The organism is Desulfovibrio sp. GTC20076, assembly GCF_055385905.1.
This window is the reverse complement of record NZ_AP039366.1, coordinates 3112443-3170113: the sequence shown is the minus strand read 5'-3', so window position 1 is coordinate 3170113 and position 57671 is coordinate 3112443. Positions and strand designations below refer to the sequence as shown.

Annotated in this window: 52 protein-coding genes and 1 pseudogene (2 of these 53 cut by a window edge); 17 read left to right on the top strand and 36 right to left on the bottom strand. The window is 59.4% G+C overall.

The features are described from left to right. The 6 genes and pseudogenes from ldhH to ACZ495_RS13795 all read right to left on the bottom strand — a co-directional run. Positions 1-498 carry the start of an L-lactate dehydrogenase (quinone) large subunit LdhH gene (gene ldhH, locus ACZ495_RS13820; RefSeq protein ID WP_072311058.1) on the bottom strand. The gene continues 1653 nt to the left of window position 1, outside the view, so only the first 498 of its 2151 coding nucleotides appear in the window; it begins with the start codon at positions 496-498; its stop codon lies beyond the left edge, outside the window. Between the two features lie 3 nt (positions 499-501). After that, on the bottom strand, positions 502-1134 hold the full coding sequence (locus ACZ495_RS13815) for a LutC/YkgG family protein (protein ID WP_012625612.1): 633 nt from the start codon (positions 1132-1134) through the stop codon (positions 502-504). Positions 1135-1215: 81 nt separating this feature from the next. After that, entirely contained in the window at positions 1216-2511 is a 1296-nt protein-coding gene (locus ACZ495_RS13810; protein WP_012625613.1) for a (Fe-S)-binding protein, read from the bottom strand. A gap of 9 nt (positions 2512-2520) precedes the next feature. Beyond that, a complete protein-coding gene (locus tag ACZ495_RS13805) occupies positions 2521-3906 on the bottom strand; it encodes an FAD-binding oxidoreductase (RefSeq protein ID WP_012625614.1) in 1386 nt (461 codons plus the stop codon). A 745-nt stretch (positions 3907-4651) separates the two neighbouring features. Then, the gene (locus tag ACZ495_RS13800; protein WP_371261782.1) at positions 4652-4984 is read right to left on the bottom strand and encodes a hypothetical protein; all 333 of its coding nucleotides are present in this window, start codon (positions 4982-4984) and stop codon (positions 4652-4654) included. A 24-nt stretch (positions 4985-5008) separates the two neighbouring features. Further along, a pseudogene (locus ACZ495_RS13795) lies at positions 5009-5146 on the bottom strand (helix-turn-helix domain-containing protein); the annotation flags it as partial. A 304-nt stretch (positions 5147-5450) separates the two neighbouring features. Here ACZ495_RS13795 and ACZ495_RS13790 point away from each other — a divergent pair. Both ACZ495_RS13790 and ACZ495_RS13785 read left to right on the top strand, forming a co-directional pair. Next, positions 5451-10460, top strand: coding sequence for an autotransporter domain-containing protein (locus tag ACZ495_RS13790; protein WP_464262426.1), 5010 nt, complete (start codon positions 5451-5453; stop codon positions 10458-10460). 293 nt (positions 10461-10753) lie between these two features. Then, positions 10754-11338 (top strand): OmpH family outer membrane protein, encoded by a 585-nt coding sequence (locus ACZ495_RS13785; RefSeq protein ID WP_464262425.1) that lies wholly within the window; start codon positions 10754-10756, stop codon positions 11336-11338. A 348-nt stretch (positions 11339-11686) separates the two neighbouring features. On the opposite strand, the gene fliW is transcribed toward ACZ495_RS13785, so the two are convergent. From fliW to ACZ495_RS13730, 11 genes are all read right to left on the bottom strand, one after another. Then, entirely contained in the window at positions 11687-12187 is a 501-nt protein-coding gene (gene fliW, locus ACZ495_RS13780) for a flagellar assembly protein FliW (protein WP_012625618.1), read from the bottom strand. Continuing rightward, entirely contained in the window at positions 12166-12402 is a 237-nt protein-coding gene (gene csrA, locus ACZ495_RS13775; RefSeq protein WP_012625619.1) for a carbon storage regulator CsrA, read from the bottom strand. The genes fliW and csrA overlap by 22 nt, the downstream gene beginning before the upstream one ends. A 12-nt stretch (positions 12403-12414) precedes the next feature. After that, entirely contained in the window at positions 12415-13953 is a 1539-nt protein-coding gene (locus ACZ495_RS13770; protein ID WP_012625620.1) for a flagellin N-terminal helical domain-containing protein, read from the bottom strand. A gap of 167 nt (positions 13954-14120) precedes the next feature. Continuing rightward, positions 14121-16268, bottom strand: coding sequence for a flagellar hook-associated protein FlgK (flgK, locus tag ACZ495_RS13765; protein WP_012625621.1), 2148 nt, complete (start codon positions 16266-16268; stop codon positions 14121-14123). Between the two features lie 3 nt (positions 16269-16271). Beyond that, complete coding sequence (locus ACZ495_RS13760) at positions 16272-16739, bottom strand: flagellar protein FlgN (protein ID WP_407843991.1); 468 nt, start codon at positions 16737-16739, stop codon at positions 16272-16274. A gap of 239 nt (positions 16740-16978) precedes the next feature. After that, positions 16979-18652: a rod-binding protein gene (locus ACZ495_RS13755; RefSeq protein ID WP_464262424.1), complete on the bottom strand. Its 1674-nt coding sequence runs from the start codon at positions 18650-18652 to the stop codon at positions 16979-16981. Beyond that, entirely contained in the window at positions 18653-19765 is a 1113-nt protein-coding gene (locus ACZ495_RS13750) for a flagellar basal body P-ring protein FlgI (protein ID WP_012625624.1), read from the bottom strand. A gap of 552 nt (positions 19766-20317) precedes the next feature. Further along, positions 20318-20641: a flagellar biosynthesis anti-sigma factor FlgM gene (flgM, locus tag ACZ495_RS13745; RefSeq protein WP_296984415.1), complete on the bottom strand. Its 324-nt coding sequence runs from the start codon at positions 20639-20641 to the stop codon at positions 20318-20320. A gap of 43 nt (positions 20642-20684) precedes the next feature. Continuing rightward, positions 20685-21134, bottom strand: a complete 450-nt coding sequence (locus ACZ495_RS13740; RefSeq protein WP_012625626.1) for a DVU0524 family FlgM-associated protein — start codon at positions 21132-21134, stop codon at positions 20685-20687. 430 nt (positions 21135-21564) lie between these two features. Then, on the bottom strand, positions 21565-22944 hold the full coding sequence (locus ACZ495_RS13735) for an MFS transporter (RefSeq protein ID WP_296984418.1): 1380 nt from the start codon (positions 22942-22944) through the stop codon (positions 21565-21567). A 126-nt stretch (positions 22945-23070) separates the two neighbouring features. Continuing rightward, a complete protein-coding gene (locus ACZ495_RS13730) occupies positions 23071-23970 on the bottom strand; it encodes a methylenetetrahydrofolate reductase (RefSeq protein WP_012625628.1) in 900 nt (299 codons plus the stop codon). A gap of 315 nt (positions 23971-24285) precedes the next feature. On the opposite strand from ACZ495_RS13730, the gene ACZ495_RS13725 reads away from it, so the two are divergent. The 4 genes from ACZ495_RS13725 to ACZ495_RS13710 all read left to right on the top strand — a co-directional run bounded on the left by ACZ495_RS13725 (position 24286) and on the right by ACZ495_RS13710 (position 27872). Beyond that, on the top strand, positions 24286-25575 hold the full coding sequence (locus ACZ495_RS13725; RefSeq protein ID WP_464262423.1) for a phosphodiester glycosidase family protein: 1290 nt from the start codon (positions 24286-24288) through the stop codon (positions 25573-25575). 402 nt (positions 25576-25977) lie between these two features. Further along, positions 25978-26358 (top strand): desulfoferrodoxin, encoded by a 381-nt coding sequence (locus tag ACZ495_RS13720; protein WP_012625630.1) that lies wholly within the window; start codon positions 25978-25980, stop codon positions 26356-26358. Positions 26359-26426: 68 nt separating this feature from the next. Continuing rightward, positions 26427-26564 (top strand): rubredoxin, encoded by a 138-nt coding sequence (locus tag ACZ495_RS13715; RefSeq protein WP_012625631.1) that lies wholly within the window; start codon positions 26427-26429, stop codon positions 26562-26564. A 99-nt stretch (positions 26565-26663) separates the two neighbouring features. Beyond that, the gene (locus ACZ495_RS13710; RefSeq protein WP_012625632.1) at positions 26664-27872 is read left to right on the top strand and encodes an FprA family A-type flavoprotein; all 1209 of its coding nucleotides are present in this window, start codon (positions 26664-26666) and stop codon (positions 27870-27872) included. A gap of 228 nt (positions 27873-28100) precedes the next feature. Here the strand turns inward: ACZ495_RS13710 and ACZ495_RS13705 are convergent, their stop codons facing one another. From ACZ495_RS13705 to ACZ495_RS13650, 12 genes are all read right to left on the bottom strand, one after another. After that, positions 28101-28487 (bottom strand): cytochrome c3 family protein, encoded by a 387-nt coding sequence (locus ACZ495_RS13705; protein ID WP_012625633.1) that lies wholly within the window; start codon positions 28485-28487, stop codon positions 28101-28103. 111 nt (positions 28488-28598) lie between these two features. Beyond that, the gene (gene cobJ / locus ACZ495_RS13700; protein ID WP_012625634.1) at positions 28599-29360 is read right to left on the bottom strand and encodes a precorrin-3B C(17)-methyltransferase; all 762 of its coding nucleotides are present in this window, start codon (positions 29358-29360) and stop codon (positions 28599-28601) included. Next, entirely contained in the window at positions 29357-30631 is a 1275-nt protein-coding gene (locus ACZ495_RS13695) for a cobalt-precorrin 5A hydrolase (protein ID WP_464262422.1), read from the bottom strand. Before ACZ495_RS13695 ends, cobJ begins: the two co-directional genes overlap by 4 nt. Before the next feature lie 266 nt (positions 30632-30897). After that, positions 30898-32169, bottom strand: coding sequence for a glutamate-1-semialdehyde 2,1-aminomutase (hemL, locus tag ACZ495_RS13690; protein ID WP_012625637.1), 1272 nt, complete (start codon positions 32167-32169; stop codon positions 30898-30900). 139 nt (positions 32170-32308) lie between these two features. Beyond that, positions 32309-32788 carry a siroheme decarboxylase subunit beta gene (gene ahbB / locus ACZ495_RS13685; RefSeq protein WP_012625638.1) on the bottom strand — a complete coding sequence of 160 codons (480 nt, stop codon included), beginning with the start codon at positions 32786-32788 and terminating at the stop codon, positions 32309-32311. Between the two features lie 129 nt (positions 32789-32917). After that, positions 32918-33472: a hypothetical protein gene (locus ACZ495_RS13680; protein WP_012625639.1), complete on the bottom strand. Its 555-nt coding sequence runs from the start codon at positions 33470-33472 to the stop codon at positions 32918-32920. 779 nt (positions 33473-34251) lie between these two features. Further along, complete coding sequence (locus ACZ495_RS13675) at positions 34252-34518, bottom strand: RNA recognition motif domain-containing protein (RefSeq protein ID WP_012625640.1); 267 nt, start codon at positions 34516-34518, stop codon at positions 34252-34254. Between the two features lie 1059 nt (positions 34519-35577). Beyond that, the gene (gene dnaB / locus ACZ495_RS13670) at positions 35578-37104 is read right to left on the bottom strand and encodes a replicative DNA helicase (RefSeq protein ID WP_012625641.1); all 1527 of its coding nucleotides are present in this window, start codon (positions 37102-37104) and stop codon (positions 35578-35580) included. An 8-nt stretch (positions 37105-37112) separates the two neighbouring features. Continuing rightward, entirely contained in the window at positions 37113-37619 is a 507-nt protein-coding gene (gene rplI, locus ACZ495_RS13665) for a 50S ribosomal protein L9 (protein WP_012625642.1), read from the bottom strand. A 10-nt stretch (positions 37620-37629) separates the two neighbouring features. Next, the gene (rpsR, locus tag ACZ495_RS13660) at positions 37630-37893 is read right to left on the bottom strand and encodes a 30S ribosomal protein S18 (protein ID WP_012625643.1); all 264 of its coding nucleotides are present in this window, start codon (positions 37891-37893) and stop codon (positions 37630-37632) included. A gap of 1 nt (position 37894) precedes the next feature. Beyond that, positions 37895-38203: a 30S ribosomal protein S6 gene (gene rpsF, locus ACZ495_RS13655; RefSeq protein ID WP_012625644.1), complete on the bottom strand. Its 309-nt coding sequence runs from the start codon at positions 38201-38203 to the stop codon at positions 37895-37897. Positions 38204-38375: 172 nt separating this feature from the next. Next, the gene (locus ACZ495_RS13650) at positions 38376-39275 is read right to left on the bottom strand and encodes a hypothetical protein (protein ID WP_012625645.1); all 900 of its coding nucleotides are present in this window, start codon (positions 39273-39275) and stop codon (positions 38376-38378) included. Positions 39276-39481: 206 nt separating this feature from the next. On the opposite strand from ACZ495_RS13650, the gene tgt reads away from it, so the two are divergent. Next, on the top strand, positions 39482-40621 hold the full coding sequence (tgt, locus tag ACZ495_RS13645) for a tRNA guanosine(34) transglycosylase Tgt (RefSeq protein ID WP_072311121.1): 1140 nt from the start codon (positions 39482-39484) through the stop codon (positions 40619-40621). Positions 40622-41067: 446 nt separating this feature from the next. Then, positions 41068-42726, top strand: coding sequence for a gamma-glutamyltransferase (gene ggt, locus ACZ495_RS13640; protein ID WP_464262421.1), 1659 nt, complete (start codon positions 41068-41070; stop codon positions 42724-42726). A 204-nt stretch (positions 42727-42930) separates the two neighbouring features. On the opposite strand, the gene ACZ495_RS13635 is transcribed toward ggt, so the two are convergent. From ACZ495_RS13635 to ACZ495_RS13615, 5 genes are all read right to left on the bottom strand, one after another. Then, positions 42931-43212 carry a hypothetical protein gene (locus tag ACZ495_RS13635; RefSeq protein WP_012625648.1) on the bottom strand — a complete coding sequence of 94 codons (282 nt, stop codon included), beginning with the start codon at positions 43210-43212 and terminating at the stop codon, positions 42931-42933. Positions 43213-43261: 49 nt separating this feature from the next. Then, positions 43262-43492, bottom strand: coding sequence for a hypothetical protein (locus ACZ495_RS13630; RefSeq protein ID WP_012625649.1), 231 nt, complete (start codon positions 43490-43492; stop codon positions 43262-43264). Positions 43493-43642: 150 nt separating this feature from the next. Further along, positions 43643-45175, bottom strand: a complete 1533-nt coding sequence (locus ACZ495_RS13625; protein WP_394027124.1) for a fused MFS/spermidine synthase — start codon at positions 45173-45175, stop codon at positions 43643-43645. 133 nt (positions 45176-45308) lie between these two features. Continuing rightward, on the bottom strand, positions 45309-45764 hold the full coding sequence (locus tag ACZ495_RS13620) for a nucleoside deaminase (RefSeq protein WP_394027123.1): 456 nt from the start codon (positions 45762-45764) through the stop codon (positions 45309-45311). Between the two features lie 140 nt (positions 45765-45904). Then, positions 45905-46573, bottom strand: coding sequence for an LOG family protein (locus tag ACZ495_RS13615; RefSeq protein ID WP_012625652.1), 669 nt, complete (start codon positions 46571-46573; stop codon positions 45905-45907). A gap of 432 nt (positions 46574-47005) precedes the next feature. Between ACZ495_RS13615 and ACZ495_RS13610 the strand changes: the two genes are divergently transcribed. The 4 genes from ACZ495_RS13610 to miaA are packed head-to-tail and all read left to right on the top strand — an operon-like array spanning position 47006 to position 50703. After that, positions 47006-48616 carry an MBL fold metallo-hydrolase RNA specificity domain-containing protein gene (locus ACZ495_RS13610; protein ID WP_296984455.1) on the top strand — a complete coding sequence of 537 codons (1611 nt, stop codon included), beginning with the start codon at positions 47006-47008 and terminating at the stop codon, positions 48614-48616. Positions 48617-48631: 15 nt separating this feature from the next. After that, positions 48632-49183, top strand: coding sequence for a 16S rRNA (guanine(966)-N(2))-methyltransferase RsmD (gene rsmD, locus ACZ495_RS13605; RefSeq protein WP_072311070.1), 552 nt, complete (start codon positions 48632-48634; stop codon positions 49181-49183). Then, positions 49180-49719 (top strand): pantetheine-phosphate adenylyltransferase, encoded by a 540-nt coding sequence (gene coaD, locus ACZ495_RS13600; RefSeq protein WP_012625655.1) that lies wholly within the window; start codon positions 49180-49182, stop codon positions 49717-49719. Before rsmD ends, coaD begins: the two co-directional genes overlap by 4 nt. 12 nt (positions 49720-49731) lie before the next feature. Then, positions 49732-50703, top strand: coding sequence for a tRNA (adenosine(37)-N6)-dimethylallyltransferase MiaA (miaA, locus tag ACZ495_RS13595; protein WP_464262420.1), 972 nt, complete (start codon positions 49732-49734; stop codon positions 50701-50703). Positions 50704-50939: 236 nt separating this feature from the next. Here the strand turns inward: miaA and ACZ495_RS13590 are convergent, their stop codons facing one another. Continuing rightward, positions 50940-51722 carry a carbonic anhydrase gene (locus ACZ495_RS13590; RefSeq protein WP_232088804.1) on the bottom strand — a complete coding sequence of 261 codons (783 nt, stop codon included), beginning with the start codon at positions 51720-51722 and terminating at the stop codon, positions 50940-50942. Positions 51723-52127: 405 nt separating this feature from the next. On the opposite strand from ACZ495_RS13590, the gene ACZ495_RS13585 reads away from it, so the two are divergent. The 5 genes from ACZ495_RS13585 to ACZ495_RS13565 all read left to right on the top strand — a co-directional run bounded on the left by ACZ495_RS13585 (position 52128) and on the right by ACZ495_RS13565 (position 56936). Next, on the top strand, positions 52128-53108 hold the full coding sequence (locus tag ACZ495_RS13585) for a nine-heme cytochrome c (protein ID WP_012625658.1): 981 nt from the start codon (positions 52128-52130) through the stop codon (positions 53106-53108). A 13-nt stretch (positions 53109-53121) separates the two neighbouring features. After that, positions 53122-54225, top strand: a complete 1104-nt coding sequence (locus ACZ495_RS13580; protein WP_012625659.1) for a 4Fe-4S dicluster domain-containing protein — start codon at positions 53122-53124, stop codon at positions 54223-54225. After that, positions 54226-55440, top strand: a complete 1215-nt coding sequence (gene hmcC / locus ACZ495_RS13575; RefSeq protein WP_012625660.1) for a sulfate respiration complex protein HmcC — start codon at positions 54226-54228, stop codon at positions 55438-55440. Between the two features lie 22 nt (positions 55441-55462). After that, a complete protein-coding gene (locus ACZ495_RS13570) occupies positions 55463-55615 on the top strand; it encodes a hypothetical protein (protein ID WP_012625661.1) in 153 nt (50 codons plus the stop codon). A 550-nt stretch (positions 55616-56165) separates the two neighbouring features. Continuing rightward, a complete protein-coding gene (locus ACZ495_RS13565; protein WP_012625662.1) occupies positions 56166-56936 on the top strand; it encodes a methyltransferase domain-containing protein in 771 nt (256 codons plus the stop codon). A 475-nt stretch (positions 56937-57411) separates the two neighbouring features. Here the strand turns inward: ACZ495_RS13565 and dpaL are convergent, their stop codons facing one another. Continuing rightward, positions 57412-57671, bottom strand: partial view of a diaminopropionate ammonia-lyase gene (dpaL, locus tag ACZ495_RS13560; protein ID WP_072311073.1) — the 3' end only. 973 nt of this gene lie beyond the right edge of the window; 260 of the gene's 1233 nt are visible here — the last part of the coding sequence; its start codon lies beyond the right edge, outside the window — the gene reads right to left on this strand; it ends in the stop codon at positions 57412-57414.

Below are 57671 nucleotides of genomic sequence, written 5' to 3'. Positions count from 1 at the left end.
GGCCACCTGATAGCGTGAAAGATGGATGGCGGGCATGACCATGTGGGAAGGGCCTTCGTGCCGCAACTGGATGATCCATTCGCCAAGGTCGGTTTCATCCACAATGAGGCCCTGGGCCTCAAGGGCAGGATTAAGCTCGATTTCTTCAGCCGTCATCGACTTGGACTTCACTACGCGCTTGACGTTGTTTTCCCTGGCAATGCGCGAAATGATCTCGTTGGCTTCGGCAGCCGTAGCGGCGCGGTGCACATGCACACCACGCTTTTCAGCTTCGGCCTTGAACTGGGTGTACAGTTCTTCCATATGCTGACAGGCGTAGTCCTTGGCATCGGCCACCTGGGCAATGAGGGCGCGTTCGTCCACTTCTTTGAACACGGCTTCGCGGTTGGCGCGATAGGCCACGGCAAAGGTGTCGAGGGTGCGACGCAAAAATTCGTCGTTCAGGGCTTCGTCCAGTTCCTTGTGGTAACCGGAGCTGCTTTTAAGGGCGTCATGCATGGGTTAGTCCTCCAGAAGAATGATGTGGAGTTCCAGCGGGCCATGTACGCCCACGGCAGCCACACGTTCGATATCAGCCGTGCGGCTGGGACCCGTCACCAGAGTGGTGTAGGTGGCCGGGGCCGAGTTCATGCGCTCACGCAAAAACTGGGCAATGGACGGCAGATCGGGATAAATGTCGGACTTGCGCAAAAGAATCATGGACACTTCAGAAATCATGCCCGCCAGGCGCACGTCTTCCTTGTCGGTATCCAGCATGCAGGTGGCGCTGGCCGCCACACCGACAATACCTGTGGAAAGCCCCACATCGATACCGGCAAGATAGTTGCGCAGCCCTTCGCGAATGCAGAGAAAACCCTTTTCGTCGCAGGCGGCGGCCAGGGTGGCGAAGTCCGCATCGTTGAGTTCAGGGGCTGCGATAACACGCTGCACCCGGGTAGGCACGTTGTTGGGGCTCAAGGGGCCTTGCGCGGTGCCAGGCTCATCAGCCAGAATTTCAGCAGGAGCCTTGCTGGCGCACACGTCCACAACATATTGCAGGGCCGCGGCCATGGTGGGCACTTCCTGCACCACTGCGCTGACCGCCGCGGCCTTGGCGGCGAAGGCTTCGACCAGTTCCTGGTTCACAGGGGGCATAGGATTCTCCTTTCGGTCATCATGATTACGCGGCCATGCCGCGCCGCTCCGGCGGGAAATTTCCCGCCGGAGCGGCCGTTCTTATTTCAGGCTTTCAGCGTATATTTCAACGGTATGTTTGACGCGCACACGGTCCTTGTTGTGCGAGAGCACGTCTTCAAGCTGCATCATGCAGGCAGGGCAGCCTGCGGCAACAATCTCGGCCCCGGAGGACACCACATTGTCGCGCTTGCGCTGGCCGATCTTGCGCGAATAGTCATAGTGGAAGAGGTTGAACGAGCCGCCGCAGCCGCAGCAACGGTCAGCTTCGGCCATTTCCACCACCTTGTAGGCGGGGTTGGCCGCCATGACAGCACGGGGCTGGCCCACAACACCCAGCGATTTTTTGAGATGGCAGGAGTCGTGATAGGTCACGGTCGTGGCGTTGCCCGCCGGAGCTTCGGCAGGTTGCACCTTGAGCACATCCACAAGAAAGGCGTTGATGTCCATAGCCTTGGCAGCAAGCTGCTCGGCCTTGCGCAGTTCCGCGGCGCCAAGGCGCCCGGCGTAGCGGGGCCACAGTTCCTTGACAGTAGAAGTACAGGAACCGCAGGGGCTGAGAATGTAGTCAAAATCCGCACCGTCGAGGGCGCGCAGGTTGACCTTCATCTGTTTGACCATGCCCTCGGCATCGCCGGAGGACAGGGCAGGAATGCCGCAGCAGGTCAGGCCCTTGGGCATAAAGACCGCCACGTTGTGATGGCGCAGCACCTTGAGGCAGGCTTCAGCCATATCAGTATACATCTTGTCGCCCATGCAGCCCGGATAAAAGGCCACCTTGATGCCGCCGGCCGGGCGGCGTTCGTCAAGCGCGCCGTAGCGAGCGTGCAGGGGCTTTTTGGCCAGGGGGCGCATATGGCGGTCGCCCAGCATGAAGTTCAGCATGGGCGCGCACACCGTACCCTGAGCCGAACCCGTGCTGCGGAAGATCAGCCCCTGAACAGGAGCACCCATGCGCATGGCGAGGTTAAACACGCCGGGCTGCGGCAGCACTGCGCGGAAGATCATTTTTTTGACCGGATGCAGACCCAGATAGGCGTTGACGATTTCCCGCGCTTCCATAAACACGTCCATAATCTGGACGCCGGGCGGGCAGGACGCCTGGCAGGAGCCGCACAGAAGGCAGCGGCCCAGCTTGTCGGCCACGGCTTCGGGGTCCTGGATCATTTCATGGGCCAGATTGTCGATAAGCGCCAGCTTGCCGCGCGCCACGTCGGCCTCCATACCGGAAGCGCCGAACATGGGGCACACGGCCTGGCACATGCCGCATTTCATGCAGGCCGTGACTTTGTCGTCCAGCGCCATAAGGCGCTGGGCCAGTTCGTGCAGATTACTCATGTAAGGCTCCTAGATTCCCACCAGCTTGGTGGCGTTGAACAGGCCCTTGGGGTCAAGGGCGCGACGCAGCCGCTGAGAGAACAGAATGGTGCCGCGCGAGGTTTCTTTTTCCATCCACTTGGCCTTGGCCGTGCCGATGCCGTGCTCACCCGAAAGCGTGCCGTGCAGCTTGAGGGCCACATCGAACATTTCGTCAATGGCCTCTTCCACTCGGTGGAACTCGTCCTTGTCGCGCTTGTCGCACAGGAAGGTGGGGTGCAGGTTGCCGTCGCCGGCATGGCCGAACGTGCCCACTTCAACCTTGTACTTGGCGGCGATTTCGTTAACGGCCTTCATCATGGCAGGAATCTGCGAACGCGGCACGGTGGCGTCTTCAAGCACGGTAGTGGGACGGCAGCGGGCCAGCACGGGCAGAGCCATGCGGCGGGCTTCCCACAGTTTGAATTTTTCGTCGGCGTCCTTGGGCACATGCACGGCGGTGGCGCGGTTGGCCTTGAGCACACGCTCCACAGCTTCGGCGTCGTCCGCGACCTGGGCGGGGTGGCCGTCCACCTCGATGAGCAGGATGGCTCCGGCTTCGCGCGGCAGACCGGCCTTGGTGAAGTCGTCCACGCGCACAATGGTATTGTTGTCAAGGAACTCAAGCGTACAGGGCACAACGTGGGCGGCAATAATGCCAGCCACGGCTTCGGCGGCGTCCTGCACATTTTCAAACACGGCCATCAGGGCCTTGGAGGCCTTCGGCGGGGGCACAAGCTTGAGAATGGCCTGGGAAATAATGCCCAGCGTACCTTCAGACTGCACCATCATGCCGGCCAGGTTGTAGCCCGTAACGCACTTGACCGTGCGCGAACCGGACTTGACCATCTCGCCGGTGGCGTCAAAAAATTCGATGCCCATGAGATAGTCTTTGGTGACGCCGTACTTGAGGCCGCGCAGGCCGCCGGCGTTTTCAGCAATATTGCCGCCAATGGTCGATACGGCCTGAGAACCCGGGTCCGGGGGATAGAACAGATTTTTCTTGGCCACTTCGGCGGCGAACTGGGCAGTGATCACGCCCGGCTCCACCACGGCATAAAGGTCGTCGGAGTTGATCTCAAGAATGCGGTTGAGTCCGGTGGTCAGAATAACCACAGAGTCGGAATTGTCGGGGATGGTGCCGCCGGAGAGGTTGGTTCCCGCGCCGCGTACAGTCATGGGCAGACCGTTGTCATACAGCTTTTTGACACATGCTCCCAGCTGCTCGGCAGTGGTCGGACGCAGCACAAGCGCAGGCACCACGGGGGTCAGCACTGCCGAGTCATACGAATAGCTCTGCCGGTCAGCTTCGGAGCTGAACACGTTTTCCTTGCCGATGAGATCTTCAAAATCCCTGATCAACGCCTGGCTTGCCATGTGGCCTCCTTAGAACATCTGTAATGGTGGAGGGCGCAGCCCGCGCGCCCCACGCGCCAGCCCGGACATGCCGGGCACATGTGCGGCCGGTTGACCGGCCGGTCAGCTTTTCTACAAGAATAAAGTCATATATCTGCGTTTGCCAGCCTTGCATAGGGGATAAGCCCAAAAACTTTGGTATCACTATCAGACATCAACTGTATTCTCCCCGGTCTCGCGAAAACAAGTTCGTGAAAAATCAGCAACAACCGGAAATAAAAATATTTTTGCAAGATAATTTTACTGGGCAGAAAAAAGAACGGAAAAAATTTCACCGAATTTCACGGAATGACAACCGGCAGCCGTGGCGCTTCCGGCAGTACAGACGTGCAGTCCCGCCGGCAGGGATCGGGCATGGCGACACAACAGCAAATTCAGATCCACATCTCCGGCACAGGCGGATAGTTGCACCAGTACAGCAGTTGTCAGGCGCGCCGTCCTTAACGGTAAAACACATGGTCTGCGGCGCAGGCGTATGCGGCTGCCAGAGCACAAACGCATCGTATTGTGTACCCGCCACAAAAACAGAGATACCGTCATTTTTGAATGCACATTTTAAGATCGCCTTACTCCAGATAGATAAGACCGGAAGGGGTCGCGTCAATGCGGCCGCCAGACCCAGAAGGGCCGAAAAAACGCGGCCAGGCGCGAAACAATGCAACCTGACCGCGTGCAACTGTACTACAGGCTCTCCATCCGGAGTGGCTCAACCCCTGGCCTTCATACGAGCCAGACGGGCGTTAAGAAGACTGTTTTCTTTCCAAAGGCGCCGGTTTTCTTCACTCAGCTCCCTGCGTTCGTCTTCCAGGCGCTCAAGCCGCTCCTCAAGTCTGCGGCAACGCGCGCATTCCTGCTGGATCATTTTTCCGTCCGGAACGAACGCAATTCCGTTCTGTGGCATGGATGAAGGTGCAACAACCCCCATCATACCCGGCAGGGTCAACGTACCGCCTGCCAGTAGCTTTCCCGGCCCGACAGGCCCTTCTTCATCCGATGCAGCCGGGGCGCCTGTACCGAGTAGAAGCCATTCAACAGACACACCGGTTTCCTGGCATATTTTCAGAATAATATCACTGTTTGGCAGATTTTCATCACGCTCATATCCACCGAGTGATCCCTTGCTGACGCCGATTTTTGCTGCAAAAACTTCCTGCGACAATGCTCCTCGCACGAAACGGATGCGAGATCCAAGCGTTTTCATAAGTAATACTATCCCAATGCCCAATCAACTCCGCACCGTCCTGTAAGATCAAAATATTGCTCACAATCTGAACAGATAGATGAAATTTTAATTCATAATCAATATTCAGGTTGAAATGGCTGAGATTTTGATCTAATAATGCAGTTGGGCGGTTAAGGTTCACGTTTTAGCAGACCAACCATATCCGCCTAATCCGGGGAAAGCAATATTTTCAGCGGCACCATTCACGGATTGCTTTCCCCGCTCCATGCAGAGGACAGGCCACTTTTACGGCCCTGATGGTGACTTTTTAAGGAGGAAGCTCATGATTTTGTCCAAAAACGCGATTGGTAACCTGATTAACAGGTATAAGGCGGTATTGGGGAAATGCCGCCAGATCAACACCTTCGGCTCGCTGGCACTGGCAGCGGCCCTGACCCTGGGCAGCACCGGGCTGGCTATGGCGGCAGACTGGGATGGAGGCAACCTGACCGTAGGCTCCGGCGGGGACCAGACAAGCCTTGCAGTGAATTCTGACGCGGTAGCACTTACAGGAACCCTGACCATCACTGACGGCGGCACGGTCACCGTGAACATCCCCGGGAGCATTTCGGCCGGAGATGGCGCTACCCCTTCCAACGGCAAACTGCTGGTAACGGGCGGCACTTTGAACGTCAACGGCTATTCGGATTCCCGCGACCTGCAGATCACGGGCGGAACCGTCAACATCAACGGCACAAACGGTAACGGCTGGCGCGAAAACGGCCTTGGCGGCTATGCTGAAACGACCGATGAAAACGATGCCGCCATTTCTACCGGCCTGCCCACCCTTGTTTCCGGCCCCAATACGGTGGTCAACATCACCTCGGCCAATCTTTTTGGAGGCGCGGCAGCTGACTTTGCGACAGCTCAACTGAAAATTGCCGACGGCGCGACCGTCAACCTTATGGGCCTGTCCCCGGACGAAAACCATACAAAAGATTTTGATGATGCAGGAATGCTTTTTACCGGCAAGGGTGCGGCCTCTCTTGACAAAGACAGCGCCAACCTGCTGATCACCGGCGACAGCACCAGAATCAACGTTGCTCAGGGCAATCACGGTGTATTCAATGCCGGCGTTACCCACATCACAGACGGCGCAACCGTTGATGTGCAAGGCGGTCTTCTGCTGACAGGCTTTCTTAACACGCCCCCATCTGAACCGGGCAAAACTGTCACCGGCGCCATGCCTGGCGCTCTGGATGGATACACTAGGGTTGCTGATGGCGGCAGCGTTATGGTCGGCGACAAGGGGCATCTTTTCCTGAACAAGGGCATGACCCTGGATGTGGCTGCCGATGGCGTGCTGGACAACGGCGGCAAGGTCAACCTTTATGCTGACTCTACACTTGCCTACAGCGCTGGCGGCGACCACAAGCTGACGGGCATTGTAGCCAACGCAGGCACGCTTTCGGTGACTGACGCCCATCTTGACCTGACCGGAGCCGAGCTTGAAAAATTCAGCGGCACTGCCGGAGCCATCGCTGTCGAGCGTGTTCAGGATGCTACTAGCAACCAGATGGCCCGTGCGGACATGACTGACGCCCAGCTTGCCGGCTGGCTTGAAAAAGACGGGTCCGTAACCGTCCAAGGTACCGCTGCGCGGCACGCCCGCCTGCATCTGGGCGAAAATGCCACTGTGGATGCCGCAAGCATTACCGGCGGCTCCGCGGCCGTAACCGGCAAGGTCACTCTTTTGGGCGAAGGCAGCATTCAGGCGCAAAACATAAAGCTGACCGGCGATGCACTCGCCATTGACAGCACCGGGTCCCAGGGCAACCGCATCAAGGCCAACAGCCTTGCCCTTACGCCGGATACTCCGGATGCGGACTTTACGCTTGCGTCCGGCGAGCTTTTTCTCAAGGGCGAGGCAGGCTCCGCGCTCGGCTTCGCGGGCAGCGAAGGCAAGGGCCTGCAAATAGCCGACAAGGGCATACTGAAGCTTGGCGAGGATGCAAATCCCGGCGGCGACATCAATGCCAACGTTACGAGCGAGGGCGTAGTTGACGTTGCCCAGGGCAAGTGGACGCTGGCCGCAGGCAAGACGCTGGATATCCAGGATGGCAGCCTCACCGTTGGCGGCGGACACGATGGGCGCTCTGCCGAACTGAACATCCAGGGCGACCTGAAGAGCAGCGCAGAGGGTGATGTCGGCCACGACAACGGCGTCAACGTCATGAATAACGGCGTATTGTCAGGCGATGCCGAAAAATTTGTCACATACACAGACGACGTTGCTGCCATCGCAGCGGGCCTCGAAAAAATACATGTGGCCAATGGCGGTACGCTGCGGCTTGACGGGCTGGAAAGCGTCAATACCCAGCAGATGCAGAGCACAAAAACCGGCCTGCTGACTGCGGGCAGCAGCGGCCTTATCAGCTATGGCGCCGCCGCCATAGAAATATCAGACGCCGACAAGGGAACCAGCGACGGTAGCATCACAGGTGCCGCGGCAGAAGCCACCAGCGCAGTGCTGGCCGGTATAAATGCGGAATATGCCAGCACAGGCGACGCCATCACCGTGGGCGGCGGCTTCGGCGTTGATGCTCTTGTCGTTACGGGCAACACCGGCGATGTCGCTGCCGCCATCAACGGCAACCTTACCCTGCTTGGCAATGGCGGCCAGTTGATCATCGCTGAAGGCGATGCGGCCACCAATGTCAGCATCGCTGCCGGAAAAAACCTCAACCTTGGCTCCACGGGCGCGCCATCCAACGGCGGCACACTTAACGGCAACGTGGAGCTGGCCGGAGCTGGCTCTGCCCTTAATGTCGCTGCCGCAGACTATACTGTGGGCGACATCACTGCTGGCGCTGCCGATACCGGCAATGTGAACGTCAGTGCTGGCGGGGGCCTTACTGCCGGGGCTATCGGCACTGCCACCGAGGCGGTCAGCAGCGTTAGCGCCGACAAGGGCGCTCTTGCGGCAACGTCCATTGATGCGGGAACCGTAACCGCGGATAACGGCGGCACGATATTGTCCACGGGCAACATCACTGCCGGCGGCGTGAACGTGAATAACGGCAGCACTGTCGCTTCTGCTAAGACCCTTAATACCAGCACGGTACTTGTTACCGATGGCAGCATCGAGGCCAAGACGCTTACGGCCTCCGCAGATGTGACGGTTGCCAACGGCAAACTGCTTGCCACCGGCACCGTTACTGACGCCAGTACGGTGGCAGGCAACCTTACCCTGACCGACAGCGAAGCCGCTCTCGGCGACATGGCTGTAACCGGCACTGCCGCCATTACCGGCAGCAACATTGTGGCCCAGAGCCTTGCAGTGGATGGCGCAGTCAACGTCACCGGCGGCAGCCTTGTGGCTGAAAGCCTTGCTGTGGCCGATGACGCCGCCTTCATTGACGGCGCGCAGGTCAAGGCCGACAAGCTGACCGGAGCATCGGGCAAAACCATTGCTGTCGGCGACGCCGATGATACAAAGGGCGGCACGACCCTCACCGTGGGCAGCCTGAATCTGGCCGGCGGCAATCTCTATGTGGACCCTGCCTGGGGCCTGGCCTCAAGCAACGTGGCTGTAGGCGGCTTTACGGGCGCAACAGCCGCTGATGTCGAAATCAACGGCAACGTGGGCGTGGGCATGAACTCTATGGCTGCCATCGGCACCACCAACATGGGCTGGCTTGCCGGACAGGTACAGGAGGCCACCAACGGCGCGGGCCTGACAGAAAACGGCGTGGACTCCGCCCTGGGCATCTACAGTGCCCAGGTGCTTGACGGCGCTCACGGCATTATTGTGGACGGCACAAAAACAACCGCGGACTTTACCGCCACCCCGCCGGCCGCCAATCATCTTGATTTCTCCGGCAAGTCCCTTCTGGTGGTTACCGCTGCCGCTGCCGTCACCCCTGACGGAGCCATCAGCAGCAACACCGCAGGCGGCACAGCCAATATCGGCGATGGCGCAAAACTGCGTATTACTGATGCCAAAGTGGGTCAGGACTATACTGTGCTCGGCACCAATATAGACACAATCACCCTTGGCACTGACGGAACAGGCTGGACAGGTTCCAACTTCATCACTGACTCGCGCATGATCAACGGTTCGTTTGATGCCGCCACCGGCGTGCTGAGCACGGGGCTCAATTCTGCCGCCAACGTTTACCCCAAGCTTGACGGCGACCTTGTAAAGGTACTGGACAATGCCTACACCGCCGACCATGTCGGTCCCGCACATGTGGACTCCGACGTGAAGGGCGTGCGCTTCCTGTCCCGTGCCACCAGCGACAACTTCATCGGCAATGATGCCAATCTGGCCGCCAAAACCATTGAAAGCGCCGCCCGCATAGCCGTAGCCGGGGCAGTACCGCAAATGACAATGGCCGCCAACAATGCGGCGGGCGCTGCCATTACCCAGCGCACCAGCATTGCCCAGCCTGACGGCAACGGCATGCAGTCCGTTTCGCTCAACAAGGCGGAAGGCGCGGCCAAAAACGGCATGGCCCTGTGGATCATGCCCCTGTACCAGAGCCAGAATGCCTGGAATATGGAAGCCGGAGACAGCTACGACCTCAAGTGGCACGGTGGTCTTGGCGGTGTGGCCCTTGGCAGCGACTATACCTTTGATAACGCCCTGCGCGCGGGCATAGCCTTCAATATCGGCGGGGGTTACGCCGAAGGCGAAGGCGACCTGGCAAAAACCACCAACAGCTTCAGCTTCTGGGGCCTTGGCGCGTACGCCGGATGGGCGAAGGAAAACGTCGGCCTCACTGCCGACGTCAACTACACCAGCACCTATAACAAGGTGAAGCAGGAACTGCCCGGAGCCATGCAGATGCGCGACCTCAAGAGCGACATCACGGCATACGCCCTGAGCACCGGCCTGCGTGCCGAATACAAGCTCAATACCCAGTATGTGGACATCATCCCCCACCTGGGCGTGCGCTACATGTACGTGAGCACCGACTCCTACGACGTGAAGAGCAACGGCACCGTCATGCGCGGAGATGAAATGAACCAGAATATCTGGACATTCCCCATCGGCGTGACCTTCAGCAAGCAGGTTGAAACCGGCAACGGCTGGTACGTGAAGCCCAACCTTGACCTCGGCATCATTCCCGCCACCGGCGATATTGAAGCCAGGAGCAAGATCCGCTTTACCGGAACCGGCACCAAGGCCGAGCTGGACACCCATACAATGGATTACATGAGCTATACAGGCGGCCTTGGTCTTGACTTCGGCAATGACAACCTGAGCCTTGGCGTGAACTACAACATACAGGCCTCTGAGCACAGCACCTCGCACGGCGTGTTCGGCACTGTCCGTTACGAGTTCTAGGGACACGCTGATTTATTCCGTTTGGCGGCGTTGCTTTACTTTTTTGAAACAGCCAAGGACGGAAGAGTCCACTCCTGCTTCAAAAAAGATCGCGCCTTGCCAAACGAAACAACTGCGCGTTTCCAGGAGGCCCTTTAACCAGTAACGCAAATCAGACCATAAACATCCGATGCGGGGCGGCTTACGCCGCCCCGCTACATTTGCAATCACCACAAGCGCCCATACGGCTTGTGCGGCCGTCCACGCCCTGCCCTTCCTTGGGCGCGGACGGCTTTTCTTGCCAAGGTACTTTTATGACAAAGCAAATACGTTTTGCAGCCCTGGGGCTGCTCTGCATCCTCCTCACAGGATGCCTTAACTTCAGTGATCCGCCCAAGGTCGGGATAGTGGATGTGGACCGCGTATTGCGCGAATCCCGCGCGGCCCATGCCGCCACCAGACATCTTGAGGCCGTCCGCCAGCGCCTGGATGCAGGCTGGAGCGAACTGCAAAAAACTTACGCCGCCGCATCGCCGAAAGAGCGTGAACAGGCGCTGGTTCAGGGTCTGCGCGCCCTGCGCCGCCAGATGGCGCTGGAAGAAGCAGCGGCCAGACAGGTCGTTGTCAACCACATGCTGGCAGAAACGGCCCGCTGGCGCGAAAGCTACAAGGCACAGATGGTGCTGGCCCGCAACGGCCTGCTGGACGCTGCACCCGGCATGGATATTACCGGAACCATCATGGAGGGCATGAATCTGCATGAGCCAGCATTTGCAGCGCTGCCCACGGTGCACATCGAAGGCGGCGACAGTGCCACAGGAAAAAAGCCGGCCGCCCCTGCTCCGTCCGGCAAACAGCGCCCACCCGCGGAAGCCACGCCAGGCTCCAAGAAAAAATAATTGCGATATAGATCCGTTGATGTTTGAAATATTCTGACTGTCTTTTTTGAAACGCCTGCCCGACGGGCGGCAGAGGGAGGCTGTCAAGGGCTGCACGGCTTGTGCGGCGGGAGCTTCCTCGCTTCGCCCGGCGGTCTCCCTGCACACTGCGATAGCAGCCAGCCGCAGCGCTGCCCTGCCTGGCTGCTACCGCGGCTGGAGGTCATCAGTGCACGCGCAATACGCTGACTGAAACGCGCCGGCCCAACAAAACAAGAAGTCAAAAAGCGCGGCCCCTTTTTCAGCAACTGAAAAAGGGGCCGCGCAAAAGCCGATGCAGGCTCTCGCCGTTCAGGCACAAAAAAGTTGCTATTCCGCGGGAGCGGCTTCGCTTTTTTCTGCCTGCCCGCTCTCGCCAACGGGTTTCAGGCTGTGCATGTATATCTGCTGCGGGCCGTCAGAGCATTGGGGAACCTGAAGGCCAACGCGCTCGCGCGAATTGATGACAATCGGCCCGGCCAGATTGAGCGCTGCTTCGCCGGGCTGCCCGGCGGGAATGGTGACCGTTACCAGAACCGCGGCTTCGTCCAGGTCGGAGATGCGCAGAAGCTGCTTTTCGGCTTCGCCCATGGCAGGCGCATACGCACTTTTTTCCATAAAACTGTACGGATCAGCCACCAGCAGCCCCACCACGGGATTGCTCATGCTTTGCAGGATAAGCAGGGGAGCTTCGGGCCGTATCTGCAGCAGAATGAAATCCCGTTCATTTTCAAAACCGGCCAGCCCGCGCGGAAAGTGTACAACCTTGTCGGCATCGACACTCCGGCGGCCAAGGCGGGTATCGATTTCTATTTCTTTGTTTCGTGCCATAATTCAGCAGCCACCATAAGGTCGTTGTTACTGGTTTCAAGGGCGCGGCGGTTTTCCTCCACAACCCGTTTATACACTTCCTCGCGGTAAACGGTTGTGTCGCCCGGCACTTCAAGGCCAAGCTTGACCTGTTTGCCCTGCATACCCAGAACGGTTATGCGTATGTTTTCGCCGAGATACAGGCTTTCACCCGGGCGGCGCGTCAGTATAAGCATAGATGCTACCTGTTATATGTACTTGGCAAGACTCATCTGCATGATCATAGAAGAAGACTGAAGCACCGTCTGGTACGTCAACTGCTGCCGCGTAAGCTTTGCCAGCAGCTCTGTCAGGTCGATGTCCTCGGTATAGCTCAATCGTTCTTCCTGGTCCAGCTTTTGAAAGCTGAGCACGTCCTGAGCCATGCTGACGCGGTTTTCCAGCCCGCCGATGCGGGCTTCGTACGCAAGGATGTGGGCATGCGCCTGCTCTATGGCGGCCAGGCTTTTCTGGCAGCCTTCCTGATTATTGTTTTCACAGTAGGCAATGAATTCGCCCACCACGTCAAAAAGGTTCTGGCCGCCCTCAAGCGACGGCTGCCCCTGATAGTACCCCCCGAAAATATCCTTGCCCACGTTGTTCACAGAGATGTAGGTTCCCTGCATTATTTCCAGGTTCAGGTTGGCGCGCGAGGGATGGATGAGCACCTGCGTGCCTGCGTCAATGACGCTTGTGGGCGGATTAGTGGCTGTGGCGTCCATATCCATGTAGCCGCCCGGCACCGGCAGGCGCACAGTGCCGCCCCCCGTGGTCTGGCCCGAAGCCGTGACCCAGGTGCCGCCGTTATCCAGGCTGTAAGAATAGTTGAACGCCGTGCCGGTGGAGTTCAGGTCCACGGTATTGTCCATACGCACCAGCACGTTATTGCCGAAGGCTCCGTTGGCCGACGTTTTCAGCCCGGCGGGACCGCCCATGACGGTCATTTCCGGCGGCGGATCGTTGTCATCCCCTTGGTAGACGGCCGTAGGCCGTATATAGACGAGCGTACCGTTTTTGGCCCCGGGGCCGAGGCTTGTATCCGCCGCGCTGACGGCCATATCCTGATCCATAGTGATGGTCACGCCATCGGCCACCAGGGTGCGGCTGCCGGCGGGTACGGTACTTGTGGTCCAGGTGTCGCCGCCGTCCTTGGACCAGCGGTAGGTCAGCGTGTCCGTTCCCAGGGTGCCGTCATCCGTGAACTGGATCATCATGGAGGTATTGCTTGCTCCATCAATGGAATAATGCCCCTGGCTGATCTCGTTGTTCCACGTGTCATCCCAACAGGTCAGGGCCAGGCTCTGCTCATAGGCGTTCAGGTCATACCGCTGCCCGGCAAAGATGCTCTTGCCGTTGAACTGCGTATTGGACAGGTTGAGAATCTGGCCGAAAATTTCACGCGCTTCCTGGGCAATGAGCTTGCGCTGATCAGCCGTGGTGCCGGTGGCAGCCTGTTCCATGCGGCTCTTGAGGCTGATGATGGCATTGCTCAACTGGGTTCCCAGTACGTTATCCGTCAGTTCAAGCCAGCCCTTGGCCGTATCGCAATTGGACTGATACTGCTTGGTGGCGCTGATATCATCCCTGGTCATGAGCACACGGTACATGCCCGCAGGGTCATCGGACGGGCGGTTGATCTTTTTTTGCGTCGAGCCTTGTTCGTTACTTTCCATATATGCAGAAAGGCTCTTCTGCATCTGCCCCACCATGGTATTGTACATGGAGCTTTGTGTTACACGAATGGACATGGCAACTCCTTGAGCATATTCTCGCCGGAAAAACACGTGTCCGATTATTTAAAGCGCCCCTGTACAGCCACGGACAGGCCTGACGGCATTGCGCCTGGGAATGGTTACGCTTGAAGCTATCGTTTAACGGCCGCCCACATGCGCACGACTGAGGGTTCCGCAGATCCCTACTGCTTGAGACCCAGCAGGGTCTGCAGCATCTGGTCAGCGGTGGTGATAAGCTTGGCCGCCGCCGTATAGGAATGCTGAAATTTTATGAGGTTGGACATTTCCTCATCCAGGTTCACCCCTGTCACCGAGGTCACGCGGTCTTCAAGGTCGGTGGCAAGGGCCTTGTGGTATTCGGCATTGGTTTTGGCAAGCCTTTTGTCAGCGCCCACGGTGGTCACCAGAGTCGCGTAGTATTCGCCGATGCTCTGGTTGCTCACGGTCTTCCAGGTGGTGGAAACCGTCACTTTTTTGCTGGCAAGCTCACCTATGGCCGTGGCTGTGACGTTATCGCCCTTGTTGGCCTGGTTCTGCCCGTTCACGGCCCCGGCGGCGATCAGGTTGACATTGCTGTGCAGCTGGCTGCTCACCGCCATGTTGGTGGCGCTGTCGCCCGTAAAAAACGTATTGATGCCAAGCGCAGCCATAAGCCCCGTGCTGTCCACCCCCATAGCAAAGCTGACGTTGCAGGCCGGGTTGGCCTCTATGAGCAGCTTGCCATCCTGAATGGTCGCCTTGAGCATGTTGAGTCCGGGCGCGCTGGCATCGGGAAAGCTGCTGTTGATGACGTTGCACACGTCCTGCAGGGTGTGATGGGCCGGATCGAAATTCACGGTTCCGGGAGGCGTGATGGAACTGAAGTCCAACGTATTGCTTCCGGTATCAGTGTTGCGGAACTCCCCGGTAGTCTTGTCGTAAAAAAAGATGTTTACGTTGCCGCTTTGCAGCCTGTCCGCATAGGGCATGATGGCCTGGGGCGAACCAAGGGGCTGCTGCGTGCTCTGCACCTTTTGCGAACCCTGGGCATAGTTCAGCATTTCCGTGCCGGTCCCCTGGCTGTGCAGGCGGTTGACCTCCCAGATAAGGGACGAGGCCACGGCATTAAGCTCATCAAGGTAACGGCCGCAGTTGTCATCACGCACGGTAAAGTACGAAGTCAGCTTGCCGCCGGTAACGCGGTTCTTGTTTTCCGAACCGTCAAAAAATGTCTGGGGCGTGACATTCTGCGGCCCGCGCGTCGGCTCTATCCAGTACAGGCCACTCATGGGCACGATGTCGAACTGGTCGCCCACGGTAAAATTGTCTGTGGCGGTGAAGGAAATCTTGAGATTCTTTACCTGTACGGGATCCACCTTGCCGTCACCATCAGTATCGGTGATCTCAAAGCGCATTTCCTTGCCGTTTTCATCACGCAGCCAGGTTTTGCCGCCGTCGAGCGACACACGAAAGCTGGGCGGCGGCACATCACCCGCCTTGCCGCCGGTGACGATATCCACAGTATATTCGTGGTTATCCGTACCTTGAAACTCGATGGAGCCTTTATAGGCCGATCCGACGCTCAGATGACTTTCTGAGCGCGGTCCCATCACCTCAAGCACATTGACGTTCTGCCCCTGCACCAGCGGCTGCCCGGTGGTGAGCTGCACGGTGAAGTTGCCCTTGCCGTTGTCGATGGTCTCCACATCCACAAGGCTCGCCAGTTCGCGCACCATCTGGTCGCGCTGGTCAAGCAGCGCGTTGGGATTGCTCACGCCGTCAACAGTATTGGTGGTGATCTGCCTGTTAAGGTCGGCAATGCCCCGGGACAGGGCATTGATGCGGTCCACAGACTGCTTGATGGATACATCCATCTCGTTCTGTATGGCCTTGAGCCCGGCGGCAGTGCTGCTGAACATGTCGCTCAGGTTGTCGGCCTGAGAAAGCAGGCTTTCGCGGTAGGCGTTATCGTCCGGCAACTGGGTGAGATCTTGCCACCCCTTGAAAAATTTATCCAACGACGAGCTTATGCCCGCCCGGTTGGATTCGTTGAACAGGTTTTCCACTGAAGAGAGGATCATGTCCTGCTCTTTCCAGCGGGAAGAATTGGTGGACTGCCGCACGTAGGAGCGCTCAAGAAAGGCGTCAAAAAAGCGCATGATCTGCTGGGCATTGACGCCAAGACTTTCGCCGCCCGGCTTGGCGGTGATGGTTCCGGCGTCACGCTGGTCCACATACCGGCGGGAATAGCCCTCGGTATCGGCATTGGCAATATTGCTGCCGGTAACCGATATCCACGCCTGTGAGGCCCCAAGAGCCGTCTTGCCGATATTGAGCAGACCGTTAAGCATGACCTAGAGCCTCCCTGAGATAAGCGCCGCCTCGGGATGATGCTGCACACGCATGCCGCCGCGGCGGCCGTAGGTTTCCGCCTTGGGGGGCATGGCCTGACTTGTGAGCGCCTGGAGCGTGCGGCTGCTCTGATCAAGCAGCGCCAGTGAAAGCTGGCTGTTACGCGTGGCCTGGCGCGCCACGCCCTGTTCGGCCTTGTCTATGGCGCGCAGAAGCTCCAGCAGCGCACCGCCCTCTTCTGCAGACAACGAACCGGCGTATTCCGCCACGCGCACTCCTGCCAGCGTCGTGATGACCGTGGCTTTTTCCGCCGCAAGCTGGCGTATAAGCTCCTGAATGGAAAACTCCAGCGCCACCACCGCATCAGTGTTGCGGTCGAGCAGTGCGGTATATTCCTCTTCCATAAGCGCGCACAGCAGGGACAGGGCCTTGCTCTGACGTATCAGGGATGTGTGGATTATCGTATACATGGTCAACCTCACTGGGCGGCCGGACTTCGACGCTGCGGGCAGAATCTGCCGCCTCGTCAAGGATCAAGCAATTTCCGTGCCTCGCCGACTGCCGGTCTGAACCGCTGTGAAAGGCAGAGCGGTTGTGGCGGCGCGGAGCTACAATACAGGGCTGCCCGCCGCAGAATCTGCCGCATGGCCTGCCGTATTCGCGGCTGCCACGCCACAGGCTACGGCCAGGGGCGTGGGCACAGCAGGCATCAGCGCCGTAAATCCGTAGCCGTCAGCGGCGGGATGCCGTAACTCTCCATTCCCTGTCGGGCCTGCTGCGCGGAAGGGGCAGAGACCGCCATGCCCGGTTGTGCCGCAAGCGCCTGGCCTGTCATGGCGCCTGCCTGACCACCCGCCGACGCACCTGTCGCGCCCACGGGCGCGCCTTGCCCCTGTGCAGCCGGAGCAGGAACCGTCAACGGCTGCTGCGCGGCCTGCTGTAAGCCCGGCTGTGAAGCCTGTTGCGCATGATAGGCGGCCAGCCCGGCTCCCGCCCGGCTGTTGGGGCCAACGGCATCCGCGCTGAGACTGCGCAGAATGGCGCTGCCGGATGTCTTACGCTTGCTGGGCGGAACGTTGGTGGTATAGCGCACCTTTTGTATGTGCGGCTCCGCCTGCGCGGCGGCTTCCTGCGCTTCATGGCTGGAATCGTGCACGGAAACGCCGGGAACCGACGGTCCGGGCGTCACTATACCGCCTGCCGGGGCAGCCTGGGGAGGCCGAGGAACAGGAGAGCCGGTTTGTGGAATGGTCTGCGGCATGGGCTGCCCGACGGCATGGCCGGAAATTTGCCCTGGCGTCTGGCCTGCGGCATGGGCTGCGGTATTACCTGGCTGGGCATACATGGCCGCCTGCATGGCTGCGGGCGCCCCCATGTTCTGTGCCATAAGCATCTGCATATCTCCGGCGGCCGCCTGCTGCGCTGTCATGGCTTGCCCGGCCTGCGTGGTTTGCCCGGTGAGCGGCGGAATGCCTCCCATATGTCCGGCAGGCCCGCCGGAAGGAACAGCGTGGGGCACCTGCTGCGGCTGCGCAAGATGTGTACGGGGCAGCACCCCGCGCGAACCAAGCTTGCTGCCCGCCTCAAAGCGGGCGGCGCGGGCCAGATGCAGGCCTGTATTCATATTGGGCGGTGTGTGCTGCGTTTTGTCCTGCGCGGCATCCTGCCGGGCGCGCAGGGCGGCAAGCACCTGCTCCACCTCGGGCGGACCTGCCGCCTGGGCAGCCTGCGAAGCGGGCAAACCGGCAGCTCCGGCGCTTTCGGCCGAAGCCGTGCCACCGGGTAATACCTGGATATGTCCGGACTCGCCCACGTCCTGTACAGGAGCTATTCCGTCATATACTGAAGGAATGGGCGCGCCGCCACGCATGGCGCTGTGCCCCGCTCCGCCGCCGGACGCTGACCTGCCGCCCGGGGCATCTGCCCCGGCGCTTTCGTCATTGCTTCCCGCGGGCAGTATGGATGCTGCCTGGGGCGTAAAGCCCGAGGGTGCGCCGCCCACAGAAGACGCCGTGCTGCGGCTGGCCGAAACAAGATTGCGAGAAAGCTGGGCGTACATCATGTCCGCAAGGCCGATGCCGCCCGCAGCCGTCATGGATTTTGCCAGCTCCTGATCATACATGCTCTGCCAGAACTGCTCTTCGCGACCTTGCAGCATATTGGTCTTGGGCAGGGTATTGCGCATCTCCTGCCACATTTTCTGGATAAAGATGGACTCAAAGCCCTCGCAGGCCTCGCGCAGTTTTTTTTCTTTTTCCGCTTCCGTCATTTTTTTGCCGTTGAGATTGCCAATGCCCGCCAGGCGGGACTGGAACTCACGGCGCGATACTTCCGCCGCTCCGGCTTCATGCGGCACAAGGCCGGTGGTCAGGGGAGAGGTCATTTATATCACCTCCAGTTCCGCCAGCAGCGCACCGGAAACCTGCATGGTGCGCAGAATGGATATGAGGTCGCGCGGGGTGGCCCCGATGGAGTTGAGACCGTCCACCAGTTCCTGCAGGGTGGCCCCTTCGATGATGACAAGATGGCGGTTTTCTTCGCGCACATTGGTTTCCGTGGTGGGCGTCACCACGGTCTGCCCCTGCGAGAAGGGACCAGGCTGCGATACCTGCTCGCCCTCCTGCACGGTGATCTGCAAATTACCGTGCGCCACGGCGGTGCGGGTAATGCGCACATCACGCCCAAGCACCACAGTGCCGGTTTTTTCGTCCACTACCACCTTGGCCGCGGTGTCGGGGCTTACGTCCAGATTTTCGATGGAGGCCATGAGAGGCACCATGTTGTTGCGGTACTGCGCCGGGATGTCCATAGTGATGGACATGTCGTCTATGGCGCGGGCAAAGGGACCGCCCATGGCGCCGTTGACGCGCTCGGCGATCTGCTGGGCCGTGCTGAAGTCGGCCGTGCGCAGATGCAGGGTGAGTTTGTCCTGCTGGTTGAACTCAAACGGAATGCCCCGCTCCACAATGCCCCCGCCGGGAATAATGCCCACGGTGGAAATGTTCTTGCTGACGCTGGCCGCCCTGCCCTGACTGGAAAACCCGCCCACGGTCAGCGACCCCTGGGCGAGGGTGTATATCTTGCCGTCCACGCCCTTGAGGGCCGTTTGCAGCAGCACGCCGCCCAAAAGCGATGTGGCGTCGCCCACAGAAGACACGGTGACGTCAAGGCGCGTACCCGGCTTGGCGGATACAGGCATGCGGGCCGTCACCATCACAGAGGCCACGTTTTTGGTCTTGAGCGCCGAAGAATCCACGCCGATACCCATGCGGTCCATCATGTTTTTCATGGAACTCAGGGTAAAAACAGCATCCTTCTTGTCTCCCGTGCCTGCCAGCCCCACCACAAGGCCGTAACCGATAAGCTGGTTGTCACGCACACCAGAAAAAGAGGCTATATCCTTGATACGCACGGCCTGCGCGGGCAAGACCATGCTCAGCAGCAGGGCCGCCGTAAATATCCATAAAACGGGATGGCGCAAAATCGTCAATTTCATGGCGCTGTCTCCTTGCCGGAATACCGGCACAGCCGTCATTGCAGAAAGCGTGCCGAAAATGACAAACGGGGCGCCGTGAGGAGTTGGGAAAAGACAGGGCAAAAGAAAGTGCGACATCCCGCCCAAAGCACGTATGATAATGTGGAAAAGGCCGCCCCTGACGGGGCGGCCCTCATATATTCCGGGCAGAAAGCCCGTTGGCGTAACGCATCTTCAGAAAAGTCAAGCCAGGCGGTATTGGCCCAGGCTTGCCCTTGCAGCCGCACAGCCTGTAAAAATCCCGGCACGGCGTCAGTCTGGCCGGATGAGCTGCAAGGCTTGGCGCCATCACCTGTAACGCTTCTGAAAGCCGGAGCGGGGCAAGAAATGCTGCAACCGTCAGGGCAATCCTGAAACAGCATTGCCCTGAAACAGGACAGCTTTGAAATATTCATATTTCAGAGCTGTCGTTCTGCCGGAAATACAGTTTTCGGCAAAACTCACATCATGTTACGGCGCGTTGCACTCTCATGCGGTGTTGGTGCAGCCAATTTTTTCAAAGGTAAATTTGCGCTAAATGCGGAACAGTCCCGGTTCCTCACGAACAAGGCTGGACGCAATAAGGCGGCTGTCGGGTTTGTAGGTTCCGTTGGCGACCTGGATGCGCAGGGTTTCAACCTTTTCGGCGCGCACATCCGGGGCACTCTGGGCCGCGCGGCGGGCTTCGGTCATGAGCAGGGCATCCTGCGAAACACTGACCGTATCTCCCTGCCCGGCTTCTTCGCCGGCGGTTCCGGCGCGCTGCCGTGCGCGCGCATCGCTTCTGGCCGCGGCGTTCTTTTCCAGACCGGTCGCATAAGGATCAAAAAAACTGTTCGGCGTATTCTTTATTTCCATACACTTTACTCCACTGGCGGCACATTCGGGCCGCCTCGTGCAATCAGCCGCGCTGATCCGGTTCGCGTGGCGGCTCTTCAAGCATGCTCTTGTCTACCTGCTCACGAATGATGCGCCACAAGGCATGCCGGGTGTTGCGCTGCACGTCTTCTGACAGGGGCTCCATACCATCCGGCCCCTCGCCCACAATGTGCAGCCTCTGACCGGGCGGATAGGTAAAAAACACCTCTTGCCCCACTTCCTTGCCCAGTTCCTTACGGATATTTTCTACCACGGGGTTGTCGCTGCCGGTGAATATAAGTGTTTCGTACAGTTCGCGGGCGACTTTTTCCACACAGGCCCGCCTGTGGGCGGCGGGGTCCGGGTCATGCGGGTCTTCACCCAGCACAAGGCGCCTGCGCACACGAAAACGCGCAAGACGCCGGGCAGCCAGCAATTGCTGCTCGTACCCCTGAAGCATCATGCGCAGTTTTGCAGAGTTGGCGTCGGGCATGCACGTATCCGTCCTTGCTGTCTGTTCGGACGGGCCTGAAAAAACTTTAGACTTTTCTGCCCCGAACATTTCGGGCATTTTTCCCGGTTACGGCGACAAAACAGGGGCAATGGCACATGCAGGCGGCCGCCGTGGAAACCCCAGTGCCCCCGGCTGTCCCCGGGCTTTACAGAAAAGACCACCGCCCTGCGGCTGCGCTGCCCGGCTCACAATACCCATCGAAAAATTATGGATGCAAAATGCTCGACTCTCAGAGCATGCAGCGCCTGAAGTGGCTGCCTGACGGCGAATCATCGCTGCTGTCTCCGTCCGCAACGTCCTTTTTCCGTGACGGCCGAGGCAAGTTCGCCTTGCAGGCATTTCGCGGTGCGAATTTTTTACAACTCCACGCAGGCGTTTCAATTTTTCAAGACTGAACCGCCCGAGCGCGTCAATTGCGGTTGCGGGCCAGCACACAGCCCACAGCCAGCAGGTTGAGCACACCAAAAACAATCAGGTCCAGATGCATGCTCTTCATGAAGGCGTCCACCGTGTCCGGTCCCGCAGGCCTGTCGCCGAGAAAAAATCCGAGCGTCAGGGTAATGACCGCCATATTCACAAGCTGCCCGGCCGTGCGCACCGCGCCGGTAAGGCCCGAGGCCTGTCCCACGTGTTCCGGCCCGGCGCTCTCCAGAATGATGGTGGTATTGGGCAGGGCAAAAAGGCTTATGCCCACGCCAAGCAACCCCTGGGCCGTCAGCAGTACGCCGATGGGCGAGTCCACCTCAAGAAAGGCCGAAACCAGCAACCCCAGGCCGCACAGCCCCACCCCCACGGCGCTCACATGGCCGGGATTGAACCTGAGGCACAGGCGGGCGGCCACGGGCGTAGTCAGCGCCTGCACCACAGACTGAAGGGCAAGAAACATTCCGGCCTGCTGCACCGTCATGCCCAGGCCAAATTGCAGATAGAGGCTGAAGAAAAAAAGTATGCCGAAAAATGAGCTGTAGTTGATGAAGGCCGCCAGTGATGAAAGGGCAAAAACCCTGTTGCGGGCCAGCATACGGACATCAAGGATGGGAAACTCGCTGCGCAGCTCCTTGATGCAGAAAATGACCATAAGCACCACAAAAGCGCCCAGCAGACAGCCCGCCATGACAGGATATGCCGCCAGTTCCGACGAGCCGAAGGTAAGTGCCGTCATGGCCAGCCCGTAGATAAAACAGCCCGTCCAGTCAAAGGGCCGTCCCTTGGCGGTACGCCAGTCCAGTTTGACGAAATATTTCATGAGCAGCAGAACGCCCACAGAGGTCAGGGCGTTGCCCCAGAAAAGCCAGCGCCAGCCAAGCCAGCCTGCCACAAAACCAGCTACGGGCGGGCCGCAGGCGATACCCGCGTACACGGCTGCACCGCTGTAGCCAAGGTAGATGGGGCGCTTTTCTGCCGGCGCGGCCGAGGCCAGCAGCGCCAGCCCGCAGGCGTTGAACATGGCCCCGCCCATCCCCTGCACAAGGCGCAGGCCCAGAAAGAACTCCACTGAAGTGACAAAGCCCAGTAACGCCCCGCTAATCCCGAAAATAACCGTACCCAGAATAAAAATGCGCCGGTAGCCCCAGATATCGCCAAGGCTGCCGCTGGCAAGCTGAAAAACCGCCAGCCCCATGGCGTAAAAAGCGCCCATAAGCCCCAGTTCTCGCACACTGGCATTGAGGCTTTCGCCAATGGGCGGCAAAACAGCGTTCACGCCCGCCATCATGAAAGGCATGCAGAACAGGGAGGTACAAACCGCAATCAGCAGCCAGCCATGGCCTTTTTCGATGGATGAAGACATAGCGGCACACTAGCGCCGGGTACGGGCAAGGTCAATACGGCCGGGGCATCTGGGCCGAAGCACGCAGGGCTGCCCTCCCGGCAAGAAGCACGCGGGGCCGACCTTACCCACGCGGGCGCGAGCGCATCAGGCCGCAGGCAGATTCACATCAGGCCCAAGCAGGCCGGATTCCTGCGCGAGGCGCAAACACATGTCGGCCTTGTTCAGGGTGTACAGGTGGACCCCTGGGGCACCGTTATCCAGCAAAAAGCGTATCTGGCGCACGGCAAATTCCAGCCCCACCTCGCGCACGGCCTCTACCCCGCCCTTTTCATCAGCCTTTTCAAGATCAAGGTAGAGCTTGCCGGGAATATTGGCCCCGCACAACGCAAGCACCCGCCGTAGCGAGGCAAAGCTCTGTATGGGCAGAATGCCCGGAATAACAGGCGTGTGGATGCCCTGACCGCGCAGATGCTCCAGCAGGTCGGCATATTCGCGGGCATCGAAAAAAAGCTGGGTCACGGCAAAATCAGCGCCGCTGCGCATTTTATCGGCGGTATGGCGACGGTCCTGCGAAATGGAAGTAGACTCGGGATGCGGCGCGGGATAAGCCGCCACGCCAATGCCCATATAGGGCTGCTGCCGACGGGCAAACGTCACCAGATCAGATGCGTGCCGGAAGCGGCCGCTGTTCCAGTCCCACTCTTCTCCGGCGGGCGGGTCACCACGAAGAGCCAGCACGTTGTCCACACCAGCGGCCCTCAGTTCGGAAAGATAGGTCGAGATGCTCTCGGGGTCGGCCCCCACACAGGTCAGGTGGGCCATAGTGTTCAGACCGCGCCGCGCAAGCTCGGCCGTCACGGCCAGTGTGTTGCGCTGCTTGCCGCCTCCCGCGCCGTAAGTTACGGAAGCAAACAGGGGAGCCAGGGGGCGCAGCTGCTCAACAGTTTCAAAAAAGGCGGGCAGATTGGCCTCATCCGCCGGAGGAAAGAACTCCAGCGAAAAAAAAGGCTTTTGGGCGGCGCGGATGCTGTCTCCGATATGCATGCGGCAACTCCTTGTGGCAGCAGGGTGCGACCCATACGGGTGCGAATCTATTTTATGTTTATATCAAGATAAATTGATATGTCAAGAAAAAAAGCCCCACGCCCTTGCCAAATGCCACACTTGGTCGTAATGCAGGTGCAAGAGTGCCTGCGCCGCGGGCCTTACCGGCCGCAGATCGGAAAAAACCACTACTATTCCGAAATATTGCAACATACAGCAGGCCGTAGGCAACATGCCGCTCCGGCAACCGCCCCGACAGCGGCGGCGCCATGCCGGCAGATGCACAACCAGGGCGTACAGCCATGATGCATAGCCATGACGCACAGAACTGACCTTTATATTGCCGGGCAACCTGCGCCCGCCATTGCAGCCGACAGGCGCGACACGGGAACGGGCTGCGCCCGCAGATGGCTCCGCGCCGCAGGCAGTTTCCTGGCAAACTGCCTGTTTATCTGCTGTCTGGCGACCTTTTGGCAGGCAGCCGAGGCAGCCACTGTCCATTCGCCGTCCCGGCCCGGCGCCCACCCCGCCATTATCCCCGCCGCCGTGACAATGGACGCGTCCACCGCTTCCATCGTCGGAGCAGCCGACCTTTCCGGCGAACCCACCGGCAATCCCCAGCCCCCCACTCCGGGCGTGGCAGCACAGACACCTTCCGCCGCCGGGGTTGATGAACTGGGCAAGCCCGCGTGGCGGCAGCTGGAACCCGGCCTTGACTTCGGCGAATTTCAACTGACTGACAGCGAAGCCCTGCTGACAGCCCTGCGTATTGATCCGGCCCACTTTGACTTCATCCTCTGCGCCCGCTCGCAGGACGGCGGCAATCTGCGCCCGCTGAACCAGTGGGCCGAGCAGTATGGCCTTACCGCCGCCATCAATGCCAGCATGTACCTGCCGGACGGCATCACAAGCACGGGCTACATGCGCCAGAACGGGCACCACAATAACAAGCGTGTAGTGCAACGCTTCGGCGCTTTTTTCGTGGCCGGACCGGACAGCCCGGATCTGCCGGGAGCCGCCATTGTAGACCGCGATGACCCGCAATGGGAACAGCGCATCGGCCAGTATCGCCTTGTCATACAAAATTACCGCATGACCAGCGCCGACAGGCGCATCCTGTGGTCGCCCGGCGGCCCGCACTACTCCATTTCCGCAGTGGCGCAGGACGGTGATGGACGCATCCTCTTTCTGCACTGCCGCCAGCCTGTGGAGGCCTACGCTTTTGCCCAGCAGCTGCTGCATTTGCCCCTTAACGTGCGCACCGTCATGTATGTGGAAGGCGGCGGCCAGGCCGGACTGCTGGTACGCTCAGCCGACTGGAAACATGAGCTTGCGGGGCTGAGCGCCGCCGGACTGCTGGTCACTGGCGACCTGCGCGCCCAGTTGCCCAACGTACTGGGAGCCGTGCGCAAAACCACCGCAAAAGACGAGTCCGCCACGCCGCCCGCCGCAGACACGCCAGTGGATGCCCCTGCCGCCACGGCCCCGCCCGCCCGTTCAGAAAGCCCTGACCCTGCAGAAGAGGGACAGGAGTCGCCCGCCCCCCTCCCTTCCCCCGAAGAATCTGCCGGGCAGAAGGCTCCGCCGCAAACGGAAAACCATTAGAACATTTTTCCTTTGTCAGTGCCCTGCCGCCTGCCCGGGCAGGCGACCGCTGCCAACGGCGTAAGCGCATTTTTTTGAGCTGTTACATGCCATCCTGAATGCCGCAAAAACTTTGTGGGCATATATTGGCAAAGCCGTAATGCCCTAGTCATAGCCGAAATAAAATGGCATAGTGGAGATTGTCTGACCGGAAAAGCTTTGCGGCTCACTCCGCACCCTGATTATTGATAATAATTATTGATTCTCATAAAAAAGACTTTACTTTGGTCAGGACTTCTTACACAATAATTATCGGTATCCGGGGCTACAGGGCATCCGCGCAAGTGCGTGCCTACCGCCCGGGCTGCCCCGGCGGCAACCTAAATCAAGGCCCATGCCGGCCAAAAAGCAAGTGAGGAAACCATGCCCAAGCATCTGGAAGTTTATAAGTGCACTCATTGCGGTAATATTGTTGAAGTGCTGCATGGCGGCGGCGCCGAACTCGTGTGCTGTGGCGAGCCGATGAAGCACATGGTTGAAGGCTCCACCGACGGCGCGATGGAAAAGCACGTGCCCGTTATCGAAAAAGTGGACGGCGGCTACCTCATCAAGGTGGGCAGCGTGCCTCATCCCATGGAAGAAAAACACTGGATTGAATGGATCGAACTGCTGGCCGACGGCAGAAGCTACACCAAGTTCCTCAAGCCCGGCGATGCGCCCGAGGCTTTCTTTGCCATTGACGCCTCCAAGGTGACCGCCCGCGAATACTGCAATCTGCACGGGCACTGGAAGGCTGAAAACTAGATCCGCCGCAAGGCGCATTACAGAAGAGGCGCGGAAGCTCCGCGCCATCTCCCAAGGAGGATTCCCCAATGCAGAAGTATGTTTGCAATGTCTGTGGCTACGAATATGATCCCGCCGAGCACGACAACGTGCCCTTTGACCAGCTGCCCGACGACTGGTGCTGCCCCGTGTGCGGGGTGAGCAAAGACCAGTTCAGCCCGGCCTAACTTCGGTCTTTTCCTGCATTTTTCCCCGCTTTGCCGCTACTTACGGCAAAGCGGGGCTTTTCGTAAAGGGGAAGACCAAACACTTCGGAGAATATATAGATGCAACCTGTTGAAATCAAAAAAGACATCTACTGGATAGGCTATGTAGACTACGACCACCGGGACTTCCACGGCTACTCCCGTTCCCCGGACGGCTCCACCTATAACGCCTACCTCATCAAAGACGAAAAAAATGTCCTTATGGACACGGTATCCTCAGGCTGCGAAGGCACGCTTCTGTGCCGCATGGCCAAGGTTCTGGAACCAGAAAAGGTCGACTATATCGTCTGCAACCATATGGAGCTTGACCACGCGGGCGCCCTTGAAGCCATCGTGGAACGCTGCAAGCCCGAAAAAATTTTCGTGTCGCAGGCGGGCCTCAAGTCCATGGCAGGTTATTTTTCCTGCAAGGACTGGCCCGTGCAGGCCGTCAAAAGCGGCGACAGCATCAGCATAGGCAAGCGCACCATAGTTTTTCAGGAAACGCGCATGCTGCACTGGCCCGACAGCATGGTCTCGTATATTCCTGAAGAAAGGCTGCTCATCAGCAATGACATCTTCGGCCAGAATATCGCCAGCTCCGCGCGTTTTGTAGACGACTTTGATGATGACGGCGAATATCTGCGCCGCGTCAAGGAATACTACTATAATATCGTGCTGCCCTACTCGCCCATGGTGCTCAAGGCCCTGCCCATCGTGGAGCAGCTGGACATCGACATGATTGCCCCCGACCACGGCCTCATTCACCGTGGCGAAAAGGCCGTGCGCCGCATTATCGATCTGTACCGCACCATGGCCGAACAAAAGCCGCAGCAGCGCGCCCTCATTTTTTACGACACCATGTGGCAGTCCACTGAATCCATGGCCTATGCCGCATGCAGCGGGCTGGAAGAAAACGGCGTGCCCACGCGCATCATGTCGGTCAAAAGCAATCACCACAGCGCCATCATGACCGAACTGGCCGACTGCGGCGCGGTACTGGCCGGTTCGCCCACCCACAACAATACGGTGCTGCCCCTGGTCGCCGCCCAGCTCACCTACATGAAGGGCCTGCGCCCCCTGAACCGCGTAGGGGCCGCCTTCGGCTCGTTCGGCTGGTCCGGCGAAGCGCCCAGGCAGCTGCACGAACACCTGGCAGGCATGCACATGGTCATGCCCGTGGAACCGGTCAAGTGCAACTGGCGGCCCGACCGCGATGTGCTCAAGGCCTGCCACGACATGGGCAAAACTGTGGCCGAAACACTGAAAAAGAAGTGCCAGGAAGGATAGCCCAAAGCTTTTCCTGCAACAGAAAAGCGGCGGAAGTGCATACTTCCGCCGCTTTCATTTTTCAGAACAGCTTCACTTCAGGCCTGTTGTCTGCGGCGTGCAAGCCCAGGTTGTACGCCCCGCAGTGAGTGCCTTGAACACATCAAGAGTCCGTACACTCAGGACTGCAAGCCCCTGAAACAGGCTGAAGCTGCAAGGCCCAGCACCAGTGGGCAGCTGACATGCAGCCTACGGATGACACTTGGACTTGGCGCAACCGGTAAGGTCTTTCTTGAGCTCGGGCTTTTCAGCCACCACCTTGCTGTGACAGGCAAGGCAGCTCGTATGCTTGAGTTCGCCCTTGGCGTGAACGACGTAGTACAGGCTCTTTTCGCCCTTTTTGGCGGTCAGATCGTCATGGCAGCCGGAGCTGCCGCATTTGGCATAGCTTTCCTTGCCGTCCACCAGGTGGTGGCAGGTCACGCATTCCACTTTTTCGTGGGGAGCGTGGGGGAACATGACTGTCTTTTGCGAGCCTTTGACTTCGACAGGCTTGTCAGGCACGGCAGGCGCGGCCCAGGCGCTCACGGCAAGAAGCAGGGCCAGCATACAGGTAAGAGCAAGAGTTTTTTTCACAGCGGTCCTCCAAGGTAAAAAAACAACACATGAGAATTTTTGCAAGCTTACGGCCAGCATGGCAACGTGTCAATGGGAAGCCCGAAACACATTTTCAAGTCATTTACACTGTCATAAACGTCTTTTACGTGCATATCCCCTGGGTGTAAGCATATACGACCCAACAGATCTGCTTTCATTGTTGCCGATAATCAGCAAAGAAAGCATATCCACCTGTGCGGCATCAAAGGCATCCAGTCTGTGCACGCTCACACTCTGTCCAGGCCTGTATGCCTGCCGCACCAGCCCCACAGGGCATTCCCCCGCGCGAAAACGGCGGGCCAGTTCCAGCGCATGGTCCAGATGGCCGGGGCGCCCCCTGGAGCGCGGATTGTAGATAACGCACACAAAATCCGCCTCCAGAGCCGCGGTAAGCCTTTTAACAATGGTTTCCCACGGCGTCAGCAGATCGCTCAGGCTCACGCAGGCAAAATCATGCGTCAGGGGTGCGCCCAGCAGAGCCGCAGCCGCGCATACCGCGGGAACGCCCGGAACCACACCAAAGGGGACCGTATCGGCCAGGCCTCGCAGTTCAAGTATTTCCAGGGCAAGGCCCGCCATGGCGTAGATACCGGGGTCGCCCGAGCAGACAAGGGCCGTGGGCCGACCGGCCAGGGCCGCATCCACAGCGGCCGCGCAGCGCTCTGTTTCGTGGCGCATGCCGGTGCTTATCAGCTCTTTGCCCTCCAGCAATTCGGGGGGAACCATATCCATGTACAGGTGATAGCCCACCACACAACTGGCCTGGGCCAGCACTGCGCGGGCCTGCGGCGTGAGGCATTGAGCGTCGCCGGGGCCAAGGCCGACAACATGAAGACTGGCGGCTTGCGTCATATCTGTTCTTCTTTTTTGTTGTTTTCACCGTTTGCGGCCTTGTCCGGCTCCTGCTCGAGGGCCAGGGCCACAGCTACGGTCAACTGCGACTGAAAAATGGTTTTGGGCAACAGCAGGCGGGCCTCGCTGCAGCCCGAATCCTTACGGGCCGCCAGCAGGGCCGCGGCCTCGCACACGCTGAAAGGGGGCAGCCCGAAACGCCGCCCTGCCGCTGCTGATGGGTGCGGCACCGGACAACGGGCCAAACGGGCAGCGTCAAATCCCTTGAGCGGCACGCCAAGACGAAAGGCAAGTTCCTGCAGGGCGGGTTCCTGCAATTTTTCCGTCACCGTGCCCAGAGCGGCCACGGCCTGCATCTCAAGATCGTGCGTTGCAAAAAGCTCTTCAAAAGCCTCGAGCGCAGCACCCAGCGAAAGGCCTTTGCGGCAGCCAAGCCCCACATACAGACGCGGTACAGCCACACGCATGAGGCCTTCACAAGGGGAAAGCCGCCGCCAGTGCGCGGCCAGAAGGGGCGGAGCATCGGCTTCACGCTTTCCGGCCAGCAGCGACAGGGGCGGAACAACGCTTTCATCACGGCAGGGCAAGGCCTGCAGCGCAGGATGCGCGGGCACAGCCCCGCAGGGATTCCAGACCTGCAGGCTTTCGCCTTCCAGCAGGGCCGCCTGTGCGCGCGGTAACTGGCCCCAGTCTACAATGCGCAGCCCAGCCTCACGCAACAGCAGATCCAGAGCCAGGGCGTGGCCCGCAGGCAAAGCCCTCCCTGCCGCTTCTGCTTCTGCATGCCCGTGCCCTGTTGCGGAAAGGCTCCCCTCTTCTATAGAAACATCGGACGCTGTAGTGATGACGGGAGTGGCCCGCAACAGAAGCGCCACATGGCGGGCCAGATGGTTGCCCCCACCCCAGTGACCGGAAATCAGACTGATGACGTAGTTGCCGGCGGCGTCCAGCACTAGAACCGGCGGATCCTGACTTTTGTGCGTCAGCAGAGGGGCCAGGGCGCGCACGGCAATACCGGCAGCCCCGATGAAGATATGCGCGCCGTGCTGCCGGTAGGCGGTGGAAAGAAAGTCGCCAAGCCTCGTAAAAGGCTGCGCATCGGGCGGGCAAAAGCGTTGCGGCGTAAAAATACGGCAATGCTCCAGACGGCCGCCCCCCGGCGCAGTCCAGGGCTGGCTTGCAAGCAGAGCCTTGAGCCGCCGGGCAAGGGGCAGTGCGGAAAGGCTCAGGACATAACAGGCCAGAGAATCTTTTTCAAAAACAGGATGCAAGCAAACCTCCGGCGGCCTTTCGCCGCGCGTGGCCTGAAAAAAGAATAAAGAACTATGTGAATTAAATATAAATCCACAGAATCATGCAAAAGCACTGCCGCAGTTTTTTTAAAGCCCTTCTGACAGCAGAGTGTGCGCAAAAGCCTGCGACAAAATGGGGTTTTGCCTTCAGGTGAATGCATACGCGCACCCTCCTGTTGCCAAAACCCCATTTTTCCTATCCGTATACAGCGGCTCTGTGCAAAGCGGCCATATAAAAGCAGACCCTAGAACATCACCTTGCGGGCCGCATCCAGGGCGCGGTTGAAGTCTTCATCCGTGTGGGCGAAAGAAACCATGCCGGTCTCATAACCCGAAGGTGCAAGGTAGATACCCTGAGCGCGCATCTGCTTGTAAAAACTTGTAAAGAGCTTTTGGTCGCACTTTTGCGCATCGGCAAAGTCCGTCACTTCATGTTCGCTGAAATAGGGGCAGAACATGGAAGCCAGCGTGGGCATCTGCAGTGGTACGCCCTTGGCGGCAATGATGTCGCGCATGCTGTAGGCAAAAGCGCGGGTACGGTTTTCAAGGCCGTCATAGTCTGCCTTTCTGAGAATGCCCAGTGTGGCAAGACCGGCAGCCATGGCCAGCGGATTGCCCGAAAGGGTCCCCGCCTGGTACACGCCGCCCCGGGGAGCGATCAGTTCCATGTAGCGGCGTTTGCCGCCAAAGGCTCCCACAGGCAGGCCGCCACCGATGATCTTGCCGAAGGTGGTGAGGTCGGGGTCGACCTTGAAGCGCGCCTGCGCCCCGCCGAAGGCCGCGCGAAAGCCCGTGATGACCTCGTCAAAGATAAGCAGGCTTTCATACTGGTCGCATATGGCGCGCAGACCTTCAAGAAAGCCGGGCTTGGGCAGCACAAGGCCCATATTGGCCGCCACAGGCTCCACAATAATGGCGGCAATGCTTTCGCCGTGACGGGCAAAGCATTCCTTGACGGCTTCCAGATCGTTATACGGGGCAAGCAGGGTATCCGCCACCACGGCGGCGGGTACGCCCGGCGTGCCGGGGATGGAAAACGTGGCAAGTCCCGAACCGGCGGCAGCCAGAAAAGGATCGGCATGTCCGTGATAGCAGCCCACAAATTTGAGAACCTTGTCACGCCGGGTGGCGGCGCGAGCCAGGCGCAGGGCGCTCATGGTGGCCTCGGTGCCCGAGTTGACCATACGCACCATCTCAAGGCTGGGCATGGCGGCCACCACGGCCTCGGCCAGCAGCACCTCATCAGGGCAGGGGGCGCCGTAACTGGTGCCGCGATGGGCGGCATCGCAAACGGCACGCGTGACGGAAGGTTCGTCATGCCCAAGAATCATAGGACCCCAGGAAAGCACAAAGTCAATGTACTGCCGCCCGTCCACATCCGTAAGATGACAGCCGTGTGCCTCGGCAATAAACAGAGGCTGGCTGTCCACATTGTGGCAGGCACGCACGGGGCTGTTGACGCCACCGGGTATGACAGCCTGGGCTTTTTCAAAAAGCTGGCGCGAAACAGTGTCCATTCTGGCTCCTTTATAACATTTTGTGCTTGCGGCTGCTGCGTGGCGGCCAATGTTGCCTGCCTGCGCGGGCCGTAAATGCCGTCGCGCTGTGAACAGGGGCGCTATTTCATTTTTGATGAATATTTTCAGCAACAAAATGCTAGGTAAAATACGTCATGGAAGTTTTTTTCAGTTCCTTGAGGCTGCGCAGGATGGCGTGCTCTTTCAGGGAAGTCGTGCGCTTGACGTCCTCAACAACGCCCAGGCATTCAGCCTCGCTGCGGCCGTGTATCATGGTGTACATCTCGTAGGGCCAGTCAGGGGCGGAGCTGGGGCGATAATAGACGTGCGAAATATGGCTGTGCTCTGCCGCCTTGCGGCCGCAATCATCCACCTGGTCGGGCGTGACCTTCCACGCGACCATGGCGTTGTGGGTCCAACCTGTTTTCTGGTGCTTGATGCTCGCCCCGAAGCGACGGATGGCCCCGGACGCCTTGAGGCGGCCAAGCAGTTCAAGCACCTGCGCTTCTGTCATGCCCGCCTGCTCTGCCAGATCGGCATAGGGGGTCAGGCTGTCGGGCAGGTTGGCCTGCACAATGCGCAGAACGGCTTGTTCCTCTGGGCTGAATTGATGGCTCATGGGTTCTCCGAATAGACAAAGAAGATGCCGCGGGCAACAGCACGCGGCAAGCGGCCATGCCCCAAGGCATGGCGCAGGCCGGAAGCCCGGCCCGGGGAACGCCCCGGGCCGGGATAAAAAACCGCATTATCAGCGCGTAAACGAACGGGCAAACAGATTCTGAATGGCTACGCGGCCGTTATCTTCAAGAAAGCGCGTACCCGTCGCAGCAAAATGGGCCTGCTCAATGGCGGGATTTTCCACCTGCACCCATTTATCTTTACGCCAGTCAAACCAGGCGTTTTTAGCCTGATCAAAAACCAGCAGGGGTTTGTTGCATATTTTGGCGAATTCCGCCCCCCAGCCCGTGCCGCCCTTGACCGTGCCGTCGGGCTGGATGGCTCCGACCACTATGATCTGGTCGCCACTGCTGACCTGCCAGCAGATGGACTGCAGCACCTTGCGAAACAGGGGGGCGCGCGTGTACTCACGGCTCATGAGGCGCGACACATAAGTAAGACTCACATCTTTAAGGGCCAGCTCTTCAGACGTAAGAACACGCACCCCACGGGTGCGCTCCATCTGATGCCCCTCAAAACTGTAATTCACTTCCTCCATGCCCCAGCTTTCAGCCAGAGCGCCGAAGAACTGTTCTGTACCGGCGGCGCCGCCGCTGTAAAGCACACATTGGTTGGGGTTGAGCATGCTGCCTCCTCAAGGATTGTTGCGCCGGGCAAGTTGTGGATAGTGGTCTGTGTATCCGGCAGAAGCGTCATGGTCATCATTGCAAAAATTACAGCGCTCGGCAAGGCTGGCCGGATAAAGAAATGGCTGGCAAAAGCCGCCTGGCCGCAAAATATTTTTCCGGTGAAACCCGGCAGGGGTATCGCGCCACAGCCCGGACCATACGGGCGGACTGTCCCGCAACGAAAAGCGGCAGGCACTTCGGCGCAGGCAGGCCAAAAGACGGCAAGGGGCAAAAGACAAGCAAGAGAGGGAAACGGAGAATGGAAGGAAAGGACAGCAGCAAACCGTGTTGTGCTACCCCTGTCGCGCGGGCGGACAAGCGGACAGGCGGGCAGTGCAAACGCAGCCAGCCTTGCGAAGGCAAACACTCAAAACCTGCACTGCGCCGCGCAGTAGCTGCCGGAAAAAGGCAATGCTGGGGCTGTCTGAAGTGCTTCGGCTGTCTGAAGCGCGCTGCGTCTTTTGGACAGGCAGCGCGTGTAACTGTCAGGGGGCTTCAAGACAAACAGCACGAAAACGCAAGCGCAGGTAGCTCTGGCTGCCTGCGCTCATGTGGAGCGGGCTGGCTAAACCCGTGAAGGGGCACACCGTTCAGGGAGTTGCCTGCCCGCCACAGTCAAATAAACTGTGCCGCACCGCCGTTTTTACGCCACAAGGCGCAGTGCCTGTGCGGGGTTAAAAACGCAACGAACAAAAAACGCCCCAAAAAGCGAGGGGCGTTATGTTGCTGCTGAACCCTAGTAGCGGGGCTGACGAGGAGCCCTGGGTTTGGCTTCGTTGACGCGAAGCGTGCGACCGCCGAAGCTGAAGTTGTCAAGAGCTTCAATGGCGGAGTCGGCTTCGCCGTCTTCCATTTCCACAAAGCCGAAGCCGCGGGCACGGCCGGTATCCCTGTCGCTGACAAGTTTCACAGACAGAACGTTGCCGTATTCGGCAAAAAGATCCTGAACCTGTTCTTCCGTAGCAGACCAGGGAAGGTTCCCGACATAGATGGACTTGGACATGAAACACCCTCTCAAAAAAAACAATCTTCCCGCGCTTACACCCGATAAAACGTATTACCGGTACGCGGCCCATGCAAATCACAGAAACACGCTTTGACGAGCTTGTCAACGAAAGTACTAAAAAAAGTTGGCATTGCGCGCTTTTTGCGTGATAAAAACATGTGACGCAATGAAATAACTGGATGTTTTAATCAAAAGATGTTCAATACCTTCAAAATGTTATATGCCTACAGCGCCAGCATATCACCAGCCATCCATCTGCACAGCAAAGAGACGGTGCATCAAAATCAGAGCATTTACATGGGACAGGCAGGCTCTTGTGCAGTGAAGATGCGGACTGTTTGACCACACAATCATGTTACACGTCCGTACAACAGATATAAAAATAAAGGTCTTACGTGTGAAAATATGCGCAATCAACGTCGGATAAAAACAAAAACAATGCCATTGCCAGGTCCAACAACGTAAAAAACCGCTGTATTTTCCGTTTTCATTATAGGATATCGTATGCACGAAAAAATGGATATTTTTTATCTGACCTAAAAAAACGGCGAACATTTACAGAACTATTTACCCGACTGCGTCACGTGTGCATACACCTGCGGATAAAAAATGGCGGTGCATCAAAGGCCCCTGCACGGGCTGGCTGTTGCATATATTTCTTCTCCATCGCAGGGTGGCGGCGCAACAGCGCCCGCCGTGAAACACGCAGAGCACTGAAACCACCGCCGAGCCGAAGCGTTGGGGAATGCCCTGCGCTGTACCGGATGCGCGGGTGGCCCCTTACGTATGCCCATCGTGGATGTTTCGATATGCGCAGGGACTCTGTGTTCCGCCTGCAACAGTCCGTCGCGACGCGGATGATGGGGCGGTCACATCCCCCTGGGGACGCCCACGTGGCTGCAGATGTGCGGCATGGGGCCGCTCAAGGTATCGTGCCCCTGACCTGGCTGGGAGTTCTCATGATTTGGCACGAAAGACCTGAAACAGTGCGAGGGCTGAGAAGACCAGTGAAAGACAAAAAACAGCGTGCCGGAGGGCACGCTGCTGCGGGAACGACTATGAACCGCTTTCAGAAGGCGGCGGCGACCAGTCCGGAGCCATGTCTTCAAAAGATGTGTAAGGCGACATGTACATAAGCTCTGCCACCCCCACAGGCCCGTTACGCTGCTTGCCGATAATGATTTCGGCCACGCCCTGGGGAGGGCGCTCGGCGGGTTTGACGAATTTATAGACGTCGTCCCGGTAGACAAACATGATAACGTCCGCATCCTGCTCAATGGCGCCGGATTCGCGCAGGTCGGAGAGCATGGGGCGTTTATCGCTGCGCTCTTCCACCTTTCTGTTCAACTGCGAAAGGGCCACCACAGGCACATGCATTTCCTTGGCAAGCCCTTTAAGGGAACGGGAAATATCTGAAATTTCCAGTTCGCGCGAGTCAGTGCGGCGGCTGGTGCGCATGAGCTGCAGGTAGTCAACCACCACCATGCCAAGCCCCTTGTCCGCCTTGAGCCGCCGGGCGCGGGCGCGCAACTCCAGCGTGGTCAGAGCCGGGGTATCGTCAATAAAAATGGGTGCGCGGGCCACAACGTCGGCTGCGGCGTACAGGCGCTGCCAGTCATCGTCGGTGAGCAGCGACGGACGGCGCAGCTTGGAAAGGTCCACCTTGCCCCACACGGCCAGCATGCGCTGCATGAGCTGTTCCTTGCTCATTTCAAGCGAAAAGACGGCCACGGGAACATTCTGGCGCACGGCGGCGTGCAGGGCCATGCACATCGAGAAGGCCGTTTTACCCATACTGGGGCGGGCCGCCACAATGATGAGGTCCGAAGGCTGAAGCCCGGCAGTCAGCTTGTCCAGCCGGGTATAGCCGGTGGTGACGCCGGTGATTACGTCCTTGGCGTCGGCCAGCCGGGAAAGGTTGTCAAAAACCCTGTCCAGCAGTTCACGGGTGGGGGTAAAATCGCGCCCGGAAGTGCGCTGCGAAATGGCAAAAACCGCCTGCTCGGATTCGTCCAGCAGGGTTCCCACCTCAAGAGAGGCGTCATAGCAGTTGGTGATGATGCCGGAGCATGCTTCGATAAGACCGCGTTGCAGGGCCTTGTCGCGCACGATGGTAGCATAATATTCGGCGTTGGCACCGGAGACTACGGCCTGGGCAAGGTCGCCAAGGTATACGGCCCCGCCCGCTTCTTCCAGAGCGTTGCGGCTTTTCAGCATTTCTGCTGTGGAGAGCAGGTCTATGGGAGCGGATTTGCGGTACAGTTCAAGAAAGGCGCCGTAAATTGTGGCATGGGTCGGCACATAAAAATCTTCGGCAGCCAGTTGGTCCACAATGGCGTGCATGAGCTGGGGACGCATGAGCACGCCACCGAGCACAGCCTGCTCCGCCTCCACACTGTGGGGCGGCACGCGGCGCAAAAGATCCGCCTCGGCCCTGTCTGCGGCACTGCCCTGCCGGGCCTTGAACGAACCTTGACCCGACTGGCCGCCACGACCGCCGCGCCCGGAAGCACCGTTCTGCCCAAAAGGCGCGCCCCCGGCCTCGGGGCCGGGGGCGGAGCCATGATCACTGTGGGAAACCACTACATCCCCTATTCAGCGGCCTCAGCTTCTTCAGCGGGAGCTTCAGGAGCAGGCTCTTCTTCAAAGGACTGATGGTCGGACACAACCTTCACCGGCACCAGCGCAATAACGCTGGGGTGCAGGCGCACACGCACGGGGTGTTCGCCCAGGGTGCGGATGGGAGCGTCCATAAGAATGCGGCGGCGGTCAACATCCACACCAAGGGCCGCGATGGCGTCGCCGATGATGGTGGTGGTGACGGAGCCGTACAGCTTGTCGTTGTCGCCCACGTGCATGGTGATAACCACGTCAAGGGCTTCAAGACGGGCCTGCATGTCCTGGGCTTCAGCGCGCAGGGCATCCATATGGGCCTGCAGTTTTTTGCGTTCCTGTTCAAAAACTTTCAGGTTGGCCTGCGAGGCCACCATAGCCAGACCCTGGGGCAGCAGAAAGTTGCGGCCATAACCGGGCTTGACATCAACCACATCGCCAAGGCTGCCGAGATTTTCCACGTCGGCGCGAAGTATCAGTTTCATGTGCGCCTCCTTAGATGCTGCTCTTTTTCTGGACGCCGGAATCGTGCGTCGCGGTGTAAATGAGCAGGGCCATCTGACGGGCGCGCTTGATTTCGCGGGTCAGCAGGCGCTGGTGATGCGCGCAGGTACCGGTGATGCGGCGGGCAATGATCTTGCCGCGCTCGGTGATGAAATCACGCAGGATGTCAGGGCGCTTGTAGTTCAGGGGCAGGTCCTTGTCTGCGCAGAAACGGCAGAACTTGCGGCGCGGGGCAAATTTTTTCTTGAAGGCCATTTTACGCAACCTCCCCGGCCACTTCGTCGGCCAGCTTGACGGTCACAAACTTGAAGACGCCGTCGGTCATGCGAATGTTGCGTTCCAGTTCGGCCACCAGAGGAGCCGGGCCCTGGTACACCAGACGCACGTAGTAACCGCGCATCAGCTTGCGCACCGGGTAGGCGAGGTCACGCATACCCCAGTTGTCCACTTCTTCCATAACGCCCTTTTCACGCTCGATAATACCGGTGAACGTGCTGACCACGCCCTCGCGGTTTTCGGCGGAAAGCTCCGGTGAAAGGAGCAGCAGGGTTTCAAATTTCCGCATTGTGTTTCTCCTTGTGGATTGACAGCCCGCACACACAGGTACGGGCAAGGAACGTGTTGTATACTGCCCGCCATGCGCCCTGTCAAGGAGCAATGCGCCCACGCGCCATGCTGCAAAAACATACCCCGGGGCATGTCGCCCTTTTGCCGCGGTGCCGGCGTCCGCCACGGCATCAGGGCAGGTGCGCGGGTTTTTCGGCCAGCAGGCTGTAGTCGTTGGCGATCCAGTCATTGATGGACTGTACGCCTTCATCCCCCACCCTGGCCCACGCGCCCTGCCCGTCACTGTCTGTCAGCCACACCTGTATAAAGCGCAACCGCAGGGCAAGCCGCCGCATGGTGGCGCTGTAAAGCCCCTCCACGCACTGACAGACCACCGGGGCCACACAACGCTTGCGCCCCGGCCTGTTGAGCACAACGCAAAGCAGCATCTGCGTGCCGGAAAGCCTGTGGTAACGGTCTGCTTCTTCCACATCGCCCATTTCAAGACGCGCCCCGCCTGCGGAGATATTAACCAGCCGAAGCTGCCCGGGGCTGTCTTCGCGAAAAGTAAAATCAGGGCCCCCCAGGTCGCGCCAATGGGCGGGCAGCCTGCCCCGAAGCCACAGGTCTACGGAACGCACCATACCTGCCGACGGAAAGATCCGCTCGTGCTTGCGCAGCTCCCGCTGCACATAGGCCTCGGGCCTGCTGATCTCGATTTCGCACTGCCGGCTTTCCGGGTCCACATGGTTATGGATAATGTGTGTCTTACACAAAAATCCCTGACGGGCTTCAACGGCCGACATCTTGAAGGTATGTACAAGCAGTGCGCGCGGCAGATTGAAATGGATGAGGCACTGCTCGCCATTAAGCGCATCGGGCAAAAAATTGACACTGCACACAAGCAGCACACTGGACCGCCGCATTTTGCGTATGCGGCAGTACACGTTGTCCATCTGACGATTGCGATTGATAAAGAGAATTTCTACACAAACCTGATGCGCAAAGGCCGCGTCAAGTACAGCTCCTATAGAGGGCTTCTTGACGGCCGTGTGGCCCAGAGCATGCCTGAAACGGTTGAAGAAAAGCATTTCCTGCCTCTTGCGGGGCTGCCCCCTTTTTCGTGTCTGGAAGCGCAAGACAGAACAGATAGCTCTACCGATAATAGATTCATTTATTCCGGCATACGATCTTTGTCAAACATCCATCCGGCATGTCCGGCGGGCGTCATGCATTGCAGGCCGGGCACACGCAGGACTGCTTGCATCCCGGCCCGCTTGCATATACTGTGCGCGGCATGTCCGATACCATTTTTACCATAGAGCATACCGACGGGGCCGCCCGCGCAGGAACCCTGCGCACGGCACACGGCACGATTCCCACACCTATCTTCATGCCCGTGGGCACAGTAGGCTCGGTCAAGGCCATTGCTCCTGACGACCTGGCCGCCATCGGCGCGCCCGTGATACTCGGCAATACCTACCATCTGTACCTGCGCCCCGGCGACGAACTGGTGGCCCGGCGCGGCGGCCTGCACAAGTTCGCCTCCTGGCCCGGCTCCATTCTTACCGACAGCGGCGGTTTTCAGGTCTTCAGCCTCAGCTCGCTGCGCAAAATCCGTGAAGAAGGGGTGGAGTTCCGCTCGCACCTTGACGGTTCCCGTCATCTGTTCACGCCTGAAAAGGTGTTGCAGATACAGCGCAACCTCAACTCCGACATCATGATGGTGCTTGATGAGTGCGTGCCGTATGGCGCGGACTATGACTATACCGAAAAATCACTGGCTCTCACCACACGGTGGGCACTGCGCGCCCGGGCGGCCTACCCGGCAGGCACGGCGCACAACCTGCTTTTTGCCATCACTCAGGGCGGCTTTCATAAAGACCTGCGCACGCGCTCGGTGGAAGAGCTGTGCGGCCTTGACTTTGACGGCTTTGCCATCGGCGGCCTTTCGGTGGGCGAACCCAAAGACCAGATGTATGACCTGCTCTATCACACCGCCCCCCAGCTGCCCGGCAACAAACCCCGCTATCTTATGGGAGTGGGTACGCCGCTTGATATCGCCAACGGCATCAACGCCGGGGTGGACATGTTCGACTGCGTGCTGCCCACCCGCAACGCGCGCAACGGCACGCTCTATACCTCACAGGGAAAAATAAACATCAGGCGCAGGCAGTTTGCCGAAGACGACGGCCCCCTGGACCCCAACTGCCGCTGCTACACCTGCCGCAACTTTTCGCGCGCCTACCTGCGTCATCTGTATGCCAGCCAGGAGCTGCTTTCTTTTCGCCTCAACTCGCTGCACAATCTCACGTACTTTCTCGATCTGGCCCGCAATGCGCGCCAGGCCATCATTGAAGGCCGATACGCCGCCTTTCTTGCAGGCATTGAGGCTCTCTATCCCGATGAGGCGGCAAGAGCCGCTGCCGGAGCATAGAGCAGTTTCAAAGTGAAAATGCTTTGGCGTATGCTCGCGCAGACGCCCGCCGTGGAGGCACAGGCACAATGTAGTTACGCTGTTACGCGCAGAGCGAACGTGCCTTACTTTGAAAATGTACATTCTCAAAGGCAAGAGGCCAGAGAGCCTGCGGGCAAAGGCGTTATCCAGATCAACTGAAGCCCGTTCCGGCTCAGGCGGAGTGTTTGCAGCACTTGCCCGAGCCGGAACGGTTTTTTTTGTCAGCGGGTGCAGCCGTCCCACCGCCGTAAAAAAGCAAGGCCCGGAAAGGGCAAATCCCGCAGGTGGCAGGGCAAAACAATCTATGACGGCCGGGGCATTGCCGCCTTTGCCCCCTGCCCCTTCCTGTGGCATACTGCCCGCGAACATCCGCCAGCCGCGCCAGCGCGCCGAAAACGGGCGGGACAAGCCAGTACGAGGTTCGCATGCAAGCCAGCCACAGGTATTCCCTTACCCTTTCCACTGCCAGCAACCCGCTGAGCCTGCGGGGCATGGTCACAAGCCCCCACTACCTGGCCTCCCAGGCGGGGCGCGACATCCTGCGCGCGGGCGGCACCGCCGTGGATGCGGCCATTGCCGCAGCCGCAGTGCTTTCTGTGGTCTATCCCCACATGTGTGGCATTGGCGGCGATAACTTCTGGCTCATATATGATGCGGCTTCGCAACAGCTGCGCGCGCTCAACGGCAGCGGCCGCGCCGCGCGGGCAGCCAGCGCAGGCCTGTACGCCGAACGCGGGCACAAGGCCGTACCCACGCGCGGGGCGCTGGCAGCCGTTACTGTTCCCGGCGCGGTGTCGGGCTGGGCCGCCGCCTTTGATCACAGCAAAAAGCATATGGCTTCGCCCCTGGCCTGGGGAGATCTGCTGGAATCCGCCCGCGAGCATGCCGAAAGCGGCTTTGCCGTGTCACACTCCCTGGCGGGCAGCCTGACGCTTGTAAGCAGCGGCAAACCCAACTACAGCCTGAACGACTGCCCCGAGTTTCGCGAGCTTTTCTTTACGCCTGAGGGGCATGCCCCGACATTCGCCTCCGTTCTGCGACAGCCGCACCTTGCCCGCACCCTCGGCCGCCTGGCTGCCGAAGGACCTGAGGATTTTTACTGCGGCGTGACAGCCCGGGCCATTGTGGCCGCCATGCAACGCCACGGCGGGCTGCTCTCACAGGAAGACCTGAGCAGCCACACGGCCGACTGGGCCGAGCCGCTGCGCGTGGACTACCGGGGCTACACGGCCTGCACACCACCACCCAACTGCCAGGGACTGGCAACACTTGAGATACTTAACATCCTCAACCAGATGGATGTCGCGGCCCTGGGCGAAGGCACGGCCGACTACTATCATGTCATGGCCGAGGCCACGCGCGAAGCCTTTATTGACCGCCAGCACTACCTCACGGATCCGGACTTTGCCGACATCCCCACTGCCAGGCTGCTTTCACCGGCGCATGCACGGCAACAGGCGGCACGTATCCGCATGGACAAAAGCGCCGGTCCCCTGCCCCCATTGCCTCCTGGCGGCGACACCATCTGGCTTGGCGTGGTGGACGCGGCCGGCAATGCCGTGTCGCTCATCCAGAGCATTTACCACGAGTTCGGCTCGGGCATTGTGGCGCACGACGCTGGTTTTGTGCTGCAAAACCGGGGCTGCGCCTTTGCCCTTGAGCCGGGGCATGTCAACAGCCTTCAGCCGGGCAAGCGTACCCTGCACACCCTCACGCCGGCCATGCTTCTCAAGGACGGCAGACCCCACCTTGTTTACGGCAGCATGGGCGGCGACGGGCAACCCCAGACCATTGCGGCCATGACCACCCGTATGGTGGATTTCGGCATGGAGCCGCAGGACGCCGTGAACGCGCCGCGCTGGCTGCTGGGCCGGAGTTGGGGAGCGGAATCCAACGACCTGAAGCTTGAGGGACGCATCCCAGAAGATGTGGCGCGGGACCTGGAACAACGGGGACATGCAGTGCGGCGCATCGCGGACTTTACAGAAATGGTGGGGCATGCCGGGGCCATTATGCGGCGGCCGGGCGATGTTTGGCAGGGCGCCACAGACCCGCGCGGCGACGGCCAGGCAGCAGCGCTGTAGCAGGCCTGCCGGGCGCTGCGTCAAATGCGGACCTGGGCGACAAGCGTATACAGCGGCACGAAACCTGCCCGGCTCTCCATGCCCGTGCAACATGGGGGGGGCAGCCGTAGGGCCGCACGGCGTGAAAAACATCAGACTGAAGGCCCCGGACACGTGAATGTCCGGGGCCTTCAGTCTTGTAACATATGATTCTGCAAGCAGCGTTTAGCTGATCCAGCTCCCGAGGGCATCCACAATCTTGCGGGCCTGTTCTGCGCTGGATATGGTGAATTTGGACTGCTGGCGGTATTCACCGCCGGATTTCTTGTAACGCCGGATAACATACATGTCCGGCCCGAAATCATCTTTTTCCGGCTGCCATTGCTGGTAGCGGAAAAGAATGGTCGTCCACAGCCCCTTGCTCAGTACAACCTTGTCCAGTTCGTTTATAATGATCTGGCCGTTTTCTTCATACTGTACGGTAAGATCGTCAATAGTCTCGTTCAAAATATCTCTCCCTGCGGAGCCTCATGGCCGCCCCCCGATGGAGCGGAATCTATCCGGCGTAATTCGCCAGCATGCCTTTGACGTTTTCAGGTAGCTCGGGCGTCTTGACCACCATTTCCGTAGGGCCGGGGCCGTACGCACTGGCGACAATCGCCCCGGAGGCGGACAGGGCCATCATGCGTTCGGCCATGGTCAGCTCTCTGCCCGAAGCTATCTTGTTGCCGAGAATACCCAGAACATTTTCACTGATGCTCAGCGGGCTGACAGTGTTGAACTTCATAGTATGCTGCCTCCTTTAATTTCTGATAGGCAAGGCTACAATTTTCGCCGCCATCCCGCAAGGGGGCCAGACTGCGGCGCAGCATCACAAAACCCCGTGCGGAGCGCTCCCCGCAGAAAAACGGCGACACGGAAGGCACAGCAGCAGGGATCACTGCCGCAGCAGCATGAGGGCGTAACGCTCCACCGGGGCAAAATCGTCGGTCAGGGGCAGTGTAGCAAAATCCAGCGGCCCTGTGTACCTTGTAGCCAGCATCATTTCCACAGGCTTCTGCTCCGTGAGCTGTACCTGTGTGCTCCCAGCGGCCAGCGGTGCGGCCCTGTCTCTTTTTTCAGGAAAAGCCGCCACCATAAGGTTCTGCACCTCGCCGGGCCTGTCGGGACGCGACACGCAGTATACCTGCACCTCTGCGAATGATGTGGACAATGCCTTGAAAATACTCTGAAACAGGCGGCCATCCTCTCCTTCCACGGCAGAAATGACGTTCATGAGCACGGCGCCGCCCGGGGCCACGGCCCGCCGCAAAGCCCGCGCCGCCTCTACCGTTCCCATCTGAAAGGGAACCGCATAGTGCGAGTTGAACACATCCACAAAAACCAGGTCAAAACGCCCGTCCTGCCTGTTCAGAAAGGCACGGGCGTCTTCGTGGCGTACCGAAAGGCGCGCGTCGTCGCCCAGGGCAAACCAGCGCCGGGCCACGTCAGTCATGGCCGGATCTATTTCCACAACAGTCATGCGCACATCTTCGGGGGCAGCCAGGGCCGATTTGCCCGCCAGAATCCATTTGGGCACGGAATAGCCCCCGCCGCCCAGCATCAGTATGGAGCGGGCATGAGGCACAAAGTAGGGACCCAGAGCATAAAACCGCGTATACTGAAAATAAAGCTCGTCCGGTGCGTCAAGATACATGCCCGACTGGCTGTACCCCGGGTCCGTAGCCATGAGCCGCACGGCGCGGCCGCCCTCGCCCCAGTCCGTGCCTTCGTAAACGCGGATGCTGTTATAGGGGCTTTCCACAAGATGCATGCTGCCTCTGTCTTCGCGCCAGTTTCCGTACATGCCGTTGATCGCGGTTCCCAAAATGCAGAGGGCCAGCAGGGCTGCCCTGCCCTTGGCCCCGCCCGGCGCATTGCACAATGAAAGGGCCAGCATGCAGACAGCCACCCCCCACAAGATGGACGAGCTGCCAAAAAACGATATGAGCACAAACCCGCCCAGAAAGGTTCCCAGAATGCTGCCCGCCGTGGAAAGGGCGTACAACCGCCCTACCGTGGCCCCGGACGTGTCCAGGCTGCCGATGCGCAAACGGATGGCGTAGGGGCTGACCATGCCGAAAAAAAAGGCGGGCAAGGCGAAGATTCCCACAGCGGCGGCAACAGCGGCCACATACAGATTGCCGATGCCCTCGGTCACCCACTGGCCCACCAGCGGATGACACAGGGCCGTAAGCGCGCTGCCCGCCCCGGCTCCGGCCAGGGCAAGGGCAAGCCCCCTGCGGGAAAGATGCCTGTCGGCCATACGGCCGCCAGCCCAGGCCCCCAGCGCCAGACAGGCGAGCACCACGCCGATGAGGCTGGTCCAGACAATGGCTGATGTGCCCACATAAGGGGCCAGCACGCGCGCGCCCACCATTTCCAGCACCATGACCAGGGCGCCGCTAAAAAAAACCGTCAGTTCCAGCATGGCACTCCTTTCCGGCTTCTTGCTCCGGGACAAGACCCAATGAAAAAATGCTGTCTCAGAAACAGAACGTCTGACCTCCTGCAGCAATGTGCAGAACCGCTACGGCATCCGGCCGGAAAACCGGGCAGGGCCGCTACCCGGGGGAAAAATCTGCGCGCTCACGCCGCACGGCAAAAAAATCACGCAACAGCGTCGCGCACTCTTCGCCGCGCACGCCCCCCATGTGCCACAGGCTGTGATTGGCGCTCTGGGCGTCAAAATATTCCGCGCGGGAAACAACGGCGCCGGCCAGATCGTCCGCTGCACCGTAAACAAGCCCGGCCAGCCGGGCATGGATGCAGGCCGCCGCGCACATGGCGCACGGCTCCAGGGTAACCACCAGTACGCAGCCGCCAAGCCGGTAATTGCCAAGCATCTGACCCGCGCAGCGTAACGCCAGTATTTCGGCATGGGCCGTGGGATCGCTCAGGGCCACCGGGGCATTGCCCTCTTCGGCCAGCACCCTGCCGTCAGGCGCAACCAGCACTGCCCCCACGGGAACTTCCCCCAGGGCGGCAGCGTGGCGCGCCCGGTCAAGGGCGCGATCCATGAGGCATTCCCATGTGTGACCGGGCGGGGCCGCTGGCACCGGCCCGGCAGGTGCAAAAGCGCGAAATCCCCCGCCCCGGAGGCGTGACCCGCCGGGGAAGGGGAAAGAAGCGTCCGGCACATCACGCCACATGCGGTATCCTAAAGGATGACAATCTTGCGCAGATGGTTGACCACTTCTTCCGGCGTATCACATACGGTAATAAGCCGGTCTATTTCCTTCTCGTTAATAAAGCCGCGCCCGGCCATGTTCTTGCGCAGCCATTCCACCATGCCGCTCCAGAAGCTGGAGTCATACAGCACTATGGGAAAGGGGCGCGTACGGCCGGTCTGGGCCAGAACAAAAGCTTCAGAAAGTTCGTCAATGGTTCCCATACCGCCAGGCATGACCACATACGCCATGGCGTATTTGACGAACATGAATTTGCGGATGAAGAAGTAGCGGAAATTACAGCGGGTTTTAACGTACTGGTTGCAACCCTGCTCGTGCGGCAGATGGATGTGCAGCCCGACAGACTCGCCCCCGGCCTCGCTTGCGCCCTTGTTGGCCGCCTCCATAACGCCGGGACCGCCGCCGGTGATGATGCCGAAACCAGCATCTACCAGAAGTTTGGCGATTTTTTCCGCATCCTTGTATTCCTGCGTTTCGGCGGTGCTGCGTGCAGAGCCGAAAATGGAGATGCAGTTGACCTTGAGCGCATTGAGGGTGTCCAGGGCTTCTACCATTTCGGCCATGATGCGGAAGGTACGCCAGGATTCAGTGGTCACGGAGGCGAGATCGTCCACGATATTCTGTTGCAGTTCAGGCATGGATACTCCTTTTGTATCTTCCGGTATTCCGGGCAGCGGGGCTTGCGGCCGGTTAGCCGCCCGGGGCGGAAGCGCATGAATGTACCCTGCCGCCCGCAGGCGGCAGCAGTGTAATCAGGGTCGCAGTATATGTGTCCCGTTGCGTAAAGGCAATGCGAAGCTTTACCGCGCAACAGGCGAACAGGGAGGACAGCTTGACGCTACGCGCCCCAAACGGCTATGGAAAAAAGTCCTGCGCGGCGTGTCGCAACACACGACCGCGCCGAAGGCGTTTACCGTTCGCGCCCGGGCATTATGGACCGCGCGCAGTCCAAACGCATCTCCATGCTTGAAAACAGCGTTGCCAAGGCGGAAAAACGGACGCGCAAAAGCCCGCCTGCCGCCTCGGTATATCCGGCGGCCTTTTGCCGCCAACTCTTACCGGAGGCCATGATGAAGGTCCAATTTCTGGGCGCGGCGCAAACCGTGACCGGTTCCTGCTACATGATTGAAGCATGCGGCAAGCGTTTCTGCATTGACTGCGGCATGCATCAGGGCAACAAGGCCATTGACGCCCGCAACCGCGAAATCGAAGTCTACCGGCCCACAGACATTGACTTTGTGCTTATTACCCACGCGCATATAGACCATTCGGGCCTTTTGCCCCGGATCGTGCGCGACGGCTTCAACAATCCCGTATACTGCACCAAGGCCACCAGCGAACTGCTGGACCTCATGCTGCAGGACAGCGCCCACATTCAGGAAATGGAAGCACAGTGGGAAGCCAAAAAATACATGCGCCGGGGCCTTAAAAATCCCCCTGCCGCCCTCTATACCGTCGAGGATGCGCAAAAGGCCGTATCGCTTTTTTCCGCTGTGGACTACCATAAAACTTTTGAGCCTGCTCCTGGCATCCGCGTCACGTACTATGATGCGGGGCATATTCTTGGTTCCGGCTCGGTGCGCATCGAGGCCGATGAAGACGACAAAACCACAAGCCTCATCTTTTCCGGCGACATAGGCCGCCCGCAGGCCCTCATTGTGCGCAGCCCAGAAAGCCCGCCACAGGCTGACTATGTGTTTATGGAGTCCACCTACGGCGACCGCGACCATAAAAACGAAGAAACCAGCGACCAGGAACTGGCCGAAGCCATCGCCTACAGCTACGGCAAGGGCGAAAAGGTCATTATTCCGGCCTTTGCCGTGGAGCGCACCCAGGAAGTGCTGTACTGCCTGCACACGCTGAGCAAGCAGGGCAAACTGCCCGAAGACATGCCCGTGTACGTGGACAGCCCCCTGGCCATCCGCGCCACAGAAGTTTTTGAGCGCAACCGGGAACTTTTTGACGACGCCGCGCAAAAACTGCTCAATAACGGCGACAATCCCTTTGCGCTGCCCAACCTGCGCTACACCCTGTCTGTGGCGGAATCCCAGGCCATCAACGACTACAAGGGACCGGCCATTGTCATTTCCGCCAGCGGCATGTGCAATGCGGGCCGCGTGCGCCATCACCTGCGCCATAATATCTGGAAGCCCGGCGCGAGCATCGTCTTTGTGGGCTATCAGGCCGTGGGTACGCCCGGGCGCAAAATTGTTGAAAAAGCCAAGAAAATAACCCTGTTCGGCGAAGATATGGACGTGGCGGCCCGCATTTTCACCATTAACGGCTTTTCAGGGCATGCCGGGCAGAGCCAGCTCCTGGACTGGCTGGCCCCCCTGGCCCACAACTGTGCCCAGGTAGTACTGACCCACGGCGAAATCAAGGCACAGGAAACACTGGCCGGTCTTATCCGCCAGCGCTTCGGCCTCAAGCCGCGTATTGCCGCCTACCTTGAAGAGATGGTGCTGGACGGCTGCGAGGTTACCGCCACCGTTACCCACGAAACCAAAGCCCATCCCAGGGTCGACTGGGGCTTTCTTACCGGCGAAGTGGAACGCAAGTGGGATATGTTCAAGGGCAAGCTGGCTGATGTTGAAGCCCGCCCCTGGGTGGAACAGACCGACCTGCAGGAAGCCCTGGAAAAAATGGACTATGCCCTCACGCGCCTTATTTCGCGCATGTAGGAGAATGAAAACACCATGCGCATCATAGCGGGCCGCCTTGGCGGCCGTATTCTGAAGACTGTAGAGGGTGAAGGCTATCGCCCCGCCATGGGCAGAACCCGCGAGGCCCTCTTTTCAATGCTTGCCGCCCGTGGACTGATATGGTCCACGGCGCGGGTGCTGGACCTTTTTGCGGGCAGCGGCAGCCTTGCCTTTGAGTCCATCAGCCGGGGCGCCCCGCATGCCCTGCTGGTGGAAAGCTCAACCGCAGCCATGCGCTGCCTTCAGGCCAATGTGGAAAACCTCGGCGTACAGGTCGAGGCCGGACTTGTGAAAGACGATGTGCTCAAAGTGCTCAAGCGGCCGCCGCAGGAGCCATACAACCTTGTTTTTATGGACCCGCCCTATCGCAAAAAACTGGCGGAACCAGCCTTGCGCCTTCTGGCAGCCCATGGCTGGCTTGCGCCCGGAGCCTTTGTGACGGCGGAAATTGAAAAGGAGGCGCGCTTTGCCGTGCCGCAGGGCTTCACCCTGGAAACCGACAGGCTGCTGGGCCAGACCCGCATCTGTATCTGGATAGCATCATGAGAGTAGCCATGTACCCCGGCACCTTCGACCCGCTGACCAATGGTCATCTCAGCCTTATCCGGCGCGGGTGCGAAGTTTTTGACCAGATTATCGTGGCCGTGGCCGACAATACGCCCAAGCGCCCCCTGTTCAGCCACGAAGAACGTGTGAACATGGCCCGCGAGGCCCTCAAAGACGAGCCGCGCGCCCGGGTGGAACCGTTTTCTGGTCTGACGGTGGAATACGCCGCTCAGCGCGGGGCCTGCGCCCTGCTGCGCGGGCTGCGCGCCGCCTCTGATTTTGAATATGAATTCCAGCTGGCCCTCATGAACCGCCGCTTGCAACGCCACATCCAGACGGTTTTTCTCATGACCGACTATCAGTGGCTGTTCATAAGCTCCACCATCGTCAAGGCCGCTGCCAGCCACGGTGCAGACATCAAGGGCCTTGTACCCGAAAACGTGCGCCTGGCCCTTCTGGAAAAATACGAAAAAGGCGAGGTCGCCAAGGGCACCCCATGCCTTGCTCCGCCACACGGCGGATTCCGCACCTCCTGAAGCGATACCCCCATGCCAAGCAACAGCATCTTCGGCGGGGCGGCACAGGCCGCTCCGCCATCCGAAGCACTGCCCGTCATCTGTCTTGCCGGCCCTACAGGCTCAGGTAAAACAGCCGCAGCCCTTGCCGTGGCCGAGGCTCTTGGCGGTGAAGTCATCAATGCGGACTCGCGCCAGGTATATGCCGATTTTCCCCGCATCACGGCTCAACCCTCTGCCGAGGAACTGGCCTGCTGCCCGCACCATCTGTATGGCTTTCTGCCCACAGCGCAAAAAATCAGTGCCGGGCGATGGGCTGCGCAGGCCCAGGCCACAGCGCGGCAGATTCTTTCAAGAGGCAAAATCCCCCTGCTGGTGGGCGGCACGGGGCTTTACTTCCAGACCCTGCTGCACGGCACGGCCGAAATCCCCCCGGTGGATCCGGCCCTCACCGCGGCCCTCACCGCCCGCCTGGAAGACGTCGGTTCGCAGGCCATGCACGCCGAACTGGCCCGCGTGGACCCGGACTACGCAACCCGCATACATCCTAACGACAGGCAGCGCATCGTGCGCGCCCTTGAGGTGCATGCGGCCACAGGCAAGCCCTTCACCTGGTGGCACAAGCACGCCATGAGCCGCCCGCCCTGCAACGGACCGCTGCTTGTGCTGGATGCCCCCCTGCCCTGGCTGGAGCCGCGCCTTGCCCGCCGTCTGGACATGATGCTTGAATCCGGCGCTATGGATGAAGCTGCAGCAGCACTCAGGAATTGTGATGATGACGATGCCCCCGGCTGGACGGGCATCGGCTGCGCAGAGGCCCTCGCCTTTCTGCGGGGCCGCCTGGGTTTTGACGCATGCCGCGATCTCTGGCTGCGCAACACGCGGGCGTACGCCAAGCGCCAGCTCACCTGGTTTCGCGCGCGGCCCGAGGCCGTGTGGCTGCCCCTCGACAATGTGGATGCCGTAGTCAAGGCCGCGGGGGTGCGCCTGCCAGCGGGGGTGTGACGCCCGCCGCGCAGGCGGCCCAAATAAGAAATAAAGAAAAAGCCCCCGCGCCCGCAGGGCGATAAAAATCCCCTCTCAAAGGACAAGCCATTCCCCTGCCCCAGCAACCCCGCAGGGCGACAAAACCCCATCCCGAAGAGCAGCCTTTTCTCTCACCGCAAATGCATCCACTACACACCGCGCAAACAATGCCGATGATGGCCGCATCCGCACCCCTGCGCGACGAGCGCCCGAACTCACTTGTTCAGTGTAAGAAACTCGTGTTCATCAGGATCGTAATATTCCATTTCGCCGGACTCGATGTGATAGAGCCAGCCGTGGATATGCAGCGTACCCTTGTTTACCTTGCGTCTGACATAGGGATAGGTGAGCAGGTTTTCGATCTGGAATATGATGGAAAGTTTTTCGGTCAGGCGCAGCAGTTTTTCCCTGTCGGCATTTTTGCCCAGGGCCAGCAGGGCAAGGTCCTTGGCTTTCTTGCCGAGGGACAGCCATTTTTTCGTATGGATAAGCTGCTTGCCGTTGATGTCTTTGTACAGCGCCTCAATGGCGCCACAGTGGGTATGCCCGCAGATGATTATTTCCGAGATGTTCAGCGTGGTGACCGCGTATTCAATGCCGGAAGCCGTCGCGTGATAATCTTCGTCCGGCTTATAGGGAGCTACAAAGTTGCCCACATTGCGCAAGACAAAAAGCTGCCCCGGAGGCGCGTTGGTTATGAGGGAGGGAATAACCCGGGAGTCGGCGCAACCGATAAAAAGCGCCTTGGGGTGCTGCCCGCTGCTGACCAGATCCAGAAGCTGGGATTCATTTTTTCTGAAATAATTTTTCTGAAACAGCTCGTTGCCCTGTAACAGGCTTTCAACATTCTTCATCAACGATCCTCCGTTGGGGTTACGCAGCCCTTCATTCCACAGCCATTCAGGCGGCAGGCGCACCCCGTGGATGCCGTCCTCTGCGGAAAGACGGCACGGCCCGTAAAGGGGGGGGCGCATTCCCCGGCAGGGCCGGGGTATCATCACGCTGCTTCCAAATCATCTTGGCACGTAGAGCATCTTTATCTGTAGGTCAAGCGCAAAGCGCACACATCGTCCTTTTCAGGCCACATTCCATAAAATTTTTACTTTTATCTGCCCGCGCCGGAGCATGTGCCAGTTATGCACAACGTGGAGAAACAAATAAAAGCATTGGCGCGAACCGCCAAAATAAAAACCTATTTTTTAATGAAATATTTCTCAATCTCCTTGTTTTTCCAAGCATGAGAAGCCGTTCCAAGTCTCTGACCTCCTTGACGAGTCTTGCAGCCTGCGATACCGTTGCAATATCTGCGTGTTTGCCCCCCGCAGGGATCGGCGGGGCCGGAGGATCCCGCCACCCTTGAGTGGCGGGCTTGGGGTAATGTCTGAATGCAAAAGGACAAGCACATGAGGAACGGCACATCACTGCTTCTGCTGGCGGCTATAGCCCTGGCTGGCGCGGCGTGTCTCACGGCGATGGGAGGCACGGCCAAGGCCGCAGCCCTGGAGCCAACAGACAGCGGCGCGCCATCGGCTATAGTCATGTTTCCGGTCGGCGAAAAGCCCAATCCCAAGGGCGCGGCCATGAAACCCGTGGTTTTCAACCATCTTATCCACGAAAAGAAGATTGACAACTGCGAGACCTGTCACCACACGGGCGATCCGGTGTCCTGTAGCACCTGTCACACGGTAGAAGGCAAGGCCGAGGGCAATTACATCACCCTTGACCGCGCCATGCATGCCACCAATATCGCCAAACGCGCCAAGGGCAACACGCCCGTCAGCTGCGTGAGCTGTCACGAACAGCAAACCAAAGAGCGGCGCGAATGCGCGGGTTGTCACGCCATTGTCACGCCCAAGCGTGACGAGGCATGGTGCGCCACCTGCCACAACATCACGCCTTCAATGACGCCCGAACAGATGCAGAAGGGCATTAACGGCACCCTGCTGCCCGGCGATAACGAAGCTCTGGCGGCAGAAACCGTGCTGGCCCAGAAGACCGTTGAGCCTGTTTCCCCCATGCTGGCCCCCTACAAGGTGGTCATTGATGCCCTGGCTGACAAGTACGAGCCGAGCAACTTTACCCACCGCCGCCACCTCACGTCTCTTATGGAAAGAATCAAGGACGACAAGCTGGCCCAGGCTTTCCACAACAAGCCTGAAATCCTGTGCGCTACCTGCCACCACAGAAGCCCGCTTTCCCTTACGCCTCCCAAGTGCGGCAGCTGCCACACCAAGGAGATCGACAAGGCCAATCCCGGTCGTCCCAACCTTATGGCCGCCTACCATCTGCAGTGCATGGGTTGCCACAAGGGCATGGATGTCGCGCGTCCTCGTGACACCGACTGCACCACTTGCCATAAGGCTGCGCCCAAGAGCGCCGACTAGCATGGAGTAAGATATGAAACGCAGAACATTTCTGACCATTCTGGGAAGCGCGGGCGTGGTCTCGGCCCTTGGCTCAGCCAAGGTGGCCCAGGCCGGCCCCCATACCTTCCCATATTACGCAGACAGTTACGGGGTGCTGCACGACACCACCCGTTGCATCGGTTGCCGCAAGTGTGAAGAGGCCTGCAACAAGGTCAACCACCTGCCCAAACCCAAAAAACCCTTCAGCGACCTTACGGTGTGCGACACGCACCGCCGCACGGGCGAATATGAATGGACCGTGGTGAACAAGTACAAGGTCAACGGCAAGGACGTATTCCGCAAGCTGCAGTGCTTTCACTGCAACGACCCGGCCTGCGCTTCCGCCTGCTTTGCCAAGTGCTTTACCAAGCAGCCCAACGGCGCTGTTCACTACGAAGGCTCACAGTGCGTGGGCTGCCGTTACTGCATGGTCGCCTGCCCCTTCTATGTTCCCGGCTTCCAGTACGATGAGGCCTTTGACCCCCTCGTGCAAAAGTGCACCTTCTGCGAGCCGCTGCTCAAGGAAGGCAAGCTGCCCGGCTGTGTGCAGGCCTGCCCCAAGGACGCCCTCACCTTCGGCCGCCGCAGCGACCTGATCCGAGTGGCCCGCGCCCGCATTGCCGATAATCCCGGCAAGTACGTCAACTACCTCTATGGCGAGTTTGACGCAGGCGGCACTGCCTGGATGGTGCTCAGCCCCGCAGTGGGACAGGCAGCCGCGGCTGTTCCGGCGGATGATGCTCCGCTGGCTGGCGATGAACTGAAGCAGCTCGGCCTTGATACCCATCTCGGCAACCGCCCCATGGGCGAGCTGACCTACGGCGCTCTGGGCGCAGTGCCTATGATCGTGGCCTTCTGGCCCGTGCTCTTCGGCGGTGCTTACGCCATCAGCAAACGTCGCGAAGCCATGTACAAGGCTGAAACGGATGGCAAGGTCAAGGAGGCCCGTGAAGACGTGGCCGCCGCCGTTGACGCCGCCGTACGCAAAATTGAGGAAACCCAGGGGCCGGGCGCTGCCGATACGGCCCGCCGCGCCATGACAGAGGCCCTCAAGGCCCGCGAAACGGCGTGCACGGGGCACGGGGAGGATAAGTAAATGTCACAGCACAGCATCGTCATTCCCAGCAAGGGCAAGCTGTTTAACCTGGACGAGTTTCTCAAACCTACTCCGGGCAATATCATCACCGCCATCATCCTGACGGTGGGCCTGATAATTACCGTTATCCGCTTTACCATGGGCATCGGCTCGGTCACCAACCTGAGCAACACCCAGCCCTGGGGCCTTTGGATCGGCTTTGACCTGCTTTGCGGCGTGGCGCTGGCGGCAGGTGGCTACTTTACCACCGTGGCCTGCTACGTCATGGGCATGAAGCAGTTTCACTCCGCCGTGCGCCCGGCCATTACCACGGCCTTTCTCGGCTACGGTTTTGTGGTCGTGGCCCTTCTGTATGACCTGGGCCATCCACTGCGGCTGCCCTTCATGTTCTTCTTCCCGGGAACCACCTCGGTACTCTTTGAAGTGGGCCTGTGCGTGGCCACCTACGTTACGGTACTCTTCATCGAGTTTTCCGTGGCGCCTATGGAATGGCTGGCACAAAAGTTCCCCTGCCTTATCAAATGGCGCAGGCTCGTGGTGCACAGCACCATCGTGCTCACCATTTTTGGCGTTACCCTGTCCACCCTGCATCAGTCGTCACTGGGCGCGCTCTACCTGATTGCGCCTGAAAAACTGCACCCCCTGTGGTATTCGCCCTTCATGCCCATGTTTTTCTTCGTCAGCTCGATGGCTGCCGGAGCCTCCATGGTCATCTTTGAAGGCATATTTGCCCACAAGGGTCTGCACCATTACATGGACGAAACCCACCTGCGTGAATCTGACGGCGTGGTCCTCAGCTTTTCCCGCGCTGCTTCTTTCATCCTGTTCGCCTACTTCATGCTCAAGCTTATCGACATGCTTGTGCAGGCCAACCTGCCCTACGTTTTCTCGGGCTACGGGGCCTGGTGGCTGGTTGAAATGCTGGGCTTCGTGCTGTTGCCCGCCCTGCTCTATGCCAAGGGCGCACGCGACCGCAACCTGACCCTATGCCGTATTGCGTCGGCCAATACCGTGCTGGGCATCGTTCTGAACCGCTTCAACGTGTCCATGATCGCCTTCAACTACAACCTGCCCCCGGCGGAACGCTACTTCCCCAGCATTTGGGAAATATGCATTTCCATCTTTGTGGTAACGATGATCGTGACCGTGTACCGCTTTATCATCTACCACATGCCGGTGCTGTACGAACACCCCGACTTCAGGGATGAGCACTAGCCAACAGGGAGAGGAGAATACTATGGAATTCCATACTTTTTACGATTACTTCCTCTATACGAAGAGCTGGGCTTACGCCATGATGTTTGTGGTTCTGCCCCTCTATGTGGTGTACTGGAACTTTGTGCTGTTCCCCAAAAAAAAGGGACGCAACGGCTGCTCCAAGGGCCATTAGAGCATAACGCCTGCGTGCTTGCCTGACAGCGAACCATCACTGCTGTCTGCCTGCAGCTTCCTTTGCCGTAACGGTGAAGCAAGTGCGCCCCGCCAGCATTTCGCGGCGCGGATTTTTAAAAAATCCGCGCAGGGCGTTCCAGCTTTTTCAAAGTTGACTGCTCTAGAGTCTGCGACCCTGAAATGACAGTCTGAAACACGGGGGGCGGCGCCAATCGGTGTCGCCCCCCGTCCATTGACAAAGATTCTTTTTACAGCCACCCTTGCGCGCCATACCACCCATGTCGGGCATACAGGCAAGCCACTGCCCCTTTTGCCCGGCTCGAGCCGATTCGGACCGATTCGAACCGGAACCGGCCCGTCCGGCCATACAGGTCAATGATTCCGCAGCCCTGCGCGGCGCACACGAACCCTTGTGTGTGCAAAAAGCGCACAGCAGAACAATTGACGGCGCATTGCGCCTTGGGGTGGCTTGGGGTATACTTGACAGTGTGTGAAGTGGCTTCGGCGTTGCAATAACGCATACTTGCAGCCATGATCGGAGGCTTGACGTGCGGCGATTTTATCAAGAAAGCTGGCAGGGCATACCCTTTACGTCCTTTTCGCATATCTCCTTTTTCCATCTGGCGGAACCCAAGTTCTATGCGGTGTTCTACGAAGAGCTTTTTCGCCGCTACAAAAACTGGGACGATCTGCCCGCTGTCTGGCGCGAAAACAAACGCAAAGACGCCCGCTGGCTCATCGGCCAGTTGCGTGATCAGGTCGCCAGGGAAGCCCAGCCCCGCACAGAGCCTGTGCGTGTGCTGTCTATCGGCAGCGGCGTGGGCTATATGGAAAAAATCCTGCTGGAGGAAATGCCCGAGCTGGAGTTGCACGTCAACGAGCCGAGCACTGTCGGCATGAAATGGCTGCGCCAGCAGATTCCCAGCGAGCGCATCTATATCGGTCTGCCCCCGGCCTGCCTGCCGCCTGATGTCCACTATGACATGATCTATCTTTCCACTGTGGACTACGGCATTCCCACGCGCGAATTCACCTACCTGCTACAGGAACTGCGCGCCCAGCTGGCCCCCGGCGGAGAGATCATCCTGCTTTCGGCCTCCCTGCTGGAAGAGGATTCCTTTATCGGCAGCTTCGTCAACGCCATAAAGATTGTTATTCGCGGCTTCCTGCATTATCTGGGGATACGGCGTCAGCAATTCTGGGGCTGGCGGCGCACGCGCGATGAATACCGTCAGCTTTTCAAGCAGGCAGGGTGCACCCAGGTGCAGGACGGCTGGCTGCAGGACGGCTTTGAAACCTACTGGATTCGCGGAAAATAGTTTTCCATCACCGGGCTGAAAACGCCGGGCGCATGAACACGTGCAGCCTTTGCGCCTGAAGCCTGTACATCCGGCATTCCAGGTGCACAGCCTGCGCCCGCACAGGAGCCGCCAGTGGCGGCATTGCGGCGCAAGCCGGCACAGTGGCGTACCCAACGGATGTTTTTTTGACGCAACAAAGCCACAATGTTTGCGCAATACATAAAAACCCCCATCAGGTTACAGCGTTCAGCCTAGTGGCCTTTATATCGCTGTCTACTCTGATGGGGGCATATCACAATATCCGTACGGCCTTTTTATTCCGTTGTCGTGTCCTGGGGCCTGGGCGATCCCGCCCGTCATGCCCTTATATAGACTGTACGTTGGGAATACCGCTTCTCACAGGCAAAACACACCCGCTACGGCGTTTGACAACGCAAATACGTTGCGCCTGCTCGCGCAGCCGCCAAAGCATTTTCAAGTAAAAATGCTCTGGTTATGACGGCCATCCTGCCTCCACCCCGGCGCAGCGGCCGTACCAGACAATCTGGCGGTACAGTTCGGGCGAGGTATCCCCTTCGGTGCTGAAAAGCAAAATGCGGGAGGCTGCGTCCAGCCTCAAGGCCTGACGGACGTCCTGCATCTGCGGATTTTTCATGATCTGCTCGATGGCCCCCAGGGGAGCCGCCCCGGATTCGCCACTGCACACGGGGCTGTCGCCCGGCAGCGGTGCGGCAAGGATGCGCATGCCGTTGG

Excerpts from the sequence above, each read along its gene's own strand:
- ACZ495_RS13815 (WP_012625612.1), bottom strand. The coding sequence starts at position 1,134 with ATGCCCCCTGTGAACCAGGAACTGGTCGAAGCCTTCGCCGCCAAGGCC.
- ACZ495_RS13810 (WP_012625613.1), bottom strand. The coding sequence starts at position 2,511 with ATGAGTAATCTGCACGAACTGGCCCAGCGCCTTATGGCGCTGGACGAC.
- ACZ495_RS13805 (WP_012625614.1), bottom strand. The coding sequence starts at position 3,906 with ATGGCAAGCCAGGCGTTGATCAGGGATTTTGAAGATCTCATCGGCAAG.
- ACZ495_RS13790 (WP_464262426.1), top strand. The coding sequence starts at position 5,451 with ATGATTTTGTCCAAAAACGCGATTGGTAACCTGATTAACAGGTATAAG.
- ACZ495_RS13785 (WP_464262425.1), top strand. The coding sequence starts at position 10,754 with ATGACAAAGCAAATACGTTTTGCAGCCCTGGGGCTGCTCTGCATCCTC.
- fliW (WP_012625618.1), bottom strand. The coding sequence starts at position 12,187 with ATGGCACGAAACAAAGAAATAGAAATCGATACCCGCCTTGGCCGCCGG.
- csrA (WP_012625619.1), bottom strand. The coding sequence starts at position 12,402 with ATGCTTATACTGACGCGCCGCCCGGGTGAAAGCCTGTATCTCGGCGAA.
- ACZ495_RS13770 (WP_012625620.1), bottom strand. The coding sequence starts at position 13,953 with ATGTCCATTCGTGTAACACAAAGCTCCATGTACAATACCATGGTGGGG.
- flgK (WP_012625621.1), bottom strand. The coding sequence starts at position 16,268 with ATGCTTAACGGTCTGCTCAATATCGGCAAGACGGCTCTTGGGGCCTCA.
- ACZ495_RS13760 (WP_407843991.1), bottom strand. The coding sequence starts at position 16,739 with ATGTATACGATAATCCACACATCCCTGATACGTCAGAGCAAGGCCCTG.
- ACZ495_RS13755 (WP_464262424.1), bottom strand. The coding sequence starts at position 18,652 with ATGACCTCTCCCCTGACCACCGGCCTTGTGCCGCATGAAGCCGGAGCG.
- ACZ495_RS13750 (WP_012625624.1), bottom strand. The coding sequence starts at position 19,765 with ATGAAATTGACGATTTTGCGCCATCCCGTTTTATGGATATTTACGGCG.
- flgM (WP_296984415.1), bottom strand. The coding sequence starts at position 20,641 with ATGGAAATAAAGAATACGCCGAACAGTTTTTTTGATCCTTATGCGACC.
- ACZ495_RS13740 (WP_012625626.1), bottom strand. The coding sequence starts at position 21,134 with ATGCCCGACGCCAACTCTGCAAAACTGCGCATGATGCTTCAGGGGTAC.
- ACZ495_RS13735 (WP_296984418.1), bottom strand. The coding sequence starts at position 22,944 with ATGTCTTCATCCATCGAAAAAGGCCATGGCTGGCTGCTGATTGCGGTT.
- ACZ495_RS13730 (WP_012625628.1), bottom strand. The coding sequence starts at position 23,970 with ATGCATATCGGAGACAGCATCCGCGCCGCCCAAAAGCCTTTTTTTTCG.
- ACZ495_RS13725 (WP_464262423.1), top strand. The coding sequence starts at position 24,286 with ATGACGCACAGAACTGACCTTTATATTGCCGGGCAACCTGCGCCCGCC.
- ACZ495_RS13720 (WP_012625630.1), top strand. The coding sequence starts at position 25,978 with ATGCCCAAGCATCTGGAAGTTTATAAGTGCACTCATTGCGGTAATATT.
- ACZ495_RS13715 (WP_012625631.1), top strand. The coding sequence starts at position 26,427 with ATGCAGAAGTATGTTTGCAATGTCTGTGGCTACGAATATGATCCCGCC.
- ACZ495_RS13710 (WP_012625632.1), top strand. The coding sequence starts at position 26,664 with ATGCAACCTGTTGAAATCAAAAAAGACATCTACTGGATAGGCTATGTA.
- cobJ (WP_012625634.1), bottom strand. The coding sequence starts at position 29,360 with ATGACGCAAGCCGCCAGTCTTCATGTTGTCGGCCTTGGCCCCGGCGAC.
- hemL (WP_012625637.1), bottom strand. The coding sequence starts at position 32,169 with ATGGACACTGTTTCGCGCCAGCTTTTTGAAAAAGCCCAGGCTGTCATA.
- ahbB (WP_012625638.1), bottom strand. The coding sequence starts at position 32,788 with ATGAGCCATCAATTCAGCCCAGAGGAACAAGCCGTTCTGCGCATTGTG.
- ACZ495_RS13680 (WP_012625639.1), bottom strand. The coding sequence starts at position 33,472 with ATGCTCAACCCCAACCAATGTGTGCTTTACAGCGGCGGCGCCGCCGGT.
- ACZ495_RS13675 (WP_012625640.1), bottom strand. The coding sequence starts at position 34,518 with ATGTCCAAGTCCATCTATGTCGGGAACCTTCCCTGGTCTGCTACGGAA.
- rplI (WP_012625642.1), bottom strand. The coding sequence starts at position 37,619 with ATGAAACTGATACTTCGCGCCGACGTGGAAAATCTCGGCAGCCTTGGC.
- rpsR (WP_012625643.1), bottom strand. The coding sequence starts at position 37,893 with ATGGCCTTCAAGAAAAAATTTGCCCCGCGCCGCAAGTTCTGCCGTTTC.
- rpsF (WP_012625644.1), bottom strand. The coding sequence starts at position 38,203 with ATGCGGAAATTTGAAACCCTGCTGCTCCTTTCACCGGAGCTTTCCGCC.
- ACZ495_RS13650 (WP_012625645.1), bottom strand. The coding sequence starts at position 39,275 with ATGCTTTTCTTCAACCGTTTCAGGCATGCTCTGGGCCACACGGCCGTC.
- tgt (WP_072311121.1), top strand. The coding sequence starts at position 39,482 with ATGTCCGATACCATTTTTACCATAGAGCATACCGACGGGGCCGCCCGC.
- ggt (WP_464262421.1), top strand. The coding sequence starts at position 41,068 with ATGCAAGCCAGCCACAGGTATTCCCTTACCCTTTCCACTGCCAGCAAC.
- ACZ495_RS13630 (WP_012625649.1), bottom strand. The coding sequence starts at position 43,492 with ATGAAGTTCAACACTGTCAGCCCGCTGAGCATCAGTGAAAATGTTCTG.
- ACZ495_RS13625 (WP_394027124.1), bottom strand. The coding sequence starts at position 45,175 with ATGCTGGAACTGACGGTTTTTTTTAGCGGCGCCCTGGTCATGGTGCTG.
- ACZ495_RS13620 (WP_394027123.1), bottom strand. The coding sequence starts at position 45,764 with ATGGATCGCGCCCTTGACCGGGCGCGCCACGCTGCCGCCCTGGGGGAA.
- ACZ495_RS13615 (WP_012625652.1), bottom strand. The coding sequence starts at position 46,573 with ATGCCTGAACTGCAACAGAATATCGTGGACGATCTCGCCTCCGTGACC.
- ACZ495_RS13610 (WP_296984455.1), top strand. The coding sequence starts at position 47,006 with ATGAAGGTCCAATTTCTGGGCGCGGCGCAAACCGTGACCGGTTCCTGC.
- rsmD (WP_072311070.1), top strand. The coding sequence starts at position 48,632 with ATGCGCATCATAGCGGGCCGCCTTGGCGGCCGTATTCTGAAGACTGTA.
- coaD (WP_012625655.1), top strand. The coding sequence starts at position 49,180 with ATGAGAGTAGCCATGTACCCCGGCACCTTCGACCCGCTGACCAATGGT.
- miaA (WP_464262420.1), top strand. The coding sequence starts at position 49,732 with ATGCCAAGCAACAGCATCTTCGGCGGGGCGGCACAGGCCGCTCCGCCA.
- ACZ495_RS13590 (WP_232088804.1), bottom strand. The coding sequence starts at position 51,722 with ATGATACCCCGGCCCTGCCGGGGAATGCGCCCCCCCCTTTACGGGCCG.
- ACZ495_RS13585 (WP_012625658.1), top strand. The coding sequence starts at position 52,128 with ATGAGGAACGGCACATCACTGCTTCTGCTGGCGGCTATAGCCCTGGCT.
- ACZ495_RS13580 (WP_012625659.1), top strand. The coding sequence starts at position 53,122 with ATGAAACGCAGAACATTTCTGACCATTCTGGGAAGCGCGGGCGTGGTC.
- hmcC (WP_012625660.1), top strand. The coding sequence starts at position 54,226 with ATGTCACAGCACAGCATCGTCATTCCCAGCAAGGGCAAGCTGTTTAAC.
- ACZ495_RS13570 (WP_012625661.1), top strand. The coding sequence starts at position 55,463 with ATGGAATTCCATACTTTTTACGATTACTTCCTCTATACGAAGAGCTGG.